57 protein-coding genes (1 of these 57 running past the window's edge) are annotated in these 56,912 nt (G+C 59.9%); 32 read left to right on the top strand and 25 right to left on the bottom strand.

All coding sequences use genetic code 11. The features are described from left to right. From frc (VFG26_RS13675) to VFG26_RS13650, 6 genes are all read right to left on the bottom strand, one after another. Nucleotides 1-916, bottom strand: the 5' portion of a protein-coding gene (gene frc / locus VFG26_RS13675; protein WP_325026230.1) for a formyl-CoA transferase. It extends 335 nt beyond the left edge of the window; 916 of the gene's 1,251 nt are visible here — the first part of the coding sequence; the start codon lies at nt 914-916; its stop codon lies off the left edge, out of view. Between the two features lie 52 nt (nt 917-968). Further along, the gene (gene oxc, locus VFG26_RS13670) at nt 969-2,705 is read right to left on the bottom strand and encodes an oxalyl-CoA decarboxylase (RefSeq protein ID WP_325026485.1); all 1,737 of its coding nucleotides are present in this window, start codon (nt 2,703-2,705) and stop codon (nt 969-971) included. A 551-nt stretch (nt 2,706-3,256) separates the two neighbouring features. Continuing rightward, entirely contained in the window at nt 3,257-3,997 is a 741-nt protein-coding gene (locus VFG26_RS13665; protein WP_325026228.1) for a GntR family transcriptional regulator, read from the bottom strand. Nucleotides 3,998-4,269: 272 nt separating this feature from the next. Next, nucleotides 4,270-5,586, bottom strand: coding sequence for a porin (locus VFG26_RS13660; RefSeq protein ID WP_325026226.1), 1,317 nt, complete (start codon nt 5,584-5,586; stop codon nt 4,270-4,272). A gap of 182 nt (nt 5,587-5,768) precedes the next feature. Further along, the gene (gene oxlT / locus VFG26_RS13655; protein ID WP_325026224.1) at nt 5,769-7,067 is read right to left on the bottom strand and encodes an oxalate/formate MFS antiporter; all 1,299 of its coding nucleotides are present in this window, start codon (nt 7,065-7,067) and stop codon (nt 5,769-5,771) included. A 395-nt stretch (nt 7,068-7,462) separates the two neighbouring features. Further along, entirely contained in the window at nt 7,463-7,597 is a 135-nt protein-coding gene (locus VFG26_RS13650) for a hypothetical protein (protein WP_325026222.1), read from the bottom strand. A gap of 289 nt (nt 7,598-7,886) precedes the next feature. Between VFG26_RS13650 and frc (VFG26_RS13645) the strand changes: the two genes are divergently transcribed. The 11 genes from frc (VFG26_RS13645) (at nt 7,887) to VFG26_RS13595 (ending at nt 20,877) form a co-directional block, all read left to right on the top strand. Next, the gene (gene frc / locus VFG26_RS13645; RefSeq protein WP_325026221.1) at nt 7,887-9,161 is read left to right on the top strand and encodes a formyl-CoA transferase; all 1,275 of its coding nucleotides are present in this window, start codon (nt 7,887-7,889) and stop codon (nt 9,159-9,161) included. A gap of 106 nt (nt 9,162-9,267) precedes the next feature. Beyond that, complete coding sequence (locus VFG26_RS13640) at nt 9,268-10,410, top strand: ATP-grasp domain-containing protein (RefSeq protein ID WP_325026219.1); 1,143 nt, start codon at nt 9,268-9,270, stop codon at nt 10,408-10,410. Nucleotides 10,411-10,421: 11 nt separating this feature from the next. Then, nucleotides 10,422-11,333 carry a succinate--CoA ligase subunit alpha gene (locus tag VFG26_RS13635; RefSeq protein ID WP_325026218.1) on the top strand — a complete coding sequence of 304 codons (912 nt, stop codon included), beginning with the start codon at nt 10,422-10,424 and terminating at the stop codon, nt 11,331-11,333. A 544-nt stretch (nt 11,334-11,877) separates the two neighbouring features. Beyond that, nucleotides 11,878-12,984, top strand: a complete 1,107-nt coding sequence (locus VFG26_RS13630) for an NAD-dependent epimerase/dehydratase family protein (protein WP_325026216.1) — start codon at nt 11,878-11,880, stop codon at nt 12,982-12,984. Next, nucleotides 12,981-14,078: an SDR family NAD(P)-dependent oxidoreductase gene (locus tag VFG26_RS13625; protein WP_325026215.1), complete on the top strand. Its 1,098-nt coding sequence runs from the start codon at nt 12,981-12,983 to the stop codon at nt 14,076-14,078. The genes VFG26_RS13630 and VFG26_RS13625 overlap by 4 nt, the downstream gene beginning before the upstream one ends. Then, nucleotides 14,075-15,358, top strand: coding sequence for a TIGR04295 family B12-binding domain-containing radical SAM protein (locus VFG26_RS13620; RefSeq protein WP_325026483.1), 1,284 nt, complete (start codon nt 14,075-14,077; stop codon nt 15,356-15,358). Before VFG26_RS13625 ends, VFG26_RS13620 begins: the two co-directional genes overlap by 4 nt. Next, nucleotides 15,349-16,488 carry a glycosyltransferase family 4 protein gene (locus tag VFG26_RS13615; protein ID WP_325026213.1) on the top strand — a complete coding sequence of 380 codons (1,140 nt, stop codon included), beginning with the start codon at nt 15,349-15,351 and terminating at the stop codon, nt 16,486-16,488. The genes VFG26_RS13620 and VFG26_RS13615 overlap by 10 nt, the downstream gene beginning before the upstream one ends. Beyond that, on the top strand, nt 16,485-17,603 hold the full coding sequence (locus tag VFG26_RS13610; protein ID WP_325026211.1) for a CgeB family protein: 1,119 nt from the start codon (nt 16,485-16,487) through the stop codon (nt 17,601-17,603). The genes VFG26_RS13615 and VFG26_RS13610 overlap by 4 nt, the downstream gene beginning before the upstream one ends. Then, complete coding sequence (locus tag VFG26_RS13605; RefSeq protein WP_325026209.1) at nt 17,603-18,697, top strand: CgeB family protein; 1,095 nt, start codon at nt 17,603-17,605, stop codon at nt 18,695-18,697. Before VFG26_RS13610 ends, VFG26_RS13605 begins: the two co-directional genes overlap by 1 nt. Next, nucleotides 18,694-19,821, top strand: a complete 1,128-nt coding sequence (locus tag VFG26_RS13600; RefSeq protein WP_325026207.1) for a CgeB family protein — start codon at nt 18,694-18,696, stop codon at nt 19,819-19,821. The genes VFG26_RS13605 and VFG26_RS13600 overlap by 4 nt, the downstream gene beginning before the upstream one ends. Nucleotides 19,822-19,839: 18 nt before the next feature. After that, nucleotides 19,840-20,877: a UDP-glucuronic acid decarboxylase family protein gene (locus tag VFG26_RS13595; protein WP_325026205.1), complete on the top strand. Its 1,038-nt coding sequence runs from the start codon at nt 19,840-19,842 to the stop codon at nt 20,875-20,877. Here VFG26_RS13595 and VFG26_RS13590 read toward each other — a convergent pair. The 3 genes from VFG26_RS13590 to VFG26_RS17645 form a co-directional block, all read right to left on the bottom strand. Then, nucleotides 20,872-21,360 (bottom strand): HAD-IIIA family hydrolase, encoded by a 489-nt coding sequence (locus tag VFG26_RS13590; protein ID WP_325026203.1) that lies wholly within the window; start codon nt 21,358-21,360, stop codon nt 20,872-20,874. The two genes, VFG26_RS13595 and VFG26_RS13590, sit on opposite strands and share 6 nt — an antisense overlap. Before the next feature lie 11 nt (nt 21,361-21,371). After that, the gene (locus VFG26_RS13585; protein WP_325026201.1) at nt 21,372-23,051 is read right to left on the bottom strand and encodes a hypothetical protein; all 1,680 of its coding nucleotides are present in this window, start codon (nt 23,049-23,051) and stop codon (nt 21,372-21,374) included. Between the two features lie 63 nt (nt 23,052-23,114). Continuing rightward, nucleotides 23,115-23,585, bottom strand: coding sequence for a hypothetical protein (locus VFG26_RS17645; RefSeq protein WP_414653311.1), 471 nt, complete (start codon nt 23,583-23,585; stop codon nt 23,115-23,117). Between VFG26_RS17645 and VFG26_RS13575 the strand changes: the two genes are divergently transcribed. The 9 genes from VFG26_RS13575 (at nt 23,527) to VFG26_RS13535 (ending at nt 32,239) form a co-directional block, all read left to right on the top strand. Then, on the top strand, nt 23,527-24,621 hold the full coding sequence (locus VFG26_RS13575) for an inositol-3-phosphate synthase (protein ID WP_325026198.1): 1,095 nt from the start codon (nt 23,527-23,529) through the stop codon (nt 24,619-24,621). The genes VFG26_RS17645 and VFG26_RS13575 overlap by 59 nt on opposite strands. A gap of 10 nt (nt 24,622-24,631) precedes the next feature. Next, nucleotides 24,632-25,213 carry a histidine phosphatase family protein gene (locus tag VFG26_RS13570; protein WP_325026196.1) on the top strand — a complete coding sequence of 194 codons (582 nt, stop codon included), beginning with the start codon at nt 24,632-24,634 and terminating at the stop codon, nt 25,211-25,213. Continuing rightward, entirely contained in the window at nt 25,210-26,301 is a 1,092-nt protein-coding gene (locus VFG26_RS13565) for a CgeB family protein (RefSeq protein ID WP_325026194.1), read from the top strand. Before VFG26_RS13570 ends, VFG26_RS13565 begins: the two co-directional genes overlap by 4 nt. After that, the gene (locus VFG26_RS13560) at nt 26,301-27,107 is read left to right on the top strand and encodes a sugar phosphate nucleotidyltransferase (protein WP_325026193.1); all 807 of its coding nucleotides are present in this window, start codon (nt 26,301-26,303) and stop codon (nt 27,105-27,107) included. The genes VFG26_RS13565 and VFG26_RS13560 overlap by 1 nt, the downstream gene beginning before the upstream one ends. Beyond that, on the top strand, nt 27,101-27,865 hold the full coding sequence (locus tag VFG26_RS13555) for a TIGR04290 family methyltransferase (protein WP_325026191.1): 765 nt from the start codon (nt 27,101-27,103) through the stop codon (nt 27,863-27,865). The genes VFG26_RS13560 and VFG26_RS13555 overlap by 7 nt, the downstream gene beginning before the upstream one ends. Next, the gene (locus VFG26_RS13550; RefSeq protein ID WP_325026189.1) at nt 27,862-28,782 is read left to right on the top strand and encodes a beta-xylosidase; all 921 of its coding nucleotides are present in this window, start codon (nt 27,862-27,864) and stop codon (nt 28,780-28,782) included. The genes VFG26_RS13555 and VFG26_RS13550 overlap by 4 nt, the downstream gene beginning before the upstream one ends. A gap of 30 nt (nt 28,783-28,812) precedes the next feature. After that, entirely contained in the window at nt 28,813-30,036 is a 1,224-nt protein-coding gene (locus VFG26_RS13545; RefSeq protein ID WP_325026481.1) for a phosphopentomutase, read from the top strand. Nucleotides 30,037-30,581: 545 nt separating this feature from the next. After that, nucleotides 30,582-31,385: an SDR family NAD(P)-dependent oxidoreductase gene (locus VFG26_RS13540; protein ID WP_325026187.1), complete on the top strand. Its 804-nt coding sequence runs from the start codon at nt 30,582-30,584 to the stop codon at nt 31,383-31,385. Between the two features lie 80 nt (nt 31,386-31,465). Further along, on the top strand, nt 31,466-32,239 hold the full coding sequence (locus tag VFG26_RS13535; protein WP_325026185.1) for a DUF72 domain-containing protein: 774 nt from the start codon (nt 31,466-31,468) through the stop codon (nt 32,237-32,239). An 87-nt stretch (nt 32,240-32,326) separates the two neighbouring features. On the opposite strand, the gene VFG26_RS13530 is transcribed toward VFG26_RS13535, so the two are convergent. After that, on the bottom strand, nt 32,327-32,659 hold the full coding sequence (locus VFG26_RS13530) for a hypothetical protein (RefSeq protein WP_325026183.1): 333 nt from the start codon (nt 32,657-32,659) through the stop codon (nt 32,327-32,329). Nucleotides 32,660-32,784: 125 nt separating this feature from the next. After that, entirely contained in the window at nt 32,785-33,321 is a 537-nt protein-coding gene (locus tag VFG26_RS13525; protein WP_325026181.1) for a DUF1003 domain-containing protein, read from the bottom strand. Between the two features lie 177 nt (nt 33,322-33,498). Here VFG26_RS13525 and VFG26_RS13520 point away from each other — a divergent pair, with 177 nt between their 5' ends. Both VFG26_RS13520 and VFG26_RS13515 read left to right on the top strand, forming a co-directional pair. Then, on the top strand, nt 33,499-33,915 hold the full coding sequence (locus VFG26_RS13520; protein ID WP_325026179.1) for a hypothetical protein: 417 nt from the start codon (nt 33,499-33,501) through the stop codon (nt 33,913-33,915). A 4-nt stretch (nt 33,916-33,919) separates the two neighbouring features. Continuing rightward, complete coding sequence (locus VFG26_RS13515) at nt 33,920-34,747, top strand: YihY/virulence factor BrkB family protein (RefSeq protein WP_325026177.1); 828 nt, start codon at nt 33,920-33,922, stop codon at nt 34,745-34,747. A gap of 143 nt (nt 34,748-34,890) precedes the next feature. Here the strand turns inward: VFG26_RS13515 and VFG26_RS13510 are convergent, their stop codons facing one another. Further along, the gene (locus tag VFG26_RS13510; protein WP_325026174.1) at nt 34,891-35,460 is read right to left on the bottom strand and encodes a ferritin-like domain-containing protein; all 570 of its coding nucleotides are present in this window, start codon (nt 35,458-35,460) and stop codon (nt 34,891-34,893) included. 158 nt (nt 35,461-35,618) lie between these two features. Here VFG26_RS13510 and VFG26_RS13505 point away from each other — a divergent pair, with 158 nt between their 5' ends. From VFG26_RS13505 to VFG26_RS13490, 4 genes are read left to right on the top strand one after another with little or no spacing between them, the layout of a single operon-like run. Further along, nucleotides 35,619-35,888 (top strand): hypothetical protein, encoded by a 270-nt coding sequence (locus tag VFG26_RS13505; protein ID WP_325026172.1) that lies wholly within the window; start codon nt 35,619-35,621, stop codon nt 35,886-35,888. 4 nt (nt 35,889-35,892) lie between these two features. Next, on the top strand, nt 35,893-36,048 hold the full coding sequence (locus VFG26_RS13500; protein ID WP_325026170.1) for a hypothetical protein: 156 nt from the start codon (nt 35,893-35,895) through the stop codon (nt 36,046-36,048). A 7-nt stretch (nt 36,049-36,055) separates the two neighbouring features. Continuing rightward, complete coding sequence (locus VFG26_RS13495; RefSeq protein ID WP_325026168.1) at nt 36,056-36,577, top strand: DNA-3-methyladenine glycosylase; 522 nt, start codon at nt 36,056-36,058, stop codon at nt 36,575-36,577. A gap of 50 nt (nt 36,578-36,627) precedes the next feature. Continuing rightward, on the top strand, nt 36,628-37,263 hold the full coding sequence (locus tag VFG26_RS13490) for an isochorismatase family cysteine hydrolase (RefSeq protein ID WP_325026166.1): 636 nt from the start codon (nt 36,628-36,630) through the stop codon (nt 37,261-37,263). 108 nt (nt 37,264-37,371) lie between these two features. Here VFG26_RS13490 and VFG26_RS13485 read toward each other — a convergent pair whose 3' ends face one another. Further along, on the bottom strand, nt 37,372-37,578 hold the full coding sequence (locus VFG26_RS13485) for a hypothetical protein (protein ID WP_325026164.1): 207 nt from the start codon (nt 37,576-37,578) through the stop codon (nt 37,372-37,374). A gap of 284 nt (nt 37,579-37,862) precedes the next feature. Between VFG26_RS13485 and VFG26_RS13480 the strand changes: the two genes are divergently transcribed. Next, on the top strand, nt 37,863-38,732 hold the full coding sequence (locus VFG26_RS13480) for a manganese catalase family protein (protein WP_325026162.1): 870 nt from the start codon (nt 37,863-37,865) through the stop codon (nt 38,730-38,732). Between the two features lie 92 nt (nt 38,733-38,824). Here the strand turns inward: VFG26_RS13480 and VFG26_RS13475 are convergent, their stop codons facing one another. Continuing rightward, entirely contained in the window at nt 38,825-39,682 is an 858-nt protein-coding gene (locus VFG26_RS13475; protein ID WP_325026160.1) for a glucose 1-dehydrogenase, read from the bottom strand. Between the two features lie 118 nt (nt 39,683-39,800). Further along, the gene (locus VFG26_RS13470) at nt 39,801-41,954 is read right to left on the bottom strand and encodes a DEAD/DEAH box helicase (protein ID WP_325026158.1); all 2,154 of its coding nucleotides are present in this window, start codon (nt 41,952-41,954) and stop codon (nt 39,801-39,803) included. A gap of 500 nt (nt 41,955-42,454) precedes the next feature. On the opposite strand from VFG26_RS13470, the gene VFG26_RS13465 reads away from it, so the two are divergent. Next, nucleotides 42,455-42,955 carry a ferritin-like domain-containing protein gene (locus tag VFG26_RS13465; protein ID WP_325026156.1) on the top strand — a complete coding sequence of 167 codons (501 nt, stop codon included), beginning with the start codon at nt 42,455-42,457 and terminating at the stop codon, nt 42,953-42,955. Between the two features lie 102 nt (nt 42,956-43,057). On the opposite strand, the gene VFG26_RS13460 is transcribed toward VFG26_RS13465, so the two are convergent. Continuing rightward, a complete protein-coding gene (locus VFG26_RS13460; protein WP_325026154.1) occupies nt 43,058-43,495 on the bottom strand; it encodes a hypothetical protein in 438 nt (145 codons plus the stop codon). 16 nt (nt 43,496-43,511) lie between these two features. Next, nucleotides 43,512-43,892: a hypothetical protein gene (locus VFG26_RS13455; protein ID WP_325026152.1), complete on the bottom strand. Its 381-nt coding sequence runs from the start codon at nt 43,890-43,892 to the stop codon at nt 43,512-43,514. Between the two features lie 489 nt (nt 43,893-44,381). Between VFG26_RS13455 and VFG26_RS13450 the strand changes: the two genes are divergently transcribed. The 4 genes from VFG26_RS13450 (at nt 44,382) to VFG26_RS13435 (ending at nt 49,590) form a co-directional block, all read left to right on the top strand. After that, a complete protein-coding gene (locus tag VFG26_RS13450; protein ID WP_325026150.1) occupies nt 44,382-45,539 on the top strand; it encodes a transporter substrate-binding domain-containing protein in 1,158 nt (385 codons plus the stop codon). A 15-nt stretch (nt 45,540-45,554) separates the two neighbouring features. After that, complete coding sequence (locus tag VFG26_RS13445; protein WP_325026148.1) at nt 45,555-46,196, top strand: ANTAR domain-containing response regulator; 642 nt, start codon at nt 45,555-45,557, stop codon at nt 46,194-46,196. A 279-nt stretch (nt 46,197-46,475) separates the two neighbouring features. Further along, nucleotides 46,476-47,276, top strand: a complete 801-nt coding sequence (locus tag VFG26_RS13440) for a CbbQ/NirQ/NorQ/GpvN family protein (RefSeq protein ID WP_325026147.1) — start codon at nt 46,476-46,478, stop codon at nt 47,274-47,276. After that, the gene (locus VFG26_RS13435) at nt 47,221-49,590 is read left to right on the top strand and encodes a nitric oxide reductase activation protein NorD (RefSeq protein WP_325026145.1); all 2,370 of its coding nucleotides are present in this window, start codon (nt 47,221-47,223) and stop codon (nt 49,588-49,590) included. Before VFG26_RS13440 ends, VFG26_RS13435 begins: the two co-directional genes overlap by 56 nt. Nucleotides 49,591-49,648: 58 nt before the next feature. On the opposite strand, the gene VFG26_RS13430 is transcribed toward VFG26_RS13435, so the two are convergent. The 8 genes from VFG26_RS13430 to VFG26_RS13395 form a co-directional block, all read right to left on the bottom strand. Beyond that, nucleotides 49,649-50,686, bottom strand: a complete 1,038-nt coding sequence (locus VFG26_RS13430; RefSeq protein WP_325026144.1) for an aliphatic amidase — start codon at nt 50,684-50,686, stop codon at nt 49,649-49,651. A 51-nt stretch (nt 50,687-50,737) separates the two neighbouring features. Then, nucleotides 50,738-51,433 carry an urea ABC transporter ATP-binding subunit UrtE gene (gene urtE, locus VFG26_RS13425; RefSeq protein ID WP_325026141.1) on the bottom strand — a complete coding sequence of 232 codons (696 nt, stop codon included), beginning with the start codon at nt 51,431-51,433 and terminating at the stop codon, nt 50,738-50,740. Next, nucleotides 51,426-52,178, bottom strand: coding sequence for an urea ABC transporter ATP-binding protein UrtD (urtD, locus tag VFG26_RS13420; RefSeq protein WP_325026139.1), 753 nt, complete (start codon nt 52,176-52,178; stop codon nt 51,426-51,428). The genes urtE and urtD overlap by 8 nt, the downstream gene beginning before the upstream one ends. After that, nucleotides 52,175-53,311 (bottom strand): urea ABC transporter permease subunit UrtC, encoded by a 1,137-nt coding sequence (gene urtC / locus VFG26_RS13415; protein WP_325026137.1) that lies wholly within the window; start codon nt 53,309-53,311, stop codon nt 52,175-52,177. Before urtC ends, urtD begins: the two co-directional genes overlap by 4 nt. Nucleotides 53,312-53,331: 20 nt before the next feature. Continuing rightward, nucleotides 53,332-54,201, bottom strand: a complete 870-nt coding sequence (gene urtB, locus VFG26_RS13410) for an urea ABC transporter permease subunit UrtB (protein WP_325026135.1) — start codon at nt 54,199-54,201, stop codon at nt 53,332-53,334. Nucleotides 54,202-54,266: 65 nt separating this feature from the next. After that, the gene (locus VFG26_RS13405; RefSeq protein WP_325026133.1) at nt 54,267-55,517 is read right to left on the bottom strand and encodes a transporter substrate-binding domain-containing protein; all 1,251 of its coding nucleotides are present in this window, start codon (nt 55,515-55,517) and stop codon (nt 54,267-54,269) included. Between the two features lie 123 nt (nt 55,518-55,640). Further along, complete coding sequence (locus VFG26_RS13400) at nt 55,641-56,291, bottom strand: ANTAR domain-containing response regulator (protein WP_325026131.1); 651 nt, start codon at nt 56,289-56,291, stop codon at nt 55,641-55,643. Beyond that, a partial coding sequence (locus VFG26_RS13395) for a transporter substrate-binding protein (RefSeq protein ID WP_325026128.1) occupies nt 56,288-56,912 on the bottom strand: 625 nt, incomplete at its 5' end. The genes VFG26_RS13400 and VFG26_RS13395, both read right to left, overlap by 4 nt.

Genomic DNA, 56,912 nt, shown 5'->3' with positions numbered 1-56,912 from the left:
CGATGTGCGGCTGACGAGCGAGCGCCGTCATATAGTTCGGGTCCGTCTTCCACTCGGGCTTTCCAATGGCGTCGCAGATCGGCGCCCAGGCATGGCCCTGGATCGTGAAGTAGATGTAGGCGTTGGGGTCGGTCTGCCAGCCCTTGCACTTCAGGACCCAGCCCGGCTGACCGCCGCCGCCGGCATTGCCGCCGCGGGGAACCACGTCACCGAACGACCCGTGCGGATACTGCGGGTATTCTTCCAGATAGCCGACGCGGTCGAGGCGCTGTTGGTCGCGCAACTTGACGCGGCAGAGGTTCAGCACACTGTCCTGCATGGATGCTGCAACCTTCTGACCTTTGCCCGTCTTATCGCGCTGGCGAAGCGCCGTCAGAATGCCGATTGCGAGATGCATGCCGGTGTTGCTGTCGCCGAGTGCCGCGGCGCTGATCGTCGGCGGACCATCCCAGAAGCCGGTCGTCGAAGCTGCGCCGCCCGCGCACTGCGCGACGTTCTCGTAAACTTTGAGATCGTCGTAGTGGTGGCCGTCGGAGAAGCCCTTGACCGAGGCGAGGATCATCTTCGGATTAAGTTCGAGAATTCGCTCCCAGCTGAAGCCCATGCGATCAAGTGCGCCAGGACCGAAGTTCTCCACCATCACGTCAGACGTGCGGATCAGCTTCTCCAGGACTTCTTTGCCTTCCGGCGTCTTGGTGTCGAGAGTCAGCGAACGCTTGTTGGAATTGAGCATCGTGAAGTAGAGCGCGTCCGCATCGGGAATATCGCGGAGCTGGCTGCGCGTGACATCGCCCGATCCCGGACGCTCGACTTTGATCACGTCGGCGCCGAACCATGCGAGGAGCTGCGTGCACGCAGGGCCTGCCTGCACGTGCGTGAAGTCAATGATCTTGATGCCTTCAAGGGCTTTCGTCATCGGTGCGTACCTCCTTGGTAGAAGCTTGTTGAAATGGGCCGGCTGATCCGGCTTATTTTTTCTTCAGGACGCTCTGCGGATTGAGATTGCCGATGCGTCCGCTCTCGGTGCCAGCGGCGGGATCGATCACGGCGTTGATGAGGGTCGGCTTGCCGCTGTTCAGCGCTTCATCGACGGCGCGCTTCAATTCGGCCGGCGTTTCGACGTTGACGCCAACGCCACCGAAAGCTTCCATCATCTTGTCGTAGCGAGAGCCTTTGACGAACACCGTCGTGCCAGGATCGCGGCCGGTCGGATCAGTATCGGTGCCGCGATAGATGCCGTCGTTGTTGAAGATGACGATGCAGACTGGAAGCTGGTACCGGCAAATCGTCTCCACCTCCATGCCGCAGAATCCGAAGGCACTGTCGCCTTCAACCGCAAGCACTGGCTTTCCGGTCTCGATCGCCGCCGCAATGGCGAAGCTCGTGCCGATGCCCATGATGCCCCAGGTGCCGACATCGAGACGCTTGCGCGGCTCATACATGTCGATGACACCGCGCGCGAGATCGAGCGTGTTGGCGCCTTCATTGACGAGGATGATGTCCGGCCGCTCCTTGACGACGGTGCGGAGTGCACCAAGCGCGCCATGGAAATCCATCGGCGACTTCGTGTTGGCGAGCCGCGGCGCCATCTTGGCGATGTTTTCTTCTTTCTTCGCCTTGATCGCGTTGGTCCATTCAGCCGGAGGCGCCTGCCATTTGCCGTCGATGCCTTCGAGCAGGGCTTTGACGCAGGAACCAATGTCGCCGACGAGCGGGGCAGCGATCTCGACGTTCGAATCCATCTCGCGCGGCTCGATGTCGATCTGAATGAACTTCTTCGGCGCGCTACCCCAGGTCTTGCCTTTGCCGTGCGACAAGAGCCAATTGAGACGCGCACCAATCAACATCACGACGTCGCTGTCCTTCAGCGCGGTCGAGCGTGCAGCGCCGGCGCACTGAGGATGCGTGTCCGGCAGTAGACCCTTGGCCATGCTCATCGGCAGGAACGGAATGCCGCTCTGTTCCACCAGCTCACGGATGGCTTCATCAGCCTGCGCATAGGCTGCGCCCTTGCCGAAAATGATGAGGGGCCGCTTCGCACTCTTCAGTACTTCGAGCGCGCGCTGGACGGCTTCCTTGCCGGGAATTTGGGCCGGCGCTGCGTCGATGACTTTGACGAGCGACTTCTGACCCGCGACGGCATCCATGGTCTGCGAAAAGAGCTTCGCTGGGAGATCGAGATAGACGCCGCCCGGACGGCCTGACACGGCCGCGCGGATCGCGCGGGCAACAGCGATTCCAATGTCGGCTGCGTGCAGCACGCGGAACGCCGCCTTGCAGAGCGGCTTGGCGATGGCGAGCTGATCCATCTCCTCGTAGTCGCCCTGCTGCAGATCGACGATCTCACGCTCGGAGGAGCCGGAGATGAGGATCATCGGGAAGCAGTTGGTCGTGGCGTTGGCCAGAGCCGTGAGGCCATTGAGGAAGCCAGGAGCCGACACTGTGAGGCAGATGCCCGGCTTCTTCGTCAAATAGCCGGCGATTGCCGCGGCGTTACCGGCGTTTTGCTCGTGCCGGAACGAGATGACACGCAACCCCTCAGCCTGCGCCATGCGGCCGAGATCCGTGATCGGAATGCCGGGGACGCCATAGATTGTCTCGATGCCGTTGAGCTTGAGCGCGTCGATGACCAGATGAAATCCATCCGTCAGCTCAAGCTCGGCTGCTGCGGCGGACTTCTCGGCGGCGGGCGCCTTGGGGCCAATACCGAGCGGATAGGAAGCCGGAATGAAGGTCGGGGCGGGACCACCGGCGGCGGGCTTCGCAATGCCAAGAGGATACGAGGGCGCCGGAAAAACGGTGGAAGGCACCGCTGAGAGCGGGGCCGGGGGGGATCGTTCCGCATTTTCGGAAACGGGCCTGCTTGAAACCGTCTTCGCAATAATATTCACGCCTATCCTCCCTGTTTTTGGACGCGCTCTTCAACGGCTCGCTGCTTAAACTGCAGCATGTCGCCGCACATCCTTAGTATTTGGCATACGATATACCAGATGCATGCGACAAGCAAGCACGCATCGCTCTTTTTGGGGGAAAATTGCACCGGGATCGAAGTTCGAGCTTGATCGTCTGCGCGCGGTTAGCGGTGACGAAGAGGCCAGCAAACGCATCGCGGCCCATGGAAGGAATCGGTCAGCGAAATAGCCGCCGGGGCTTTATCGCTTTGAATGGAAGCGCCGGATGAATTAGGCGCCAAAACAGTAGAGGCGCGAACGTCAGACGCCGCGCCCCTTAAGGATCAATCGAAGCGCCAGTGCACTCAGTCGAAAATGCCTTCGCTGTGCTCTTCGACGTAGGCAGCAAGACCCAACGTGTGGTCGCGCGCCAGCTTCTCTGCAAGCTCGGTCTCACGCCTTTCGAGCGCTTCGATGATCTTAAGATGATCCTCGATGGACCGAGCAGCGCGGTGGTCGCGGCCGATCGTAATCTGCCGGATTCCGCGCACGTGAAGCAGCAGGTTCTCCGTCATTTCGACCAGCAAGGAAGACCCGGTCAGCTCGATAATCGTCTGGTGGAAGCGAATATTGGCCGTGGAATATTCGCTGAGGAAGTCTTCAGGCTTATGCGTGGCATTGAACTCTCTGAAGAGCAATCGCAGCCGCGCGATTTCATCATCGCTCGCCCGCTGTGTTACGAGGCGCGCTGCCATGCCTTCCAGCGCCGCCCAAACTTGAATCATTTCAATGACTTCGCGTTTGGTCTTCTTGACGACCATGATCCCGCGGCGCGGCACCGATTTTACAAAGCCTTGCTGCTCGAGCATGAGAATGGCTTCGCGGACCGGGGTGCGGCTGACGCCGAGCTGTTCCGACAGCTGGCGCTCGTCGATCCACGCCTGCTCGGGCGAGCTGTAGATGTCCATTTCGATGATGGCGCTTTTGATCGCCCTGTAAGCCTTGGCCTTGAAGGTTTCTTCTTGCGCAAAGGGCTTGAGAACAAGATCTGGCGTCAATGATTGAGATACAGGCCAGCTTGCTTGAGCTTGGGCTTTATCAGCCACGGTGTTTTTCTCCCGAACCGACGCGAAATTCTTGTGGCATACTATAGCCCAACAAAGGGTCTTTACCCAATTACTTAGCACGATCCCGTAGCGGCTGAGTACCGCACGTCCAAAACCGGAATACCAAGCCACGTTGGGGCCCGGCTCGCGACCCAGCTTTATAATCACCGAGCCTATAAAAAAGAAGGAAAGCCCTTCGGCTCTCCTTCTCGCAGTCTCTCTGACGGGAACGTCAGATAGGTGTCACCCCCGAAGACCCGGGAGTTCGAGCGTTAGAAGTTGATCTTCATGCCGCCGATGACCTGCTGCAGGGCCGAGAGGTCGGTCTCCGTGCCAGCGGGACCGACCCGAACTTCGCCATCGGCGTGCTGATAGACGAGGTAGAGGGTTGCTTCCGCCGCCTCGAGGTTCTGCGCCGCGCCGATCGCCCAGGTGTTGATCTCGGCACCCTGCGTGCGGACGGTACCCGTACCCGTCACGTTCGAGCCCGCATCATCCCGGCGGTATTCGCCGAAGAAGTTGGTCTTGCCGAGCGGGAACCACTTCTTCTCGACACCAGCCTGCACGAACCAGGTCTGCGAGTCCTTATCCTCGATGACCGCGTCGATCGCCGGATCCTTCGAGCCATCCTTCTGGTCGCCGTAGCCGGCGAAGACGAAGAGACCCGTCGGCGTGTGCTGCAGGAAGGCCGAAACACCCCACCACTCGCAGTCCATCGCGTTGTCGGGCGTGCCCGTCGAGCCGTGGCACGGCGTTGAGAAACCATCGGACGACTGGCCGTAGCCGGCACGCGCGTTCAGGTTGAAGTCGCCGAGCTCGCCCTTATAGATGACGGCCATGTCCCACAGGTCGTCCTCACCCCAGGCCGCAGCGACGCTGAAGCCGCCGAAGGTCGGCGTGTCGTAGCGCACGATGTTGCGGCGGCCGCTATCGCCGGGCGTCGAATTGAAGAAGCCGCGCAGCGCGTCGCTCCACTTGAGCGTGCCGATGCGGTCGCCCGAGGAGTCACGCAGGAAGAACGGCCGGGCGTAAATCGCCGAGGCTTCGCCATCGTAGAAGTTACGCGTCATGGTCGTGTCGGCGTCGTCGAGCAAATGGTAGGTCGCCGTGCCGTCCTGGCCGACCGTCACCTTGCCGAAGGTCTTGCTCTTCAAGAACCAGCTGCTCTTGCGGACGGAGACGCTGTTGGGCGTGCTGCCGTCCGGCGTGTCCTGGTCCCAGCTGTTGGCGCTGGCGCCGTAGATGCCGAATTCGAGCACGTAGCCGGCCGACACGTCGGGCGTCACCTTGGCTTCGCCGACGAAGCGCACGCGGCTCTGCTCGACGGGGTTGGTGCCGACGTAAACGTTCGACTCCGCACCGTCGTCAAACCACATGACGCTTTCGTTGACCCAGCCCGAAACGGTCAGGCTGACCTTGCGATTGCCTTTGCGCGCCGTCGTAGCCTCAAGTTCGGCCACCCGCTCTTCAAGATCGGCGCAGCAATCGCCGCCGAGATCCGCTGCAGCTGCCGGCATGGCCCACGTGCTGGCCAAGAGCGCCGCCGCCCAGAGCCGCCAACCGCGGCCCATTCCATTCACGATTTTCATATGATTAAGACCCCCGTCTATTCAGATGAAATTAATGCATCTTCCCCGCGTGAGCTGGTGCTTGCGAAGTTGCTTTGTCTGGTTGTCGGTGCCGGCCGCACTGTTTGTGCGTCCCCGATTGCCGGCCGAAAAAAATTGAAAGGGATGGCGGCATTGCCGCCATCCCTGTTTCCGTAACCGGATTACGCCATTGCCTGTGCTTCGGGCAATGCGTTGCGGCGGACGACGCCCGCGCGCCAGGGCTTCAACACCGCGATTGCGAGGATCGAGGCTCCGACGTTTGCGCCGGCGGCGATGATCAGAACCAAGTCCCACGATCCCGTCTGCTGCTGGAGCGTGTTGGCGAAGGGAACGATCAACGCGGCTGTACCCTTAGCCGTGTAAAGCAGGCCAGCATTGGTCGCTGCGTACTTGGTGCCGAAGGTGTCGGTGCACGTCGACGGGAAAAGACTGTAGATCTCACCCCAGGCGAAGAACACGCAACCGCTCAGGATCACGAACCAGATCGGATCGTGGCCCCACAGGTAGAGCAGGTAAATGCCCAAGCCTTCCAACGCGAAGCAGATGCACATCGTGTTTTCACGACCGATATGGTCCGAAACCCAGCCGAAGAACGGGCGGGTCAGGCCATTGAGAATGCGATCGATCGTTGCTGCGAACGTGATCACCGTCATGGTCAGCCCGAACATCGTCACCGGGATGCTGTCGATACCCCAGTCAGCCGCGATGGGCTTGAGGTTCGCCGTAGCCATAAGACCGCCGGCGCCAACGACAACGAACATCAGATACATGAGCCAGAAGATGGGCTGACGTAGCACTTCCGTCGGAGCGTAGTTTCGCTTCGTCTGGATGATGTTTGCGTTGACCGTTTGCGGTGTCTGACCGGCCTTCGGACCGACCATCATCAGAGCGAAGATGACCACGATCAGGCCTTGCCCGATTCCGAAGTAGTAGAAGGCAGACTGGAAGCCGTGCTCGCCGATCATCCACTGGATGGGGGCGACCGTGAGAGCTGCGCCAGCACCGAAACCTGCAGCTGTGATACCTGCCGCAAGACCGCGTTTGTCTGGGAACCATTTGAGGGCGTTGCCGACGCAGGTGCCGTACACACCGCCGGCGCCGATGCCCGCTATGACCTGGCCGAGGTAAAATTCGCCCAGAGTGGTCGCGTATGAGTTTATGACCCAACCAACGCCGCAAAGAATGCCGCTGAAAACGACGACCCGGCGCGGGCCGTATTTGTCAACGAACCAGGCTTCTACGGGCACAAGCCAAGTTTCAAACAACACGAAAAGCGTGAAGGCCCATTGGATCGCTGATCGATCCCACCCGAATTTCTGTTGGATGTCTGGGACAAAGAAGGTCCAACCGTACTGAAGGTTAGCAATCATAACCATACAGATGACACCGACGGTTAGCTGCCACCAGCGATAACCGTCGGACACCTTCTGCGGGGCCATTTCTCCTGGAGTTCCTGCCATTTACTTCCCCCTTGTTTCTGCTGATGGGAGTAGTCGAGGGTTTCGTCCGCAACAAGTTCGTCAACATTGTCACAGCGGCAGTCTGGTATATTGAATGCCAGAACGCAAGACACTATTGTCGCAGTCGCGGAGATTAGGCCCTTGGAATGGCACAACACGAAACGCTCGTCGAGGGATCCCAGACGAGGCAAAGTGTTCATCGGTATAGATTTTTCGAGAAGCCTGGGCGGGAGCGCCAACCCTTAAAAAATTTTTATTTGGCGATATTCCAGCCTTATTTCGCCCCCGGGGAGGCAAGTCTGCATACCGGGCCAATTATTCAAGCCTCAGTAAGCACTTGCTCTCCATCAACACGTAAAGAGTGGCTCGGAGTTAGGTGAGGTTGGGAACTCCTCTCAGAGGCCGAACGGCTCAACCGAGCCATTCCGGCGGTCGATTTCAGCCGTCTGAGCCAAGAAGCTCGAGATCCAAGCCCACACCCGGGTGGCAATGGACCGCTCGCCAGCGGTGCGCAGGACTGTCGCAGTCATGATTAATCTCCTTCCTGATGTCACTGAAGCGGCTGTCAAAACCGGCTTCGTCATGGTCTGGTATATAGCATGCCATATACCGCGTTTGTAGGGCTTTGCTGCATTGCGGCATTGCAGGATTTGCATGAGAGCGAGCTTTAGCAGCGCGCGAATGGTATATCTCGTCGCGCTTCGTATTGACGCTGTGGTATTCAGTATGCCAGACTAAAACTAGGCGGGGATCGGCGCTTTAAAGGATCCGGTCGCACCTGCCAGGGCTCCAACAAAACAACAACAGGAGCGAGTTCAGATGGGCAAGGCGCTCGACGGCGTACGCGTTCTCGACTTCACACACGTGCAATCGGGTCCGGCATGTACCCAGTTATTGGCTTGGTTCGGAGCCGACGTCATCAAGGTGGAAAAACCAGGCGTCGGCGACGTAACGCGGACGCAGCTACGCGACGTGCCGAATGCGGACAGCCTCTATTTCACGATGCTGAACCACAATAAGCGGTCCATCACGCTCGATACGAAAAACGCCACGGGCAAGGCGGTGCTCGAAGACCTCATCAAAGCTTGCGATGTCCTCGTCGAGAACTTCGCGCCCGGTGCCCTTGATAGGATGGGTTTCTCCTGGGCGCGTATTCAAGAGCTCAACCCACGCATGATCGTGGCATCGATCAAAGGCTTCGGTCCGGGCCCGTACCAGGACTGTAAGGTCTATGAGAATGTCGCTCAGTGTGTGGGAGGTGCCGCCTCTACAACCGGATTCGATGATGGTCCTCCGCTCATCACGGGAGCGCAGATCGGCGACAGCGGTACGGGCCTGCATCTTGCGCTCGGCATCGTCACCGCCCTCTACCAGCGCACGGTCACCGGGCGCGGGCAGCGAGTCGATGCCGCCATGCAGGATGGCGTGCTGAATCTCTGCCGCGTGAAGCTGCGCGACCAGCAGCGCCTGGAGCGCGGTCCGCTTACCGAATATCCGCAATATCCAGGTGGCGCATTTGGAGACACCGTTCCGCGCGCAGGAAACGCGTCGGGTGGCGGTCAGCCCGGATGGATTCTCAAATGCAAGAATTGGGAGTCCGATCCCAACGCTTACATCTACTTCATTACGCAAGCGCCGGTCTGGGCCGACATCTGCAAAGTAATCGGCAAAGAAGAGTGGATCACCGATCCAGATTACGCGACGCCTGCCGCGCGCCTGCCGCGTCTGAAAAGCATATTCGCAACGATCGAGGAGTGGACTTCGAGTAAGACGAAGTACGAGGCCATGGAGATACTCAACAAGTATCACATTCCATGCGGGCCGATCCTCTCGATGAAAGAAATCGCCGAAGAGCCCTCGCTTCGCCGCACGGGCACTATCGTAGAGGTCGATCATCCCGTTCGGGGCAAGTATCTCTCGGTTGGCAATCCGATCAAGCTCTCCGAAAGTCCAACCGTCGTCGAGCGCTCGCCGCTTCTCGGTGAGCACACCGCAGAAATTCTGCGCGAGGTTCTGCAACTCGACGAGGATCACATTCAAGAAATCGAGGCAAGCGGCGCTCTAGGCGATCAGGTTCCAATCGCAGCCGAGTGATTACCCGCAATGCTTCGGCGGCGAAGGTGCTTCCTCCGTGCTTTCGCCGCTTTTTTTCGAACGCATGATCTAGTAGTAAAAGGAAAAAACCAAACAGGAGGAGTGCATGAAGCTCCACGAGTTCCAGACGAAGCAGCTGTTGTCGGATTTCGGCTTGAAGTCCCCGCAGTGGGGCGTCGCCATCACACCCGACCAAGCAGAAGAGGTAGCCACAGGACTCGGCACTCCAAGCTTCGTTGTGAAAGCTCAGGTCGACGGCTTCCGCCGGAAACTATCGGATGCCTATCTCGTCTATTCCCCCGCCGAGGTGAAAAAGGCGGCAGGCGACCTGCTCCAGCGCAAAATTTCCGACTACGGCGGCCTGAAGACGCAATCGATCAAGCGCGTCATGGTCGAAGCAGCCGTCATCGCAGAGCGCGGAATTTCTTTGTCGCTGTTCGTGGATCCCGCAGTGCGGGGCATCGTGATGTCTGCGCAAAACTGCGATGCAGCGGGCAACGTAGCCGCGTTCGGCCAGGCTGGCGTGCAGCAATTGACCCTCGGCACGGGGCACACCTTCCCGGAGTACGACGTGATGCTGTTTGCAGCGCGTCTCGCTATTCCAGACAATGCCCGCAACGCCTTTTCGACGTTGACGCACGGCCTGATGCGCGCCTTCGTCGAGCTTGATGCCAGCCGCATCGAGATCGATCCGTTGGCGATCATGCCGGAAGGTGAGCTGCTTGCGCTAAGCGCGGTGTTGACCGTCGATGACAACGCAATGTTCCGCCACCCGTCACTCTTTGCGCTCCGCGCAGATGACGAGCTCGAGATCAACGCGCAAAGCTACCGTCTGAACTACGTCAGCCTCGATGGTGACATCGGCGTTGCTGCCAACGGCGCCGGGCTCGGTCTCGCCACCGTCGACATGATACGCGCAGCCAAAGGCCGGCCGGCGAACTTCATGGACATCCGCACGAGCGCGACGAGCGTGGACATTGCCCGTGGTTTCGCAATGATCCTCGACAACCCGAAGGTTCGTTCTCTTCTCATCAATGTCCACGGAGGCGGCATGCAGCCTTGCGATAAGGTCGTCGAAGGCCTTGGCATCGCTATGCGCCGCACCGGCCGCTCGCTGCCGACAGTGGTCCGGCTGGCCGGTAACAATGCTCATGCCGCGAGAGCACGTCTGGAAGATTTTGGTTGCCGCATCATCGACTGCGCGGACATGCGGTCCGCCGCCGAGCACGCCGTAGCCGAAGCACGCTAGGAAGGAAAATAATGTCGATTCTTGTTAATCGCCAAACGCGCGTCATTTGCCAGGGCATGACCGGTCGCGCTGGTTCGCAGCAAACCGCGGCCATGATGAAGTATGGAACCAATGTCGTCGCCGGCGTCACGCCAGGGAAGGGCGGGCAGCGCCATCTCGATCTCCCGATTTTCGATACGGTTTCAGAAGCGGTTCAGCAGACGCGTGCCAACGCGAGTGTGATCTTCGCGCCGCCGATGCACGCAGCTGCCGCCATGATCGAGGCAATCGAAGCTGAAGTTCCGCTGGTGGTCACATTGACGGAGCACGTTCCAGTTCTCGACATGGTGCGCGTCTGCCATGCCCTGAAGGGGTCGCAGACGCGGCTCGTCGGACCGAATTCGGAAGGCATCCTGGCTCCGGGCGTCTGCAAGCTCGGCGTCATCGCAACCGGCAACGTGCGGCCAGGCGGTATCGGGGTCGTTTCCCGCTCTGCATCACTGACGAGCGAAGTCATCGCGCAAATTTCCGCAGCGGGACTCGGTCTGTCAACGAGCGTAGGAGTGGGCGGTGATCTTGTTCACGGCCTGACGATGAAGGATTGTGTTGAGCTGTTTTTGGCTGACGAAGAAACGGAAGGCATCGTACTCATTGGTGAGGTCGGCGGCACAGAAGAGCAGTACGTTGCTGATCTCCTTCGCCAGAAAAAGCCACGCGTGCCAGTCGTCGCTCTCGTCGTGGGCAGCCACGCACCGTCGGAACGTCGTGCGGGAAATGCCGGAGCACTTCTGGTTCATGGCCGCGATACTGCTGCTGCCAAAATCGCCGCACTCGGCCGGGCCGGCGTCATCATGGCCGAAAGCCCGCATCTCGTTGGCGAAACGATGAGCGTAGCGCTTCGCAACCACAAGGAACAGAACCAGCCCCGCTCTGCGGCTGGCTGAGCACTTACGGACTGAAGAAACAAGGGCGCTCGCCAAGCTTCAGATGGCAATCCAGGCTAGCTGAGCGCCCTTTCGTCTGCGCGGTTCTTCAAATCTCCCGATATGAATTCCTGACCTCCGCCGCTGCCTCGCAGAAGCAGCTTGGTGGCGAATTTCGCATTTAGCCTTCATTCTAGAGGCGCAAACGATGCGCCATTAAACATCGCGCGTGTGCCTTTTGTCGGCGCGTTTGCGTCACGCCCTTTGGCAGCGGCCTGCAAGTCGCCGTGCCGCTAAGCTCGAATAAACTTCAACATTGATGTTGTGATTGCTGCTCTTAGCGGTTCCGCGCCTCTCGCCGTGAGACGACAGCACGACTGAAGCGGCAATGCTCACGCAACGGATCGTCTGTCGACGGATTTATTCCGTTGGTAAGGCGATCGAGCCTGATCGCTCGTGAAACGACAATCTACTTTGACCGAGGGCGTTTTTAGAAAGAGAAGGAACTTACCTCCTAGCTCCGGATTGCCCTTGTGAACAAAACCCACGGCATCAGGAGCATTGCGTGTCGAGAGAAAAGGTGCTCGTGACCGGAGGAGCAGGCTTTATCGGGCGGCATATGTGCCGAGCTCTCCTGGCCCAAGGACATGACGTCGTCGTCCTCGATTCCATGATCGAGCAAGTTCATGGCAATGAAGATATTGCGCTAACCGACGACGTACAATTCCTCCGCGGCGACGTTCGCAACGTCGATTCTGTACGCAAGGCGCTCAAAGGCGTCGACTCTGTAGTTCATCTCGCGGCCGAGGTTGGCGTCGGCCAAAGTATGTACGCTGTCGAGCAGTACGTCAGTGTTAATGACGTCGGAACGGCTGTCTTGATGGAGGAACTCTCGCGTTCCCCCGTTCGCCGGATCGTCGTCGCTTCGTCGATGAGCATCTATGGCGAAGGTCTCTACCGCGCTCACGACGGATCGCTCGTTGAAGACGTGGAGCGTGCTTACGGCGCTGGCAAATCTTGGGATCCAGTGGATCGCAATGGTTATCCGCTGGAGCCGATCCCCACGCCGGAAAGCAAGCGCCCGACGCTCGCATCGGTTTACGCGCTGACCAAATATTCGCAGGAGCGAATGACCCTGCTTCTCGCGAAAGCGCACGGCATGGAAGGATGCGCGCTTCGGCTCTTCAACGTGTTTGGACCAGGTCAGGCGCTTTCCAATCCATACACCGGCGTTCTCGCGATCTTTGCATCGCGCTTTTTCAACGGCAAGCCGCCCCTTGTCTTCGAAGACGGTCAGCAACGCCGGGATTTCGTTCACGTCGAAGACGTGACGTCTGCCTTTCTCGCCGCCCTGCAGCAGTCCGGCATCGACGGTGATGTCTTCAACATAGGAAGTGGCCTCAGTTACTCAGTCTACGATGTGGCGGAGAAACTCGGCCAAGCGATGGGGCGCGCAGATATAGCTCCTGAAGTTCTCGATCAGGCGCGGTTCGGCGATATCCGTCACTGCTTCGCTGACATCACCCATGCCGAGGCAGCTCTAGGCTACAAGCCCAAACGCCGGCTCGAAGAGTCGCTTGGCGAACTCGTCGAATGGGTGAAGACGCAACGCGCACTCGATCGCGTCAATGAAGCGCGAGCCGAACTCGAAGCACGGGGGCTGGTGGCGTGAAAGCAGTCGTTGCACCTGCTGTGATCGGAGAAAAAGAAAATCCGGTGTTGATCACCGGCGGCGCAGGCTTCATTGGCTCCAATCTCGCGAACCGGTTGGCAAGGAGCGGGAAAAAAGTCCTCGTCATTGACTCGTTAGCGCGGCCGGGTGTCGAGGAAAATGCCGCTGAACTGAAGCGCCTCCACCCCCGCAACATCTCTGTGCTGATAACGGACGTGCGCAACGAAGCCGCTGCGGAAGCCGTCACACAAGCTTCCGCCGTTGTGCACTTCGCCGCGCAAGTGGCGGTCACGACGAGCATCGAACGGCCGTTAGAAGACTTCGACATCAACGTACGCGGAACATTGAATTTGCTTGAGGCGGCCCGCTCTTGCTGCAAGCCGCCGACGTTCCTGTTCGCAAGCACGAACAAAGTCTACGGCGATTTGGCCGAGGTTGAACTCGAGCAGACGCGTCTGGCGTATCGCCCCGCTGACGAGCATCTGCGCGCTCACGGCATCGGCGAATCGCGTCCCCTGTCATTCCACACCCCATACGGCTGCTCCAAGGGCGCCGCTGATCAATACGTGCTCGATTACGCGAGAACGCTAGGTGTACCCGCAGCGGTGTTCCGAATGAGCTGCATCTATGGTCCACGGCAACTGGGAACTGAAGATCAGGGCTGGGTCGCGCATTTTCTCATCAAAGCTCTGCAAGGGGCGCCGATCACGATCTATGGCGATGGCCGGCAAGTGCGAGACGTGATGTTCGTCGAGGACACCACGGAGGTCTACGCGCGCGCGATCGAGAGGCCGTCGTTTGTTGCGGGCAGAGCCTTCAACGTCGGGGGCGGCCCCGAAAACGCGGTGAGCCTGATTCAGGTCCTGAACCATATCGGTCGGATCGTCGGCCGTCCTTTAGAGATAAGTCACAGCCACTGGCGAGCCGGTGACCAACGCTACTACGTCTCCGACACACGCAGCCTTCGAAGCAAGATCGAGCTTTCGCCGCCGACGCCCTGGAAGACCGGTGTGTCTCTCCTGGCGCAATGGCTGAAGGAGGCGCGCCCCCCACCACGTCGCGACGACGCAATGATCGCGGGAGATGCGCGATGAAAGTGGCATTGATAAATCCCGCGTGGAGTTTCGAAGGCAGCACTTACTTCGGCTGCACCGCGCCGCACCTGCCGCTCGAACTCGCCTATAGCAAGTCCCTGCTGGAGCGAAGCGGGCACGCAACTCTTCTGGTCGACGGGCCCCTTTTGTCCCTCTCGAACGGCGAAATAGCGGATAAAGTTTCCGCCTTTTCTCCTGACATGACCGTGGTCACCACCGCGCCGTCGTACCTTTTCTGGCGCTGTGCCCCGCCGGAACTTTCCATTCCGCGCGAATTTCTCGATCTCCTTGGCACTCGGGGAGGGAAGCGGGTTGTGGTCGGCCCGCATGCTTCCGTGACGCCGAGAACCACGCTTCTGAAACTCAACGCCGGCATTGCAGTGCGCGGAGAGTGCGAGGAAACCGTCGCCGCGCTCGCAGAAAGCGAGCTCGAGAATGTGACCGGCATCGCAATCAAATCAGGGGACGCGATCGAAGTTCGTGGTGCGCCCCAAGCAGCAAAATTTGTAGATGCGCCCGCCCTTCGGTGGGACGATTGCTATATCCACCCGCACGGCCATCATCACCACAGGTTCGATCGTACGCCCGACGGTCCCGGCGCCGAGGTGGAAGCCTCGCGCGGCTGCCCATACGCATGCACCTTCTGCGCGAAGATTGATTTCCGAGATCGCTACCGCCGCCGCGAGCTGCCGATCCTACTCGATGAGATCGACGGCCTGCTGCAGCAGGGCGTGACGTACATCTATTTCATCGACGAGATTTTTCTTCCCAATCGTCCGCTTCTCGAAGCACTCGTAGAGCGAGATGTTGAATTCGGAGTTCAAACGCGCATCGATCTCTGGAAACCCGACATGCTCGCGCTTCTTGGTCAAGCAGGCTGCGTCTCTGTCGAAGCAGGTGTCGAAAGTTTGACGGAAGAGGGACGTAACGCGCTAGGTAAGAAGTGCCGCCTGACCACCGATGAATTGGCAACGCTGCTGATAAAAGCGCGCCAACACATTCCATTCGTCCAGGCGAACCTGATCAACATGGCTGGTGACGAAGCGGATATGGTCACCCGCTGGCGCGAGCAGCTTCGAAATGCCGGCGTCTGGGCCAATGATCCGGTGCCGCTTTATCCATACCCCAGCTCGCCCGACTATAGGCGCCTGTTCGGCGAGCCAGATGAGAACGCCTGGGAACGAGCACACAGCTATTATCTGGAACAATTCTCTCGCTTCAGTGACATCCAGGATGCGCATCCGTTGCCGCTGGAAGAACTGGAGGCGACGTGCCGCTGAACTCCCGCACGCCGTTGCCGAAACGCGTCTTCATGACTTCGGACACCGTGGGCGGAGTTTGGACCTACGCGTTGGAACTCACGAACTATCTGAGCGGCAACGATGTCGAAGTGCGGATTTGCGTTCTCGGTCCCCCGCCCAGCCGGTTGCAAGAGAAGGCGGCACGACGCGCGGGTGCCGCGTCGCTCGAGGTCAGTCGTTTGCCGCTCGACTGGACAGCGGCGTCAGAAGGCGAACTCGATGTCACCGCCGCCGAGCTGCAGGATCGCGCCCGCGAGTGGAGCGCCGATATCGTTCACCTCAATGCGCCAGCTCAAGCCGGATTGAAGGAGTGGGATGTGCCTTTGACCATTTCTGCTCACTCCTGCGTTGGAACGTGGTGGGCGCACGCTGGAAAAGGTGCGATGCCGCCGGATCTCGCCTGGCGCGCGCGAAGAACTGGAGTCGGATTGACCTTGGCCGATGCGGTCATAGCGCCGAGCGCGTCATTCGCGCGTGACTTGGCTGCGCTGTACGGTGCGGTCACGCCCATCACGGCTGTCCATAATGGACGAACGCTTTCTCCTGCGACAGCGCCGATCAACAGAGCGGATGTTGTGTTCACGGCCGGCCGTCTGTGGGATGCCGGAAAAAACCTTCGGGTGGTTGGTGAAGCCGCAAGGCTCAGCGGAAGAAAGATCTATGCGGCTGGGCCGCAAAACGGGCCCAACGGCGAGACGGCCGATCTCTCGCATCTTTCCCTGCTTGGCGCGCTAGCTCATGACGAGATGCAGGAATGGTACCGGCGCGCCGCGGTGTTCGTCAGCATGTCGAAATATGAGCCCTTTGGCCTCGCGGTGCTCGAGGCCGCTCAAGCCGGCGTAGCCCTCGTTTTGTCCGACATTTCGACCTTTCGCGAGCTCTGGGATGGCGCTGCGCTCTTCATAGATCCCGACGATCCTGCCGAACTCGCGGAGACCATTTTACGTCTCATGGCGTCGCCGGATGAGCGTGCGGTGCTCGCGGCAGCCGCTGCCGAGAGATCGCGAGCCTATTCAGCCGAGCGCATGGGCGCAGAGACGATGAACATTTACTCACGCGTCCTCGCCGCGCGCGCACCACCGCTTGTTCAGCTGGAGGCCGGCGCATGAGGATCGTCTATCTCACGCATTCGCTTGTTTCTTGTTGGAACCACGGAAACGCGCATTTCCTGCGCGGTTTGCTCCGCGAACTCGCCGGCCGCGGCCACGATGTGCTTGCCCTCGAGCCTGAAAGGAGTTGGAGCCGAGAAAATCTCGAAGCGGAGCAGGGTCCAGGAACTCTCTCGCGATTTGCGGCTCGGTTTCCCGACCTGGCTGGTGCGATTGCAACCTATGACTCTTCGATGGACATCCTACCTGCAATCGCGGACGCGGATCTCGTCATCGTGCACGAGTGGACAGCGCCTGAGATAGTGACGGCGCTCGGTGACAAGAAAAAGCGCGGCGCGGCGTTCACGCTTCTTTTTCATGACACGCATCACCGGGCAGTAAGCGATCCTCGCGCTATCAACAAGATGGACTTGTCGGGCTACGACGGCGTGCTCGCCTTCGGGCAATCACTTGCCGACGTCTATGCACGCGCGGGTTGGGGCAATCGCGTCTTCGTCTTTCATGAAGCAGCCGACGTTCGCCTTGCCACATCGCCTGATAGAAACGAGAACCAGATGCGCTCAGGGGCCGTATGGATCGGCAACTGGGGCGATGGAGAACGCAGTGAGGAGCTTGGCGCCTACCTATTGCGGCCGGCACGCGATGCGCAGGTCAAGCTTGACGTGCATGGGGTGCGATATCCCGATGAGGCCATCGAAGCTCTGCACGCGCATGGCGCCGAATATCACGGTTGGAGTGCGAACGATCGGGTTCCGGAGATATTCGCGCGGCACCTTTTCACCGTTCATGTGCCAAGACGCTATTACGTGAAGTTTCTTCCTGGCATTCCGACCATCCGCGTCTTCGAAGCGCTGGCCTGCGGTTTGCCGCTCGTCTGCGCACCATGGGAAGATTCTGAAAACCTGTTCCGCGCGGGCGAGGACTTCCTTACGGCTTCAAGTGAGACGGATATGGCGAGCGCCATGCGCGCCCTTGCGAACGATGCCGGCCTGCGGCGCGAGCTTGCCGCCAACGGCCTGGAGACCATCAGAAATAAGCACACGTGCGCTCACCGTGCCAGCGAGCTTCTCGCCATCGCGGAGCAGATCCGGCCCCGGTTGAAGGGAGCAGCCTGATGCACATTGCGTTCTTCGGTTCCAGCCTGCTGTCGAGCTATTGGAACGGCGCCGCGACGTACTACCGTGGAATCATCGCCGCCCTTGCACGGCAAGGCTATCGCATCACGTTCTATGAGCCGGATGCCTTTGACCGCCAACAGCACCGCGACATGGACCCGCCGGATTGGGCCGAGGTCGTTGTCTATGAGCCAACAGTTGAGGCGATGCAGGCAGCCTTCCGGCACGCAGCCGGCGCCGACATTATCGTCAAAGCAAGCGGCGTCGGCGCACTTGATAATGAGATCCTTGCAGCCACGGTCGCCGAAGCCGCGAAGGGAAAGCTCGGAATTTTCTGGGACGTCGACGCACCGGCAACCCTGGCGGAGATCGATGGCGACACGCGGCACCCGCTTCGCGCCGCGTTGAAGCGTTTGGACTGCGTCTTGACCTATGGCGGCGGATCCCCGGTCGTCGAAGCCTATCGGCGTGTTGGCGCGCGCCGGTGTGTGCCGATTTATAACGCGCTCGACCCTGAGACGCACTTTCCAGTCGCGCCGCAGTCGCGCTTCACCGCCGATCTCGCATTTCTTGGCAATCGCCTGCCAGATCGCGAAGCGCGCGTCGATGCGTTCTTCTTCGAGGCCGCACGCCTTCTGCCTCACCGCAAATTCCTTCTAGCAGGATCGGGCTGGGAGCCATGGCAACTGCCTCCGAATGTCGAATTCATCGGACACCTCTCGACTCGGGATCACAACGCGTTCAATTGCTCGCCGCTCGCTGTGATCAACATTTCACGCAAATCGATGGCAACCACAGGGTTCTCTCCTGCAACGCGCGTGTTCGAAGCTGCAGGAGCAGGTGCATGCCTGATGACGGACGGCTGGGAGGGCATCTCAGAATTTCTGACGCCAGGTGAAGAAGTGATCGTCATCAATGACGCTCGCGATGTCGCGAGAGCGCTGGCATCGCTCACGCCGCAACGTGCGCGGCAGATCGGGGAAGGAGCAAGAAGGCGCGTTCTTCGCGAACATACGTATAATCAGAGGGCACAGATTGTGGACCGCGTCCTGAGCGAATTGGTTGCGGCGAAAGATCAGCAGGCGGTGGCATGAAGAGGCGTTCTTTGCGCATCGTCATCTTGGGATTGAGCCTTTCGTCCGCTTGGGGGAATGGCCATGCCACCACCTATCGCGCGCTCATTCGCAGCCTATCGGATCGCGGTCATCGTGTAATGTTCCTGGAGCGCGATGTCCCGTGGTACGCCGCCAACCGAGACCTGATCGGACCCGCGTGCTGCGAACTCCACTTCTACGATGGCCTGGCGGGCTTAGAGGATTGGAAGAGGGAGATCGCCTCGGCGGACTTGGTGATCATCGGCTCGTTCGTGCCGGACGGGATCGCAGTTGCGGATTGGGTGTTCCGCGTCGCCCGCGGCAAGATCGCGTTCTACGACATCGACACGCCTGTCACCTTGAGCGCTCTTGCCCGGGGCACCTGCACGTACTTGTCGCCCGCACAAGTTCGGCAATACGCCTGCTACTTCTCATTCACCGGTGGACCAACGCTCAAGCTTCTGGTCGATAAATGGCGCGCTCGGTCGGCGCTCGCTCTCTATTGCTCTGTCGATACGACAATCTACAAGCCACAGCTCACGCGCAAGCGCTGGGATCTTGGATATATCGGAACCTACAGTGCGGACCGTCAGCCCGGAGTTGAGCGCTTCATAAACGAAGTTGCGCGCCAGCTGCCGGAAATGACGTTCGTGGTCGCTGGCGCGCAATATCCAAGCTCGATCCGCTGGCCGGAAAACGTGGAGCGAATTGAGCACGTGCCTCCGTCAAAGCACGCCGAATTTTATTCGAGCCTTGGATGGGCGCTGAATTTGACCCGCGCAGATATGAGGACAGCGGGCTTCAGTCCAAGTGTCCGCCTCTTCGAGGCCGCCGCATGCGAGACGCCCATAATCTCGGACGACTGGCCGGGTCTGGAAGCCTTCTTCGTTCCCGATCAGGAGATCGTCACTGCAGAGAGCAGCGAACATGTGACGGGGGTGCTGCAGATGCCCGCGGAAGATCGCCGCCGCATTGGCGAAGCGGCAAGAGAGCGGGTGCTGCTTGAACACACTTCAGACTGGCGTGCCATAGAACTGGAAAACTGGTTTGCAGACGGTGGCCGCGATGAAAGTCGCGCCAAGATGGACCAAAAAGGAAAGCTGACCTCAGTGGACCAGGCGTGAGTTTGTGGAGATTTGAGAATGGCAAGACAGGCCGAAATGCGGAACGCTATTGTGGCCGGTGCCGCCGGGTTCATTGGATCGCATCTCTGCGATGCACTCATCCGCCGCGGCTTCCACGTGGTGGGCGTAGACAACTTTCAGAGTGGGCGGCCCGACAATCTCAAACATTTGGCCGGAGAGGCGAATTTTCGGCTCGTCAACGCGGACATCATCGATCCATTGCCCTTGGCGCTTCGGGCCGATGTGATTTTCAATCTCGCCTGTGCCGCGTCTCCTCCACATTATCAAGCGGATCCGGTTCACACGATGATGACCAGCGTCGTGGGCACACGGAACCTTCTAGCACTGGCATCCGATCTCGGGGCCCGGTTCGTGCTCGCATCGACGAGTGAGATTTATGGTGACCCGCTGCGTCATCCGCAGAAGGAAGACTACTGCGGCAACGTCAATCCAATCGGGCCGCGCGCATGCTACGACGAAGGAAAACGCGCAGCTGAAACGCTTTCCTTCGACTATATGCGCGCAGCCAAAGTCGATTGCCGCGTCGCTAGGATTTTCAACACATACGGTCCTCGCATGCGCGCCGATGATGGCCGGGTCGTTTCCAATGTGGTCACTCAGGCGCTGTCGGGAAGCGACATTTCGATATACGGCGACGGAAGCCAAACCCGATCGTTCTGCTATCTCGATGATCTCGTATCAGGATTGTTGGCGCTCGGATTTCATTCAAGCCCGGTGCGCACACCTGTTAATCTCGGAAACCCGAGCGAGATTACCGTGAGCGAGCTTGTGCAAACGGTTCTAGAACTCACGGGTTCGCCGTCGCGGATCGTTTATAAGTCGCTGCCCGTGGACGATCCGCGCCGGCGCAAGCCTGACATTGCACTTGCCAAGGAATTGCTCGAATGGGCGCCGAAAGTCCCGCTGCGCAAAGGCCTCACCAAAACCATCGAATGGTTCGCCTCCACGCGGCATGAATGGGATCGCGTCAATACATTGGTTCCCGCGATGGCCTTAAGAGGGCTGAACGGTGCGGGCGAGGAGGCGGCTTTATAAGCACCAGCCAAAGTAGTCGGCGGCACTCAAGAATGGTATTCGGGCACGCCGCGCCGCTTCTGCGTCGATCGGCTGGTCGCCGACGAAGAGCGCGTCGGAACCGCAAACATTGAAGTGGTGCAGCGCGTCGGACAGCATCCCAGGATTGGGTTTGTGGCGGGCGCAACTCGCATCCGGCATACATGTGCACATTTGAATCCAAGCCCTCGGCGGAAGGAATCCGACGGCTGCGTGCAATGTGGCAACTAGCATGTCGCGCGCCTTGGCTTCTGTAAGCAACCCTTCGCTAGGCCCCGGCTGATTGGAGGCCAGCGCAATCCAGGGACCGTGAGTCGACCAGGGAATTGCCCGCAACGTATCGGCGACGTTCGGCATTAAGCTCCAATCTGCGGATGATAAAGGGAAGCGATGCCCGGGCGTATGAGTCCACCGCAGCGTGCCGTCTACATCGAAAATGTAGAGCTTCGGCGGGGACGACTTCATGGAGGCCCCTCTCATATCGCGGTGAGGGCAGATTTGAGGTGCGCGGTGTAGTAAGCGATCGCCCGCTGCTTGCTCTCGTGCGCGCCGCAGAGCGTGGCGACGCCAGCCCGAAAGGCCGCATATGCAGCGACGTAGCACGCGAGTGCTTTTTCGAGATCTGCGCTAAGTTTGAACGCATCAAGCAGATCGCCCGCGATGCGAGAGTGCATGTTCCATTCGACCATCAAGCCGGCGACGTCCCAGAGAATGGTTTGGGGACCGATCGCAGTGTGATCACAAGAGTGTCCGCCGGCGTCGAGCTTCAGCAGTTCGCCGGTTGGCATTCGCGCCCATTCATGCGGCGCGAGGCGCCCGTCGCCGTAACTTGGAAGATCGTGAAGGCGCGCATCGTAAAGGAGTGTATCGGCCGCTCGCTGCGCCGAAGTGATTGCCGATGGGCACAACTCTTTCGCATTTTCGATAAGCAAATCTGCAAGCCGTTTATGATCAGCTTCTGCCTCTGCGAACTCGAGCGGAGGATCTGCAGCGGCACGAATGTAATTGCAGGCCTGTAAGACATCGAGGGCGGTGAGACGACCCAAAGCTAGGCGAGGGCCATCGACCCAAGGCGTTCCGATCCACCCATCTTCACAGGACTTAGGGCGAGGAACCAACCCGTGGTCAGCGAGCCACGTTAGCTTATGCGATGTGTCCTCGCTAAGCGTGGCATTTCGATTTGGCGCGAGTGTGAAGCCCGAGAACTTCCAGAGGATCGTACAGGTCCCATTTTCCGTGATGAACTTGGGAGCCTCGAGCATCGGAGCTGCAGCATGGACGTCATCCGCCGAGACGCCCGCGCGCCGCATCCAAAGACCGCCGCCCATTTCAATGCAGTCGCAATGATGATGCTTGCCGGGTCTGATGGAGCCGCCGACGTGAATTGCAGTCTGCCGCCACCACTGCTCAACAGAAGCTGAAACTTCGCCACCCGGCCCGTTCGTGTGCGCAGGTAAAAAGACAATGGCGTTTCGATCAAAGCCATGCCGAATAAGCGCATCCGCCGTCGCAGCCATCGATGATCCGGAGCGGCCAGGGCCTTCGTCGACGACGAGAGCAGCAGCGTTGATAGGAAGTTCCGGTGGAAGGCTCACGTGGCGGCGATAGGGATCGCCCTTTGGCCTCACGGTGATGCGGTTAACGGCAAAGCCGCGCGAGCGAAGCGCTGCCGCAACGACGCCGGACAAAGTCGTGCCGATGCTCCGCAATCCGATGACGGTAACAGAACTCGGCGTTCGCGCAGTGCGAGCCCATGCGAGCGCAGCCTGGACGTACGCATCCGGGTAAACGGCGTACCAGGCAAAGCCCTCCGGAATTTTCATCGGATCGGTGGGCCGCTCAGATTTTGCGCGGGAAGAGATTGCAAAGAGGATCCCGGCTGCTTGGTCCCAGCCTTCAGGAGAGTAGCTATTGGGCCAAGAAATGCCGAGAACGCGCGCAGCAAAGGCGTGACCGCAGAGCATGCTGAGCGCTTCGGCTTCAGGTGCCCAGTTAGACGAAGAGTCGATCGCCGACTGTTCCAGCTGGCCCGCGATCGCGCACCGGATCCGCAGCTCATGAAGAGAGGGCTTTGCCGGTGCGCTCAGCCGCTTATGCAGTATTTCCGCGACATCGGAAACGGTGAGGCGAACATGTCCATCGCCATAAACGATCATCCAGATACGATCCGTAAGAGGATCTTTCAGGCGAACGGCGCAACAAAGCGCACCTACTCGCTCTCAATCGCGGGAGACAAATTTATTGAACCGGCTCTTTTTACCGTCAGACAAGGTGTCTTGGTAAAGGAATGCCAGCTTCCTCGAATCGAAAATATCGAAAAAGCGATCCCAAGAGATCTCCTCGAGAGATTCATCAGGCTCTTGAAAATCCACGCGCAGGACGCCGCCCTCGTCGCTTTCCGTACTTTTCACGACGGCAGGATGACCATCGCGCTCCTCTATCCATTTCCGGATTTTCTTGTGATCGGTGGTCTTCTCGCTAGATGCGCTCATGTTCGATGCTCCTCCAACTGAATGGATCTTGCGATGAACCTCGCGGCCTAACCTCAGTTCCATATCGCAATGCGGAGGAACCAACCCAGAAAGCCATTGTTTGTACCTTGTGAAGTCTGTGCCTGGTCTTGAGTGATCGATGCCAAAAGACTGCTCCTCATCAAGATCTGTGCGCGTCGGTTTGGTCGGCGTCGGCAATTGCGCCTCCTCATTCGTCCAGGGCCTGACTTACTACGGCAGCAATGTCGGGAATACGCCGATGCCGGGTCTGATGAGTGCTGACATTGGAGGCGTTAGCGTTGCTGACATCGTAATTTCCAGCGCATTCGATGTGCACGCCGGCAAAGTTGGCAAGGACGTTTCCGATGCAATTGCTGTCGCGCCGAACAACACTATGAAGTTTGCGGCCGTTCCGCAGCTAGGCTGCAGCGTTCGGCGAGGCCCGACATTCGATGGCCTTGGAAAATATCTAAAAGACCAAATTCCGGAATCCTGCGAAGAGCCGGTGACGGTGGCTGAGGTGCTCGAGGAAACCGGCACCCATGTCCTAGTTTCATATTTGCCGGTGGGCTCGCAGCGAGCGACTGAATATTATGCCGAACAATCGTTGGCGGCCGGATGCGCGTTCATCAACTGCATACCAGTCTTCATTGCTTCAGACCCCCGCTGGGCCGCGAAATTCACCGAGCGCGGGATTCCGCTCATTGGCGACGACATCAAAAGCCAAGTAGGAGCGACAATCGTCCACCGGGCGCTCGCGAGCCTCTTTCGTGACCGCGGCGTGCAGCTCGATCGTACGTATCAGCTGAACTTTGGAGGCAACTCCGATTTCATGAATATGCTCGAGCGCGAGCGCCTTGAGTCGAAGAAACTATCGAAGACCCGCGCAGTAACGTCTCTGATCGAGGATCCACCGGCGCCTGAGAATGTACATGTCGGTCCGAGCGATCACGTACCATGGCTCACTGATCGCAAGATTGCCTACATCCGGCTAGAGGGAACGGCATTCGGCGGCGTTCCTTTGAGCGCGGAGGTAAAGCTCGAGGTATGGGATTCGCCAAATTCTGCGGGGGTTGTGATTGATGCTGTTCGCTGCGCGAAGCTAGCCCTGGAGCGGGGAATTGGAGGTCCTCTCATCGGCCCCTCAAGTTACTTCATGAAGTCTCCGCCGCAGCAGTTCGAAGATTGCGAGGCTCGCGAGCGCACTTTGCAGTTCGTCGCGGGCGACGCCTAAAGGAGAAAGCATGGCAGTATGCTTCCTCGTGCGGCATGCGGCGTTTGACTTCGGCATGCGCCACTTGGCGGGCCGGTCCGAATGCACGCTCTCGGCAGGCGGCGAAAAGCAGGCGGCAAGCCTCACGCGACTATTGCCCCGCAATGCGATCCTGCAGTCCAGCCCGCGCCGGCGCTGCCTTCAGACGATTGCGCCTCATGTCTTCGCGACCGGCCGGATCGCCGCAAAAATCACGGCACTTGACGAAGTCGACTTTGGCGTCTGGCAGGGGCGCACATTCGCGTCTCTGGACCGAGATCCCGCCTGGAGGCTGTGGAACGAGCAGCGCACCAATGCGCGGGCGCCGGATGGCGAATCCATGATGGAGGTTCAGGAGCGCATCCTGAATCATATCCGGCGGACGGCAGCGGACAATCCATCCGCGCCCATCATCATGGTCACGCACGCTGAGCTCATTCGAGCGGTCATCCTGCATTGTTTGTCGCTGCCGCTCGACGATTGGAATCGCGTCGATGTGCCCTACGGATCTATCACGACCATCGCGGTCGAACCTTCAGGCCAGATGGAGCTCGACCAAAGGATTGCGGCTTGAAACTTGTCATCTTTGGCCTCTCGATGTCGTCATCGTGGGGCAATGGCCATGCAACACTTTGGCGTGGGCTGATCGATGCCTTGCACCGAAGGCATTGCGCCGTGACGTTTTTCGAGCGTGACGTTCCCTATTATTCGGATTCGCGAGACATCTCCGGCATCGATTACGGTGATCTTGTCATCTACAGCGATTGGGACACCGTCCTTGCGCAAGCAAAGCAGGAGATTGCTGAAGCGGATGCAATTCTCGTTACCTCCTACTGCCCCGACGCCGTAGCCGCTGCGCGACTGGCCGAAGACGCTCGCGGCCTCCTTGTTTTCTATGATCTCGATACGCCGGTGACGTTGGATGCAATCAGCAGTGGGCGGAACGTTGACTATATCGGGCCGCAGGGTCTAACCCAATTCGATCTTGTGTTGAGTTATACCGGCGGCAAGACGCTTGATGAGCTACGGCGCGAACTCGGAGCGCGGCGAGTGGCCCCGCTCTACGGGCACGTCGACCCAAAGCAGTATCGGCCGGTTCCAGCCATGTACCAATATCGCTCGCATCTCTCGTACCTCGGAACCTATGCGCACGATCGTCAGGCGGCACTCACGGAACTATTTCTCAAGCCAGCTGCCGCGAGAACAGACCTTCGCTTCCTCATCGGCGGCGCGCAATATCCAGATAATTTCCCCTGGCTTGCAAATCTATATTTCGTGCGCCATTTGCCGCCGACGGAGCATCCCGCTTTCTTTGCGTCATCCCGTTTGACGCTCAACGTTACGCGCATGGCGATGGCGCGTTCGGGTTGGTGTCCATCCGGGCGGCTCTTCGAAGCTGCCGCGTGCGGCACTGCGATCCTGTCAGATGCATGGGAGGGAATAAGCGCTTTTTATGAGCCAGGGCGCGAAGTCCTGCTCGTGCGTAACGAGCAGGACGTTCTGGAGGCGCTCGATGCCACCGATCAGCAACTTGCGAGAATTGGTGAAGCGGCGCGTGAACGCACACTTGCAGCGCATACGTCAGATCATCGTGCCGACGAGCTTTTACGAATTCTTTGGGAGGCGCCGCTTGAGCGGCAAGCATTCGCGGAGTCTGCCTGATGTGGGGAATTATTCCAGCAGCCGGCCGCGGCACGCGTATGCAACCATTGGGCTTTTCGAAGGAGCTTCTGCCTCTCGGCAGCTCGATGGCTGGCGGAGCCGAGCGGCCGCTAGCGGTGAGTGAATATCTCCTCCAGCGCATGCTCATCGGTGGCGCAGAGAAGCTCTGCTTTATTATCTCTTCGGGGAAATCCGACATCCTTGAATATTTCGGTGGTCACTACGGCAGCGCTGATGTCGTCTATGCCGTCCAGGCGGATCCGAACGGCCTCTGTGATGCACTCTTTAGGGCATCGCCGCTTATCGCGCCTCATGAAGACGTGCTCATTGGCCTTCCCGACACGATCTGGTTCCCCGAAACGGCATACCTAGACATTCCGCCGTGTGAGCTGGGATTCATATTATTTCCCTCAATACACCCGGAGTTCTTTGACGCCGTTGTCCTTGATGACGAGCAGCACGTCCTTGAAATTCAGGTCAAACAGGAAGTGCCCGAGACCAACTGGGTTTGGGGGGCGATCAAGCTCTCCGCGAAGGTCTTTGAAGAACTGCATCGGCTCTGGCTCCAACGCAACCGGCAGGACGAGTATCTGGGCACACTCATCAATGCTTATCTTGCGCAAGGCGGCACGGCTCGCGGCTTCCGGATCGGCACTGCGTATGCGGATGTTGGAACGCCGCGCGGCTATCGCGATGCCACCGAGGCGCTCAAGCACCTTGGAACGGATCAGGCGGTGGCCGAAACTCCAACTCCCGAGCCAGTGGCGAGAAGCGAGACCATCGAGAGGAGAGATAACGCATGCTGATGCATGGCGCATCCCCCGAGGCGTTGCGCCACGAGGTGGAGGCTCTCCGGCCTTGGTTTCATAATATGAAGTTGGATGCGGTGGAGACAGCGCCGGATCATCCCCTGGGCGACTATCCTTCGATAAAATGGCGGCGCTTCAAGTCGGCCATTGAAGATCAAGTGCGCGGCCGAAGCGTGCTGGATATCGGCTGTAATGCCGGCTTCTATTCGATTGAGATGAAGCGGCTCGGCGCAAAGGAAGTCGTTGGCATCGACTTCGACGATCGCTATCTCGCTCAGGCGCGTCTCGCCGCCCGTACATTGGGCGAGGACATCGAGTTCGAGAGACTGTCGGTCTACGACGTGGCCAGGCTCGGCCGTCAGTTCGAAATCGTCCTCTTTATGGGTGTGCTTTATCACCTGCGGCACCCGCTGCTCGCACTCGATCTCATTCGTGAGCACGTGGCAGGCGATATTCTTGTTTTCCAAACCATGCAGCGGGGCTCCGACGATGTCGAACCCGTGGCAGCTAACTACGATTTCTGGCGCAGCGACCACTTCGATCAACCCGGATATCCGAAGCTGCACTTCGTCGAGCACAGCTACGCCAACGATCCCACCAATTGGTGGGTGCCGAACCATGCATGCAGCGAAGCGATGCTGAGAAGCGCCGGCTTTGACGTCATCGAACACCCTGAGCAGGAGGTCTATATCTGCCGGCGTCAGCGTGCTCCCGCCGCTCATTCCCCCGTGTATCCCGCTCGGAGTGCCACATGATCGAAGCCGCTATGATTTGGAACGAACCCAACAACAAATCGCACTGGGACCCTGAGCTCGATCCTGAGTGGCAGCGCTTCGGTGAGACGGCGGTCCTCGCAGGGCGTGCGATCCGTCGGGAAAGCGCGCATTTGAAGCGTGTTCTCGGAGGGATCTCGCCGATCGATCCGAACTTCATCACCCGCATGGAACGCTATGGCGTCCTCGATGCTGTCGATGTCGTGGCGGTGCATGGCTTCCCCCTCGACTGGAATCTATGGTCGATCGACGAATGGCCTGCGAAGCTCGCCGAGATACGCGCAGTAACCCAGCTGCCGCTTTGGGTCACTGAGGTCGGCGTATCGTCCTTCGGAGCCGACGAAGTCCAAGACTGGGGCCTGAAGCGAACGGCTGAGCTGCTCAGTGGCATGACCGAGCGCATCCATTGGTACAGCCTTTACGATCTTCCCAAGACCTGGGAAGCAACGACACGGCACAAGGAAGCCGAGGGCTCCTCCTATTACCGACATTTCCATATGGGGATTTTGCGCGAGGACGGCGCGCCGAAACCGGCTGCGGAAACATTTGCAAGCCTCACACCGGAGCTCGGCCTTTGCCAATGGTTCCACTACGAAGATCATCGTCTCGAAGATGCAGTCGTATGGATGAAGCGGCTCGGCGTGAAACACGTACGCACCGGGTTGTCCTGGGCTGACAGTTTCCGGCCAAATGCGCTTGCTTGGTTCGACCGGCAGATGGCTGCCCTCAGCGACTTCAACGTGACTGTGACCTTCTGCTTTACGCCCGAGCATCGGGGCTTGGCGCCTCATCACACGAGCCCGCCTTTAGTCGCTGAAGAATTCGCGGAGTTCTGCGGATCGATGATCCGCCGCTACAATGCGGCAATCGCGCAGCCAGCTGCGATGCAGGCCGCTTGAGACGCAAGGATATGTTCCGTGCCGCGCGCTATGCTGCTCGTCTTGGACTCGGTCGGCATCGGAGGCGCACCGGATGCCGAGCGCTACGGCGATGCAGGAGCGAATACAGTCGGGCACATCGCTGAAGCCTGCCGAGAGGGCCGCTGCGACGCCGCAGGACGTCGGGGGCAGCTCAACGTTCCAAACCTCACCCGCCTCGGGCTTGGAAAGGCATGCAAGCTCGCCACCGGGTTCACGCCGACGGGCCTCGACGCACCCGAAGCTTTCGGCCGCTACGGCTGCGCGTCGGAATCGTCCTATGGCAAGGATACGCCGTCGGGCCACTGGGAGCTGTTAGGCGGACCTGTGCTGTTTGACTGGGGTTATTTTCCCCGCACCATCCCATGCTTTCCAGACGAACTGATTGCGGAATTTTCGCGGCGCGCCGGAATTTCCGGTGTGCTCGGGAATTGCCACGCATCGGGAACGGAGATCATAGCGCAGCTGGGCGAAAGGCACTTAAGGACGGGGCAGCCGATCTGTTACACGTCGGCGGACAGCGTGTTCCAAATCGCGGCGCACGAGGAGGCGTTCGGGCTCGACCGGCTTTACGATCTTTGCACGCTCGCGCGCGAGCTTCTCCACCCCTACCGGGTAGGCCGCGTCATTGCTCGTCCGTTCACCGGGGCGACACCTGCAGATTTCACGCGGACGGGAAACCGGCGCGACTATTCCCTGCCGCCGCCCATGCCGACGCTTTTGGATCAAGCGTCGGAGGAAAACCGGGATGTCGCCACCATCGGTAAGATTGCCGATATCTTCGCGCATTCGGGCACTGGGCGGGTTTTCAAGGCGCACGGCAACGATGAGATATTCGATCGGACGCTCGAGGCAACTCAGAGCTTGGCCGACGGCGGCCTGCTTGTCGCTAACTTCATCGACTTCGACTCGCTCTATGGCCATCGGCGCGACGTCACCGGATATGCCGCCGCGCTGGAAAGGTTCGACCGCCGCCTGCCGGAACTTCTCGCGCTGCTAAATCGCAATGATCTCCTCGTTCTGACAGCCGATCATGGGTGCGATCCAACTTGGTACGGGACCGATCACACGCGCGAACAGGTTCCGGTTCTGATGTTCTCGCCAGGATGCGAGCCGGCATCCTTGGAGCGCCTAGGCTTTTCGGAGGTGGGCCACGCGCTCGCCGCGCACATCGGCCTCTCTATGGTCCGGGGAGGTGCCCAACTGCAAGGAGCGCCTCGCACCTTTCCAACGTGAGGAAGAACCCCGCTGCTAATCGGATGAGTTTGGGAACCTGCGATCTTTGAGGCCGTTTTTTCTGCACAAACTTCAAAGGATCGATCCCGCATGAAGAGATTCCTTCCCTTCGCTGTTGCAGTATGCATGACGCTCTCGTCTCCCGCGTGGTGCCAGTCGTCATTGTCGAGCGGCCCGGTATCTCCGGGGAACTCCGGTTCCGAAAAATCGACGACGAACCAGTCCTCACCGGTCGAAGCCCCGACCTCGCCTGGTTCAGGAGCCAGCAGTGGAGCATCCGGAAGCTCTGAGCCGACTGCACCGCAAGAGAAGCAGGATGCGCGCGAATCCGGTGAGCTTTCGCCGAGCCAGTTGAACGATCCTGGCAATAAGACGTCGCCTCCGGCGAGCGGAAAGTAAGACTGACGGAAGCGATGAGCACCGCGCTCGCAGGAAAGGACGCTTCGATAGCGCCTTCCTCGGGCGCGCCGCTTCTATCAGAGCACAAAGGTACCCGATGCCGGAGCATCATTGTCTGGGCATGAAATTTGTTGGAGGAAGATAATATGGCTACCAGTACGCGCCCGACGGCTCTCGTCACCGGAGCCTCAACCGGCATTGGCTACGAGCTTGCAAAGTGCTGTGCGAAGAACGGATACAATCTCATAATCGTGGCCGACGAACCCAGGATCAACGACGCTGCCGCCGAACTGTCGGGGTTCGGTACGGGTGTGGAAGCGATCGAAGCCGATCTCGCCAAACGCGAAGGCGTCGACAAGGTTCTCGATAAAGTCGCTTCCCGCCGGATAGACGCTCTTCTCGCAAACGCAGGACGCGGTGAAAGAGGGAGCTTCTTCGACCAGGATTTTGGCGCCGTAAAGCGCGTCCTCGACACCAATATTACCGGTACGCTCTACATGATCCAGCGCATCGGGCAGCAGATGCGCAGCAGGAAGGAAGGCAAAATCCTGATCACGGGATCGATTGCGGGCTTCTCGCCTGGCCCGTTCAACGCCGTCTACAACGCATCGAAGGCCTTCATCGATTCATTCTCCTTCGCCATCCGCGAAGAGCTGAAGGATCACAACGTCTCCGTGACCTGCCTCATGCCGGGCGCTACCGAAACGGAGTTCTTCGAACGCGCCGGGCTGAAAGATACAAAGCTCGGCCAAATGAAAAAGGACGATCCCGCCGATGTGGCCGAAGTTGGCTTCCGCGCCATGATGGAAGGCGACGGCGATGTGGTGACGGGCTGGTACAACAAGCTGCAGACTGCGATCGCCAATATCACGCCAGCCGAGATGCTCGCGTCCCAGCATCGCAAAGTTGCGGAGCCGGGCTCGGGAACGTCTGCCCAGCCGCCGCGCTGAGGCGCGCAGCGAGGTTAGTCGGGAGGCGCAATCTGGAGGCAAAGCAGGTCGAGCATACGCGGCGCGCGGCGGCGTTACCCTTGAGGAAGGCGCAGTCGGGAAAGCTCTTTATTGGTACTTCCGGGTGGAGCTACGATGACTGGCGCCTCCGCTTTTATCCGGAAGGCGTGCCACGAAGCCGATGGCTGCCATGGTATGCCGAGCGTTTTGGTTCAGCCGAAGTCAACGGTTCGTTCTACAGAACCCCTTCGCTAGAGGCGGTCGAAAGCTGGCGCAACCAGACGCCAGCGGATTTCCTGTTCGCCTGGAAGGCGTCCAAATTCATCACGCATTGGAAGCGGCTGGGTCCGAGCTCCGCCAACTCCCTTGAGCTCATGGAAACGAGACTGTCGCTGCTTGGCAGGAAGTGCGGCCCGGTTCTGTTTCAATTGCCGGCGCGCTTTCGAGCAGATTGCGCCCGGCTTTCCGATTTCCTTGCCATGCTCTCGCCTAAGCGGCGCTACGCTTTCGAATTTCGCGACGCCAGCTGGTACGACGACAACGTCTACGCGCTTCTGGCAAAGCATGACGTATCGCTCTGCCTGTCGGACCATCACGACGCGCCATCTCCTTGGGTCTCGACAGCGAGCCACGTTTACGTGCGCGGGCATGGGCCAACGGGCCGTTACAAAGGCAGTTATCCCACCCGGACGCTCGGCCTATGGGCTGATGAAATCCAATCGTGGCGCAGCGCGAAAAAGACGGTCTACGTCTATTTCGACAATGATCAGAAGAGCGCTGCCCCCAAGGACGCTGCACGGCTGCTGGATTTGTGTGCGGAGCCGCATGGACACACGGCCGCCCGGCGCGATTAAGCCAGCTTGAACAGCGGTGCTCTGAACGAAAATGGGGAGCCCACATAATGTGGGCCCCCAATTTTAGGCTTTCACGTGAACGTGGGCTTACTGGTTCGGCTGAGCGGCGGGACCGTTCTTATTTCCCTGTTCGCCCGAAACGCCTTGCGAGTCCTGTGTCGGCTGCGTGTCGTTCATCTTCAGCTTGTCGGACGTGCTGCCGGCAGTGCCAGTGCTGCTTCCGGAGTTATTAGAAGGTTCCTTTGCTGCAGGGCCGTTCTTGTTGCCCGGCGCCCCAGCAATGCCGGGACCCGAAGTTGGGGCGCCCTGCGCGCTAGGGGACGTATTTTGCGTGCCGGCTGCATTGTTTTCAGCGGCCAACACAGGCGAGCCAGCGAAAACCATGAGTCCTGTCACTGCGGCTGCATACTTGAGCTTCATTTGTTTTTTCTCCTCTCGTATTGCATGCTTTCAACGGATTGGATTGCAGTAAGTTCCGGTGCTGATGGTTGATCAGTGTTGGAGATTTGAACAACGAGAAGCGGTGCTAAGCAGAAGCCCAGCCGCTACTCCTCCTTCTCCAATCGGTCGAGGACGGCGTTTGGAGATATTTCGCGCTGCACTTCCTCGAGTTCCTTGTCCGCGGCGGCTCCTATGCCCTCATGCTTGGCAATCTCGGCAAGCAATGTCGCGACCTTCGTCAATTCGTGCTCTGCCAGCAGGCTGATTTGCAGATCGAGATCCGCGCGCTTGTCCGCCACGGCGGCCATGCGGTTTTGCGAGATGAGAACGAAGGTGGAAAGAAAGATCGCTTCGACGGAGGCGACCATAGCGAGCATGACGAAATCGGGATCCCATGGGCGCACACCCGGCACAAACCCAGCATTGGCGATAATCCAGAAGCCGAACACGATCAGGTGAATGAAGACGAACGTCATGCTGCCCGTAAACAGCGTGATCGCGTCGGCCAGCCGTTCCTGCCAGGTCGCCCGCTGCTGTTCGCGTTGCCGGCGCTGCCGCAAGCTCGCGATGTTGCGGTCCAACGTCGGTGCCAGGCCATCCATTGGGGGCGGCGGATACGTTGGATTAGGTGAAGTCGTCATGCTTCGACAACCCTCGCCCCGCACACGCCGTTCCGCGATCAGCCGCCCCCCGGCGGTCCGCACAAGGATTGGACAGGCCGATTAAACTTAACTAGCGCCCGCCGCGGCAGAGAGGGGGGAACAGTTGAACAAACAAGGGGTTGAGCACCTGCCATCTTACACGCGAGGACCAGGAACGTGCGCATCATTGCAAACCTGAAATCAGCCGCCGGTGCATTTGTGCAGTCCTACGAGGCTGCGGGCCTGATGGGCCTATTCTTCGGAATAGGCATCGCATTCGCACTCGCCGCAGCGGTCATCTGGGTCGCCCAAATCTTCGGCGCGATCATTGCCAGCCTCATCTTTGCGGCGATCTTCTGCATCGCCGGGCTGATCATGATGCTGATTTCCGGCAGCAAGGAAAAGGAAGCCGAAACGCGGCTGAAATCGGCGACCCAGGGGCCCGTGAATGCCGCGCGGGCCGTCTCAAGCGCCTTTAGCCCCTCGGCGCAAGCCGGCAGCGGCGCGGTCCTGTCTTCTGCGCTGGTCTTTGTATTGTTGGCGACTGCGCTCTACCTCGGCACGAGCAAAACTTCCGCGCACTCCGAAGCCTGAACCTATGTGGAATCTTCTCGTTACGGCATTCCAGGGGTGGATGAAGCACCACAGCCCGAGGCTAGGCGCGGCGCTCGCCTATTACGCCGTCTTCTCGTTAGGACCGCTGCTCTTGATTGTCATTGCCATCGCGGCTTTCCTTTTCGACCGTGAGACCGTGACAACCGCTATCAACACCCAGCTCTCGGGTCTGATTGGCGAGAACGGCGCTCGCGCTCTGGAGGCCATGAGGCAGGGAGCCTCCTCCCAGTCCTCGGGAAAGGCAGCATCCATCGTCGGAATCATTCTTCTGATTATTGCTGCGGTTGGCGTCGTCGCTCAGCTGAAGGACGCATTGAACACGATCTGGGAAGTCGACGAGACAAGGGAAAGCGGCGTTTGGCCCTTCATTCGCACCTATGTCGTTTCCATGGCGGGGATCATGGCGCTCGGCTTTCTACTGGCGACATCGCTGGTGTTGAGCACGGTGCTCGCTTCCGTGTCGCAATTCTTTCCAGGCGGCAGCGCGCTAGGCCAACTCGCCGAAGTGGTCGTCTCTTTCATTGTCCTTACGGTCCTGTTCGCCGCCCTGTTCAAGTACTTCCCCGACACCACCGTCAATTGGTCCGACGTGTGGATCGGCGGCGCGGCGACAGCCGCTCTCTTCCAACTCGGGAAAGTCGCCATTGCCTGGTACATCGGAACGCAAAGCTTCGAGTCCACCTATGGAGCAGCGGCGTCGTTGGTCGTGCTTCTGATCTGGGTCTACTACGCCTCTCAGATCGTCCTCTTTGGCGCGGAGCTGACGCGCGCTTACGCGCTCACTCGAAGAAAGGAACCGCAGAAGACGTGAAGTCCCATCGCGAGCCACCAAAGATGCGGAAAAGGCCAAAAAAATAGGCTGGCAATCCCAGGTGATTGCCAGCCCAGTTGCAATCGGGGTGCTGCAGACGGCTGCGATCGCTCGCACCGTCCGAAGCTGATCCCGGCGCCAGATTAAGCCGCAGCCGAGACGGATGCCCGAGACTTACCGCGCGAGCGGCGGGCGCCACGCTTCGGCGTCTTGTCGGCTCTTTTGTTGATCTTACCCTCGGCAATTTGGGTGAGCTTCCGATCGGTGGCCTTCTCCTCGCGCAGGTTGGCGCGCAGAGGCTTTAGAAGATCGTTCCGGCCCATCTCACGAGCCCAGGCGATCAGGTCGCCATAGCGCGTGATTTCGTAGTGCTCGACGGCCTGGGCAGACGCGATCACGGCAGCCTCGATCACGCTGCGCCCGTCTGAATTTCCGATAAGCTCGTTGCCTTCCGACAGAATGCCGTCGATGCCCTTGCAGCGCACGCCCTTCGGCTCTTCGCCAAGTGCCGCGAACACCGTCTCCAAGCGCCAGATCTGGTTCTGAGTTTGTTCGAGGTGCTCTTTCAGACCCTGCTTGAGTTCGCTGCTGGTCGTCTGCTCGATGAGCTGGGGCAGCGTCTTCACGATTTGCTGCTCTGCGTAATAGATGTCCTGAAGGCCGTGTTTGAACAGGTCCTCAAGTGATTTCAGATCTCGTGTAAAGAGGCCCATTGTTTTTGTTCCTTGCGTTGCGTGCCTGACGAACGCAGCGAAGCTTTGCTTTGTTCCGTATAGTGCGCATATTGGCAGCATAATCGCCTGCAGGAATAATCGCCTAAGCGGGAAACTTCCTTTCCGGACTGCGTTACTGGTCTCGAAGGAACGTCCGAATGGTTTACAGGCCTCCAGAAGAACAGCTTGAAGAAACGAAAGCGCGCTTGGCCGCTGTCCAAAAACATTTGGAGGGCGGTGAGCCCTACGATGTGGTTCCGCGATATGCGCAGGGAGGCGACAGCGGCGATCCTGGAGCGGGCGGCTTCTATCGCGTCGCAGAAAACATCTCGGAAGCGCTCGCGAAATCTCTCCGCGAGGATCCGAAGGCCACGCTCGGTCTGGCGGCCGTTATAGGTTTTGCACTCGGCGCAATTTGGAGGCTCTAACCCGATGTCATCGTCGCTATGGATCGTGAAGGCTGAACTCCGGCAGTTCGAGAAGACCTCGAACGCCGTGCACCTCGCCCATGCGCGGCGGGCACTCGAAGAACTCATCGCCATTGAAATGAAGTCGCGGCTGGTTGAGCGGCGCGGCAAGGGATCCTGAGGAGAGCTTGAAACAGCCGCAGGCAATCGGCGCTGAGTTCTTCGAAAGGCCTGCCGCACGCGTTGCACGAGATTTGATCGGAGCGCAATTGGTGCGCCGGCTCGATCAGCGGATTCTTTCATTCCGGATTACCGAGACCGAGGCCTATGAGGGTGTTCATGATCTCGCGTCGCATTCGTCGCGAGGCCGGACCGCTCGAAATGAAGTCATGTTTGGTCCCGCGGGGCATTTCTATATCTACCGGATCTACGGGCTGCATTGGATGCTTAACGTTGTGACGGGCAAGTTAGGCGAAGCAGCCGCAGTCCTCATTCGCGGCGTAGAAGGCATCAGCGGCCCCGGTCGCGTCGCTCTCGCACTCGGGATCGAAGCGTCATTGCGCGGAATGCCAGCTTCCCCAGCCTCAGGCCTCTGGTTCGGTTATCCGGAACAGAATGACAAACCGAAGATCAAACGCACCCCGCGGATTGGCGTGGATTATGCCGGACCCATTTGGGCCAATAAGAAGCTGCGATTCGTAAGGATCTAAGCGGCGTCCGACAAGCAGGAACGCATTCAGATATCCAGCGTTGGCGCTCCATGAGTAAGCAGGACGACCTCAAATTCGGTGCACCGGGGGACACGGCCGTCCATCTGTGCGTGGACATGCAGCGCATGTTCGCGGAGCAAACGGATTGGCACATGCCCTGGCTCGCGCGGGTGCTTCCAAAAATCGTGGCGATCGCAGAGGCGCACCCGGAGCGCACCATTTTTACGCGCTTTCTTCCGGCGCCGGCGCCGGGTCATGGCGTGGGCATGTGGCGCCGCTACTATGAGCGCTGGGCCTCGATGACGATGGAAGAGCTTGGGCCAGAAATGATCGATTTGGTGCCGGAACTCTCGCGCCTTGTGCCTCCCGCGCGAACGCACGACAAGTATGTCTACTCGCCTTGGACGGGATCCAATCTCCACCTTGAACTGCGTGACGCGGGAATTGATACCGTCATCGTCACGGGCGGCGAGACGGACGTTTGCGTTCTCAGCACTGTGCTCGGTGCAATGGACTGGGGCTTCCGCGTCATTCTCGTCAGAGATGCGCTTTGTAGTTCGACCGATGAAACACACGACTCGATGATGAATATCTACATGAATCGGTTCGGCGCGCAGGTCGAAACGGTTTCGACAGAGCTCCTGCTCGATAGCTGGCATCCCGCTGGCTTCAAAGCGGTGCAATAACCGCCATTACCAGCGCATTTCCGATGTAAAAAAGCCGGCAGGACCAACCCGTCTGCCGGCTCGGCCGGACCATGCCGGCGCAGTTGGGAAATTATCCCGCGAGCATCATTAAGACCTCGGAACGAGGAAGTACGCCATGAAAGCGAGAATGACGAAGACGTGAGCGACGAAGAGAACAGTCCACCACAAGAATGTCTTGTAGGTGTACACGTGATACTCAAAATCGTCTGCGCTAAGATCTGTTCGATCCTCGCTTCCGCGACGCTTTCCAGCTGCATAGATCAGATCGAATGATGACGGCACTTGTCCAACCATGGGAACTCCTCAACCAGATGAATTCGAAAAATTGAATCGGGTTGAAAATGTTCCATTCAGTTAGCTCGAGCCCAGGCTCCAACTAATCGGGTGTCGGACCATCTGCGTTGCAACGGGTGAGCCGCGGCACTGCCAGCGTCATTGGTGGGAGCAAGAAACGCACAGCTCCGTCCGGAACCGTACCAAGTTTGCTCTGAACTTATCGTTGACCGTTCCGTTCCTCGCGAGCGGCCCTACGGCGGGGCCCCGCTAACGAACAATCTCCAAGGAGGAGTGCATCACCGATGCTCTATCACGATAAGCGTCTGCAATACCCTGTTCGCGTCGAGACGCCGGACCCGCTGTTTGCCCGCCAATTGCAACAGGCCATTGGCGGCGTCGAGGGTGAGATCAGGGTCTGTCTTCAATACTTTTTCCAGGCCTGGGGTGCGCGTGCTCCGAACAACAAAGTCCGCGATTTGCTGCTCAACACAGCAACGGAAGAGATGGGCCACATCGAGATGCTGGCGACCGCTGTTGCATTGAACCTCGAGACGGCACCGGTCAGCCTCCAAGAGGAGAGCGCGGTCGATTCCGTCGTGGGCGCGGTGATGGGCGGCCAGAACGCCCGCCAGGTGATGGAGGGCATGATCCAGCGCCATATCCTGTCAACCGGCCTTGCTGCATTCCCGGCCAACGCCGACGGTGTGCCGTTCGATTGCTCGCACATCTACGCCAGCGGCAACGTCGTCGCCGACATGTATTGCAACGTCGCAGCCGAGGCTACAGGACGCACGCTCGCCGTTCGCCTCTTCAACTCGACGTCCGATCCGGGCATGCGCGATATGCTCCACTTCATGATCGCGCGCGATACCATGCATCAGCAGCAGTGGCTGGCCGTGATCGAGGAGTTGGGCGGCACGCAGTCGCTGCCGATACCGAACAGCTTTGACCAGCGCCAGGAAGATCAGAAATTCAGCTACTTCCTCATGGGTACGAACCGCGATGGCGAGGCGCCGCCTGCGGGTCGCTTCTCAAGCGGTGTCTCGATCGACGGCCGCGGCGAATTCCATGCCGGCCACTTCGAGCCGCTGGGACAGGAACCTGTTCTCGGGCCGGCGCGATCCGACTCGGCTGCTCAAACCGAACAGATGACGCGGATGGCTGCGGAGTAATCACTCGTTCTGGACAGCATATAAAGTTTGGCTATCTGAGACTGCCCCTCAGATAGCCAAATTCGTTTCGCGATTGGATCGCTGCATTCCGATCATATAAAGGGCTTGCCGCCAGTCACCGCGATCGTCGCGCCCGACACATAGCTAGACAGTGGATCAGCAAGCATAACGTAGGCGGTCGCGAGTTCTGCTGGCTGACCAGGCCGCCCCATCGGAGTATTCCCGCCGAACTTCTCTACCGTCTCCTGCGGCATCGTCGAGGGAATGAGCGGAGTCCATATCGGACCCGGCGCCACGGCATTCGCACGGATGCCCTTCTTGCTGAGCATCTGCGCAAGCCCGGCCGTGAAGTTTTGGATCGCGCCCTTCGTCGTGGCATAAGCCAGAAGGGTCGGATTGGGCGTGTCGGCGTTGATCGAAGCCGTGTTGATCACCGCGCCGCCTTCCTTCATGTGCGGCACCGCCGCCTTCGTCAGGTAGAACATCGAGTGGATGTTCGTTTTGAAGGTCATTTCCCATTCCTCATCCGGAATGTCTTCGAGCTCCTTGAAGGTCGCCTGATGCGCGGCGTTGTTGACAAGAATGTCGACGCCGCCAAGCTCTGAAACGGCCCGTTCGACAATGCGGCGGCAGTGCTCTGGATCTTTGACATCACCAGGCACGAGCACGGCCTTGCGGCCGGCATCCTTGACGAGCGCGGCCGTCGACTGAGCGTCGCCGTCCTCGGAGAGATAGGAGATGAGAACGTCTGCTCCTTCGCGCGCATAGGCGATGGCGACGGCGCGGCCGATGCCGCTATCGCCTCCGGTAATGATCGCGCGTTTGCCGGCGAGCCGCCCAGAACCCCTGTAGCTCTTCTCCCCGTGGTCCGGCACTGGAGACATTTTTTCGGTAAGACCCGGCGGATCTTGAGCCGGCGTGGAGAATGGGGGTTCGGGATAGGATGACATTGAGAGCCGTCTCCGCTTTGCAAAAATATGCTGGGGTGGAGTTGGCTCAATAATCCGCAGCGCCGGGAGTTCCGATCCGCGCTGCCTTTCTAAGGCTGACGGCCCGCCACTAGCGCCGTCAGGCCACCGGCTGCATTGAAGAGCTCACGGACAATTCCATGCGGGGAAGGCCTATGGCAGGTTTCGCTTTCGGCCCTGAGCTTAGCGCCGCGACCGTGTCCAACGCCCACGAAAGCCGGTTCTGTGGGCTCCGCAGCGGCGTCTTCAATACCAGCGCGCCCTGCTTCACGCGCGCGCCGGGAAGGCGATTTTGCATCTCGCGCAGCACGATAGCATTCCGGAACTTCAATAGCCCGCCGCGAGGTCCCACCGTGATTTCTTCGATACCGCGAGCGAGGCAGCTACAGCGCAGCTTCGCTAGCTGGAACACATTCTCCACAATACCCGGAAGCGCGCCAAAGCGCTCTTCGGCGTCATGGCGCAATCGCGCGATCGCATCTTCATCGTCCGCACGCGCGAGCTGCCAGTAGAGTTCGATACGGCCCGCTTCATCGGAAATGTAGGCAGCCGGAATGGCGGCCTCGACATCGAGCGCGAGCCGAGGCGCCCAAATATCAGCCCAGTCGGCTCCGTTGCCGCTGCGGACGGCTTCGACGGCGCGTTTGAGCATCGTGCGGAAGAGTTCGATGCCGAGTTCTTTGATGTGACCCGACTGCGTATCGCCAGCCACCGTTCCGGCGCCTCGGATCTCCAGATCCTGACAAGCGACGGCAAAGCCTGCTCCCGCCGCATTGAGCGAACTTACGGCTTCCATCCGGCGCTTGGCCGTAGCGGAGAGTTCCGCGTCTTCAGGAACAATGAAGTAGGCACGGGCTTGCTTCTGTGAGCGCCCAACGCGCCCGCGGAGCTGATAGAGCTGGGCCAAGCCCAGCCGGTGCGCATCGTAAACGATAAGCGTGTTCGCCGAAGCGACATCGAGACCCGCCTCGATGATCGTCGTGCAAAGGAGAACGTCGAACTGGCGTGATGAGAATGTCTCGACCGCCCTCTTCAGTTCGGCCGTGGGCATGTCCCCATGCGCTGTGATGATGCGGAGTTCCGGCGCTTCGGCAGCGAGCAGCGATCGGGCCTTCTCGAGATCAGAGATCTTCGGGCAAACGAAGAAGCTCACGCCCCCGCGCCGGCGTTCGGCGCGCAAGGCGTCCCCAATGGCCTTGCCGGATCCTTCGATGACTTTCGTTTCGACGGGCCGGCGGCGGAGGGGGAGGGTATTGATCAGCGACAGGTCGCGGATGGACGAGAGCGCCATTTGTAGCGTGCGCGGTATCGGCGTCGCGCTGAGCGTCAGGACATGCACGTTCTTGGTGAGCCGCTTCAGCTTCTCCTTGTGTTCGACGCCGAAGCGATGTTCCTCATCGACAATCACCAGCCCGAGCTTGCCCCAGCTGATGTTTTCGTCGACCAGCGTATGAGTGCCGATGACGATCCTGGGCGTGTCTTTGGCAAGATCCGACTTTAGCCGGGCTAGATCCGTCCGGCTCATCAGGCGTGAAGCCTCCGAAACCTCGACCTTGAACGCTTTGAATCTCTCTCGAAAGCGCTCCGCATGCTGGCGGGCGAGCAGAGTGCTAGGAACCACGACCGCCACTTGAAATCCTGCGTCAGCAGCAATGAATGCTGCCCGCATCGCCACTTCCGTCTTGCCGCAGCCGACATCACCGCAGACGAGGCGATCCATTGGCGTGGTGTTTGCGAGATCCCTCTCGACATCCTCGAAAGCCGAACTCTGGTCGGCGGTGGGATCGAACTCAAAGCCGGCGCAGAACCTTCGATAGTGGGACGCGCGCGCCTTCAAGGTGGGCGACGTGATCTGTGATCGATTGGCTTCAAGACCGATCAGCTGACGAGCCGTGGCATCGATCTTCCTCAGAGCCGCGCGCCGCTTCACATTCCAATTTTTCGATTTAAGCCGGTCGAGCTGCATGCCCTCGGATGCCCCGAAGCGAAAGAGAAGGCTGAGCTCGGAAATTGGCACGAGCAACCGGCCGTCCTGGTACTCGATTTCGAAGACGTCGGGCCCGCCTGCCGTATCGAGCGACTTCAATCCGGCAAAGCGGCCGAGACCGTGAGCCGAGTGGATGACGAGATCGCCTGGAGATAGCTGTGAGGTAAGTGCGCTGATCGTTTGATCGGACGGGACCGGCGAGTCTGCTTTGCTGGCATTCGAGCGCGCCCGCTCATTCCCTCTGTCCTGAGAGCCGTTGAAAGACATGGATCTGGCCTTGTGTTGATATGCCTTCATTCGCCCGGCAGCCTCGCCCCGGTGTCATCTCACCGAGGCTGTAGAGCTTGGCTGAGCGGAGTCGCTGGAGTTCCAAGTGGCGATCCCAATCCCCACGACCACCGCTGCCACAATCGCTGCGATCACGACAGCTGCGACGAGCACGCGTCGGGAACCATGCTCGCCCGCGTACCGTGTATGGCCGGGCAACCGCTCCGGTGTGTTCGGGTTCTGACCGGGTATATGGCCCGGGTCCAATGGATCAGGCGTTGGCATCTGTCCCTCGGGGGTGACGGGCACGTCCACCACCTAACGGCGATGTGATCGTTCTCGTTCCGCCTAACTGCGGGGCCGTGTTGAAGGGACGCCGTTCAGGTTCAGCCGATCCTCAACGGCGCCATTCAGGAAGTTCCCGAGCAGGTTGGCGGGCCCGGAACAGGAGGCGTCTTTATTCGTTTGCAACGGGCAACCGAAAGATTTGAGGAGCCCCTATGGCCCAGAGCGCACAGGAAATATTCGTCGTGGGGTTGCGCAATGCGCACGCCATGGAGACCCAAGCCCGGGAACTGATGGAGCGGCAGATCGAGCGGACGGGAGACTATCCTGACGTACAGGCTCGACTGCGCAATCACTTGGAGGAGACGAAAGGACAGCTGCTGCGTCTCGAGCAGTGTCTCGAAGCGTGCGGAGAAACCACGTCTACTCTTAAGGATACGGCCCAGTCGATGATGGGTAACCTGATGGCTATGTCCCACACACTGGCGGGCGATGAGATCCTGAAGAATACGTTCGCCAACAACGCCTTCGAAAATTTTGAAATCGCAGCTTATAAGTCCTTGCTCGCGCTTTGCGGCCCTGCGGGCCAGGAGGGTGCAAGGCCCCTGCTTGAGGCATCCCTCAATGAAGAGCAGAAAATGGCCGACTGGGTTGACCACAACGTTGGCAAAGTAACCTTGGATTACCTGGGCAAGGAACAGCGCGCGGCCGCTTAGTTAGGGACCGGCACAGTTCTACAAAACCAAAGGGACAGCGCCCGTGCGGGCTGCTGTCCCTTTTGCATACGGCGAGTCAGCGCGGGCACGCTGTCGGGAGCCCTAGAACCGCGCCGGGTCCATGACCGCCATGGATGCCATGCCCTTCGCCGCCGGGTACCGGACAGCGAGACCGCTACGGGCAGACGCCCGACGCACGGACAATCGCTCAGCCAGCAATTCGGCGATGTCCGAGGCGGCGCTCCTCTGCGATGCCGGCTTCTGCAACTCATGCGGTGCTTGCGCCAGTACGTAAGGAACGTTGAGCGATTTCAGCTCGGCGCATAAATCGAAAGCTTCATTGTGCAAGCCCTGGTCGATCACGGCGCCATCGAAAGCTTCCCGTTCGATGAGGGAGAATGCTGAAATCAGGTTCGTCGCGGTGACGACCTTCGCGCCCCTTTCTGCCAGCGCGGTGGCAATCGCACCTGTTTCCAATAGCGAGCCCTTCACGATCAGAATTTTTTTGCCCGACAGAGTGAGATTCAGATTGTAGTGCATGGTTCCTCTCGTTCGATTAGGACGATGAAGACCTCATGAAGTTTGTTCGGCCGCTGGCACGGCTTCCGTCGAAGATCGGGCGGCGCCGCCGGCCTATCTTGGAAAGCGCAGACGGCCGGATGATCCGGTAATCGAGGCCGTGCTCTTCCGCGAAACCCACGGCCGCAGCCAGCGACTTGAAGAACCGGAACCCGCCGGGAAGAGGCAGCCCCACCAGCCAAGCGCTCATGCGCTCAAGTTCCAGTCCCCAGCCTTTGCCGACAGGGAAAATGCGGCAGGAGGGACGGCCAGAGAGCCGCCCCTGACGTGCCGTGACAGCCGAGCCATATCCGTCCGCCGCCGGCAGCACGGCGGTCTCGGTTGCGTGGGCGCGGCCGAGAAAAGAAATCGCTGTCATTCTCGCCTCCGTTGCTCCCATGCGGCCTGCTCAAGGCGAGGAGCTTCGCTTGCGGTCGTTCATTGAATGAATCGGCAGCAAACCGGGCAAATCGTCGAACCCGATTGGGGAACGAAACATCGGCGCAAAATCGAATGTCGCCATAGCTATCCTCCTTTGCGAAGCGACAACCAAAGCTGCGGACGCCCTTAATGAGGCCCGTCCGACCGGCGATCTAGCGCACCGTCTGCACTGTTCAAGAGGGTGCCTGAAAATTTTTTGCCACGAGCGGGCTGTGCCGCGAGCCTCCTTCGTGGAAAGCGGATTTGGTCATCCAGCGCATTTCTCGAAACGAAGATGCACGCATGCCGGGCAGGTTGATGCACGGCCGGGCACGACTTCCAATTCGGACTCACACGAAATGCGGGAATACGCTGAGTTCAATTTGGCGCGAAATATGCAATCCAGCCGATGCTCCCATGAAAAGCGTCGCCAACGGAGGCCTCAACGTTGCCACGTAAGCAATGCTCCAAATCCAGATATGAGCCCTGGCACATCGGCGTTCTGTTCTCGCAGACCGGCTGGACGTCCGATGTGGAACGAACGCAGCTATGCGGAACCTTGCTCGCCATCGACGAGATCAACACTGTTGGCGGTGTGAACGGCCGAGAGATCGTGCCGGTTATATATGAGCCTTCCTCGTCGACGGATTCATACGGCCAACTCGCCAGGAAATTGATGATCGAGGACGGCGTGACGTCCATTTTCGGCTGCTATACATCGGCAAGCCGTAAAGCGATTATGCCGGTCGTCGAGCGCTTCAACGGCCTCCTTTGGTATTCAGCGCCTTACGAAGGTTTCGAAGCCTCTCCCAACATGATCTACACGGGGGCCGCCCCGAACCAGACGATCGTCAAGCTCTGCTCATATATGCTGCGAACGTTTGGGCCACGCTTCTATCTCATCGGTTCGGACTACGTCTATCCGAGGCAGACCAACCGATTTATGAGAGAGTATTTGCTCTCGCAGGGTGGCATCGTCGCGGCGGAGCAATACGTTGAGATCCATTCGCCGCGCGCCGCGTTCACGCCCATCGCCAAAGCGATAAAGGACTCGGGCGCCGACGTCGTCTTTTCGACCGTTGTGGGGCAGGGCACGAGTTATCTCTATCAGTCCTACGCGGATGCGGGCCTAGATCCCAAGCGCACGCCAATTGCGAGCCTCACGACCACCGAGGCGGAGCTTCATGCAATGGGCTGCGATGTCGGCGAAGCACACATTACGGCCGCTTGTTATTTCGAGAGCATCAACAGCGACATCAACAATGCGTTCGTGTCGAAATTCAAAAGACGCTTCGGCGAACATATGACGCCGAACGTGTGCGCGGAAACCGCGTATTTTCAGATCCACCTTTTCGCTCAGGCTTTGGCGAAAGCAGATACGCTCGATACCGATATCCTGCGTCCACACGTGGTGAGTTCCTCTTTCGACACGCCGCAGGGCCGGGTGGGTATAAGCGAGTCGGGGCACGCTGACTTGCCCTCTCGTATCGGGCGCGCGAACCGCAGCGGCGGCTTCGATGTTTTGGACGAATCCCCGGGGTTAGTCATGGCCGATCCATTCTTCCTGCATGGCCCCTTCACCGAACCCCCAAGAGCCGGTCGATAGTTTCGGAACTGGAATATGAGCGATACCGTAACGTGCACTAATCAGAATGAAGGAAACGGCGAGAGCTTCGGCACATCGCGCAAGCTCAACGAGCTCAGCGTTATTGTTGAAACGGCCGTCGAAGATCAACTAGAGCTGTTGATGCAAGAGCTGAAGAAGCTCAAGACAAAGGCGCGCCTTGTCAGCACGCGAGCGAGCAGAATCCCCGCGGATGCTGATGTCGTGTTCTGTGATTATTCTCCTGATTTGGAGCAGCGCCTCCCTTGGGCGATTGGTGAGGCTACGGCCGCTCTCGTGATCATGCTTCCTCAGAATGAGCCGTTTTCGCCGGCACTGCTCGAAGCCGCGACGCCAGACGCCATTTTAGCCCGGCCGTTCACCGCCAATGCCATCAAGGCAAGTCTGATAATGGGATTGAGTCAGTTTCGCTACGAACGCCGCTTGCGGGGCAAGGCAGCAAAGCTCGAAGAAAATCTGCGGGCCATGCGGGCGATCGAACGCGCCAAAGCGATCGTCATGAACACGCGTTCCATCAGCGGCGAAGAGGCGTATCAATACATTCGTTCGCAAGCCATGACCCGCCGCCTCTCGGTCAGTGCCATCGCCGAGGCAATCATCTCCTCATACGACCTACTAGGTGGGTTGCCGCGGACTTGAGAGACACGCATCGGCGCGTCGAGAAGATGTCATCAGCTTTCAGAGGAACGCCACTTCTTGGATGGACGTCGCACGGCCCGGAATTCTGGCTTGTTTGGCAATCCGAAGCTGTGCTTTAATCCACGTCTCCTGACAGGATGTTGACCGACAGCACAGTCGGCTCCCTCAGGCCCTCATCCGACAGCATCGTCGGCTTCCGTTAAATGAATTCGCAAGCCAATTCGTAGGCGCTTCGCCATGCGCGACCGGCTATTTGCGCTAATCCATTGGAGCTGTCAGATGAACCTTGAGGCCTATCGCATCCATGACGTGCCGCATTATCACAGCACGGCCGACGAGATCGCAATTTTTGAAGCCGCCTACGCGAGCCGCTTGCCGGTCATGCTCAAGGGACCCACGGGCTGCGGAAAAACGCGCTTCGTCGAGCACATGGCTTGGCGGCTCGGACGCCCCCTGATCACTGTTGCCGCCCACGAGGATATGACAGCATCCGACCTCGCCGGCCGCTACCTACTCACGCCCGATGGCACGGTATGGCAAGACGGTCCGCTGACGCTTGCCGTCCGCCACGGTGCCATCTGCTATCTCGATGAGATCGTAGAGGCGAGGCAGGACACGACCGTCGTCATTCATCCTCTGACGGATGCAAGGCGGACGCTGTTTCTGGACAAGTGCAATGAGATTGTGCCGGCCCACAAAGACTTTCAATTGGTCGTCTCCTACAACCCGGGCTACCAGAATGCGGTCAAGGACCTCAAGGAATCCACCAAGCAAAGATTCGTCGCGATCGATTTCGACTATCCAGCTCCAGCTGTGGAAACAGAGATCGTTATGCGCGAGGCCGGCGCATCAAAGGACGTTGCATCTCGGCTCGTGGCGATAGCCGAGCGCTCCCGCAATTTGCGCGGCCACGGTCTCGAGGAGGGCGCGTCGACTCGCATGCTTATCCATGCCGGCCGGCTGGTTGGCGCCGGCGTGCCGATGGCAGCCGCGGTGAATTCCAGCATCGTTCTGCCGATTACGGATGACCGCGAGGTCCGCTCAGCGCTTAGCGCTGCCGTTGCCGCTTGCCTGCCGTGAACCGGCAACGATGAACATGGACATCATGGCTGCCACCCAACCCGTGGCCGATGCTTCCAAGCGGCTGATCGGCCTCATGTCGGCCCGGCGCAATCTTGTGGGCGCCTTTCATGAGATCTGGGACTTGCTCGGTCTCCGGTTGGCGCCGGGCGAGCGCGAAGCTTGGGCAAAGGCGGCTCTCCAACTTGTCGACGTCAACGCCGGTCCCGGGTGTTTGAGCGCGTACTGGCGCCTGAGCAGCGAGTGTGATCCGCGAGAAGGATTGGACTACGTCATCGAGGTCGGCGCGATCGCAGCGGATATTTGCCGGCATGCAGGCGCCCGAGCGACCGCCTCGGTTCTGAAAGCCGAACGCGACGCACGCGTCCGCTTGGTGCAAAGCGAGGCTCTCGTCCGATGGTGGCGCGCAATGGCGAGGCTCGCACGCGAGGCGCCGGATTGCGTCGAGCCGCTGTCGCAGCGAACGTCCGATGCGCTCGCGTCCGCCAGCATCGAGACGTTCGAACAGTTCGTCTCCGTCGGCCTCAAGAAATCCGGCAAAGATCGCGCCGGCCGACGGGCCTTCTTTGCATTGGAAGATGAGATCGCCCGTCAGCTGGTCCAAGGCGACCGGAACGGAGCGCGGTTCGCCGACGAGGAGCGCGATCTGAACCTCTTTCTAACGGCGCTGTGGGGCCGTGAGCCGAAACTGCGCGCGCTCGGCTCTTCCGAAAATGGCCCTCGACCGCGGCGCGCGAACATTGCAGGCTCATTGATCCGCTTGCCCGAACATTTGCCGGATGTGAGCGGAGAAACGGCGCGCCACTTCTTTCGCGCAAGCGCTGCGCACGCCAGCGCCCATCTCGCTCTCGGCGGACCACCCTTCATCGTTGGATCTTTACGTCCAATCCAGGTCGCTCTCGTCAACATCATCGAGGATGCGCGCATTGAGGCGCTGGCCATGGAGCGCCTGCCGGGTTTGCGATCTCTCTGGGCGCCCTATCATGTCGCTCAGGCGCGTGATGGAAATACCGCTGAGGCCATCATGGCGCGCCTTGCTCGCGCGCTGTTCGATCCCGCCTACAAAGACGACAACGGCATCGTCGCTAAGGGCCGTCACCTGTTCGAGGCCGCGCGAGGGAGGCTCGCTGATCCCGACATCAGCCGGGAGATCGGCGGACTTCTCGGCAACGATCTTGGCCAAACGCGTGTGCAGTTCAACGCGAAAGCACACGTGGTGGAGCCCGCCTATCGCGACGACGGAATGGGGCTGTGGGATTTCGCCGAGGATAGCCGCGCCGCGTCAGAAACGCATGAGATCGCAATCGACGCGGCACGGATGGAGCGCCGGGAGGAAAGCGACGCACCTCGTCAAAATGATCCATCGGGCGAAAGCCACGCGTCCGGCCGCGCGAAGCCGGTAACGAATGACGAGCGCGGCATCGTCATTGCGCGCTATCCGGAGTGGGACCGCGCCTCAGGCCTTGAACGGCAGGATTGGGCGACCCTCCGCGAGTTGGCGCCTTCCCTGGGCGATCCACGGCGGATAGAAAGTGCGCTCGCTGAGACAGGATCGCTACGTGCGCGCATCGGGCAGCTCGTCCGCCGCGCCCGGGTCGGCCGCCCTGAACGCCTGAAGCGCCAGGCCGATGGCCACGACCTGGACTTCGACGCCGTGCTCGACGCAGGCATTGCGTTGCGTACAGGCGATCTACCGGATCCGCGCATCTTTCGCAGCTCTGGCCCCGGCGTCCGCAGCATGGCAGTCGCCATCCTGATTGACGTATCGGAATCGACACGCGACGTGACCGAGAACGGCAATTCCGTTCTCGATGCCGAATGCATGGCGGTGGCGGCGCTAGCCGAAGCGATGAAGGCGCTGGGCGATCCGTTTGCGCTCATGGCGTTCGCATCTAACGGCCATGATGACGTGCGCCTTACACAGGTCAAAACCTTCAAGGATGCCTACGACCGGGATGCTGTTTCGCGCCTCGCAGCCCTGAAGCCCGCGCTTTCGACGCGGCTTGGCGCAGCGCTCCGCCACGCCGGAGCGGTTTTGGACGGGGTCGCGAGCTATCGCAAACTGGTCATCGCTCTGACCGACGGCGAGCCATCCGATATCGACGTGCACGATCCGCTGGATCTCGTGGAGGACGCGCGCCGCGCCACGATCAATTTAAGAGGCCGCGGGATAGATAGCTTCGGAGTGGTCGTCGGTTCGTCGGCAGGCTCCGCTCCGGCAATCTTCGGCCGCGCCAATGCAATGCCGGTCCGTCGTATTGAAGAGCTGCCGCAGCGTCTGTCCGAACTCTACTTTCGACTGTCACGCCGCTGAAAGACGTCAGGACCGGCTCCGAATAGGAGCCGGTCCCGCCTGACTTGGCGTGGGCCGATTAGCGGTGAACCAGTTCTTTCTCGGCCAGACCTTCCATCGGACTCTCTTCCGTGGTGAGCGTCGACCGCGTGAAGGATTCAACCATCTCGCGCGTGCCCTCAGGATCTGCGACCCAGTTCTTGTAGAAGTCGTACGGACATTCCGCGACGCCGCGATTGCCGTCACCTGAATTCAGAACACCCGTGTAGCCACGGTGAACGAGTTTGAAGAGATGATTGGTAGACTGGTTGTTGCGCCGCGCATCGCGGATCAGCGACTTGGAGAGCTGCGCGTACTGAATGCCGTACTCTTCCTCTCCGCATTCGCCCAGCGTGCGTCCGTCGAAGCCGACAATGGCGGAACGGCCGAAGTAGGAGTAGACGCCATCGAAGCCGGTCGCGTTGGCGACGGCAACGTAGCAGTTGTTCGCCCACGCCATCGCCTTCGCCATCACGACCTGCTGATCCTTGGCCGGGTACATGTAGCCTTGGCAACGAACGATCAACTCGGCACCTTTCATAGCGCAATCGCGCCAGATCTCGGGGAAGTTGCCGTCGTCGCAAATGATCAGGCTGACTTTCATCCCCTTGGGTCCGTCCGAGACGTACGTGCAATTGCCCGGATACCACCCCTCGATCGGCACCCACGGCATGATCTTGCGATACTTCTGCACGATCTCGCCTTTGTCATTCATCAGAATGAGGGTGTTGTACGGCGCCTTGTTCGGATGCTCCTCGTGGCGCTCGCCGGTCAGCGAGAACACACCCCAGGTTTTGGCTTTCCGGCAGGCATCAGCGAAAATCTTGGTTTCCTCGCCGGGCACGCTGGAAGCGGTTTCGTACATTTCCTTGGAATCGTACATGATGCCGTGCGTGGAATATTCGGGGAAGATGACGAGGTCCATGCCGGGCAGGCCGACCTTCATCCCTTCGATCATCGAGGCGATGTTCCTTGCATTCGCGAGCACTTCCGCTTTCGTATGCAGGCGCGGCATCTTGTAGTTGACGACGGCGACACCAACGGTGTCCTTGCTGCTTGAAATATCCCCGTGCAACATCTTCAGGCTCCTTGGGTTCGATGGGAGATAAGGTGATCGCGCGGCATTCGATCAGACCGCCATGTGCCGCTGGACGAGATCGTCGGAGAGTTCGGAGATCATGCCATCTGCCACCACGCGTCCCTTCTCGAGGAATGCGAACCGCGTCGCGGCGCGCCGCGCGAAGGCGACGTTCTGCTCCACCAGGATCACAGTGATCCGGCGCTCCCGGTTGAGGCGAATGATGACGTCTTCAATTTGCTCGACGATATTGGGCTGAATGCCCTCGGTCGGCTCGTCGAGCAGAATGACCTTGGGCTGCGCCAGCAGGGCCCGGGCAATCGCCAGTTGCTGCTGCTGGCCGCCCGACAGATTGCCACCGTACCGCCGCATGAATTCCTTCAGCATCGGAAACAGGTCGACGACCCAGTCCTCCAGATCGTCATGACTCTCGCTCGCTGCGAAAGTGCCGAGCGTGAGATTTTCCCGGACCGTGAAGCGCGGCAGGATTCCGCGGCCCTGCGGAACATAAGCGATCCCCGCTTTGGCCCGGCGATGCGTCGGAAGAGGCGAGATATCCGTGCCGTCGAGCACGATGGCGCCGGTGGCGCGGTCCATCAGGCCGAGAATCGTGCGCATCAAAGTGGTCTTGCCGACGCCGTTGCGGCCGAGCACCGCGAGAAACTCCCCGGTGCCGACATTGAGATTGACGCCCTGCAGCGCGCGGCTGTTGCCGTAAAAGGCATCGACGTGAGACATCTCAAGCATTGGTGATGCCTCCCGAACCGAGATAGGCCTTGCGCACGGCGGGATTCGCCTCGATCGCGCTCGCCGGGCCCTCCGCCAGAAGCCGCCCCAGATGCATCACCGAGATCACGTCGCCGATAGCCTTGACGAAGCCCATGTCATGCTCGACCACGATCAGCGTGTGGCGGCCCTTGAGACGCAGAAACAGATCGGCGGTCTTACGGGTCTCCTGTGCGGTCATGCCGGCGGTCGGCTCGTCCATCAGGATCAGCGCGGCGTTCTGGGCCACCAGCATTCCGATTTCGAGCCATTGCGTCTGGCCGTGCGACAGGAATGCCGCGGGCTTCTTCAGCTGATCGGTCAATCCAACGAGTTCGGCGAGCCGCTCCACCGCCTCGTCATCGGCCTGCCGATGGCCCGGACGCAGATTACTGAAGACGCCGGGATGATGCGCGCAGGCGACCCGCAGGTTGTCGCCGACGGTGAGATCGCGAAAGACACTCGGCACCTGGAATTTGCGCCCGATGCCGGCGCGCGCGATGCGATGCTCCTCGAGACCGTCGAGCACGGCACCGTCGAAGGCGATCGAACCTGCGGTCTGCTTGATCTTGCCGCAGATCAGATCGAGCGCTGTGGTTTTTCCAGCTCCGTTCGGGCCGATCAGGCAGCGCAGTTCGCCCTTGCACACCTCGAGGCTGAGGTCGTTGAGAGCGAGGAAGCCGTTAAAGCTCACCGTCACGTTGCTCAATTGCAGATACGGATTCATGCCCCGCTCTCCGTCTGTCCGATCCCCTGCACGCCGCGCAGCGGACGAAACGAGCGCTGCTGAATCAGCGCCCACAGCGACGACACCAACCCGGCCAATCCTTTCGGCAGGAACAGCACGATGAGGACGAACAAGGCGCCCATGACGAGGGTCCAGGTTTCGAGGAACGCCGCGGATTCCGACAGCGCACCCTGCACCCCGGCGACCAGGATCGCACCAAGCAGGGCGCCGAGCAGACTTTGGCGGCCGCCGACCGCGCACCACACCACCACCGAGAGGCTGAGCTGAACCCCGAGGAAGGTCGGCGACGCGAACTCCATCACGATGGTGTAGAGCATACCGGCCAGCCCGGCGATCGCCGCCGAGAACGCAAAGGCGGCGATCTGATAGGCCCCGACGTCATAGCCGAAGTAGCGCACGCGGCTTTCGTGATCGCGGATCGCCTGAATGATCAGTCCGGCTTTGGTCCGTGTGAAAGCATAGGCGCCAAGCAGTGCCGCGGTCATGCAGATGGCGACAAGATAATAGGTCGAGCGGCCATAGGCATCGAATGCGATTCCGAACAGTTCGAGCTGCGCCAGATCGGTGATGCCGTTGAAGCCGCCGGTGTATTGCTGCTGGTCGACGATGAGAAGGTTCAGCACCACCATCGCCGCGAGCGTGATGATCGCGACATAGACTCCGGTGACGCGGCCGCGAAACATGAACCAGCCGAGCGCCGCTGCAACCGCCGCCGGGATCGCAATGCCGGCGACGATCGCGAAGGCCTGCGACTGGAACGGCCACCAGAACCACGGCAGTTGCGTCACGTTGTTCCAGACCATGAAATCGGGCAGCCCCTGCGGGCCGGTGTGGACCGGCACCGTCTTCAGCTTGAGCGTCATGGCCATGGCGTAGGAGCCAAGGCCAAAGCTCATGGCCTGACCGAGGTTGAGGATTCCGGCATAGCCCCAGGACAATGACAGCGACATCGCCAGCATGCCGAGCACGAGATAGCGCGCCACCTTGTTCAGCAGGTAATCGTTGTTGAGCAGCACCGGCACAACGATGACCACCGCGCAGACCACGAGGATGGCGACAAGCTCTGCGCTGGGGCGACGGCGAAAGAACGGATCGACGGACTTCGACTGCATTATAATCCCTGAATCATCCGCTAGGCGCGGACGCGTGTTGCAAACATGCCCTGAGGCCTGAACCGGATGAGCACGACGATGGCGAGGAGAACGATCGCCTTGGCGACGGTATCGTTCTGCAGAAATGCGATAACGCCGGACAGTTCGCCGAGGATGAAGGCGCTTGCCACCGTGCCGACGAGACTCTGGACGCCGCCGAGCACCACCACCATGAAAGCATCGATCACATAGCCGGTGCCCATTTCAGGCGAGACGCTCTTGAGCGGTGACACCAGCGCGCCGGCCAGACCGGCAAGTCCGGCGCCATAGGCAAAGGTGAGGCCGTAGATGCGCCGCGCGTTGACGCCGAACGACGCCGCAACCGGGCGATCCTGAATGACGGCGCGCAGTTTCATGCCGACCGTCGTGCGGTTCATCAGCAGCCACGTCGCAGCGAAAAGAACCAGCGACACCACCAGGAGAAAGATGCGATAGAGCGAAATCTGCACGCCGAAAATATCGGTGCTGTTGGAAAGCACTTCCGGCATCTTCACGTAACGCAGCTCGCCGCCGGCGGTCAGGCGCACCGCCTGCTGCAACATGATGCCGACGCCCCAAGTCGCCAGAATGGTGTCGAGCGGCCGATTGTCGAGAAAGCTCAGAACGAAACGTTCGATCAGCCATCCGAAGGCCGCGACCAGGAGGAAGATCGGCACCAGGCTGATGAGCAGGCCCATGCCGAACTGAACCTGAAGGAACCAGGCGGTATAGGCCCCCAGCATCACGAACTCGCCATGCGCGAGATTGATGATGCCCATCGCACCGTAGATGATCGATAGGCCGATCGCGACGAGAAGCAGGATCGATCCGATGCTGAGGCCGGTCAGAAACTGCTGGATGAACTGATCCATTCGTCGATGCTCCGCATTCGCGCGAGATGCCGGACGCGCCACTCGCGCGCGCGTCCGGCTGCGCATCAGTTCTGGACGACGAGACCTTTTTCGCCGCACACCTGCCCGGGATAGGCCGCATAAGGCAGTGGCTTCAGCCAGTCCTTGGCCTGCACCAAGATCTTGAACTGGCCATCCGACTGCGCCTGCGCGATCTTCGGCCAGAGCCAGGTGTGCAGATTCTCCGGCTCGATGCGGACCTTGCCCTGGGGCGCCAGCGTCTCCTGCCCTTTCACCGCGTCCCGGATGTTCGGCGGCGTGATATCGCTGACGGCGAGTTTCTCGACCGCCTGCCGGAACAGATGGACCTGGAAGTAGCAGGCTTCGGAGACGAAGTGCGTCACCTTGTCCGCGCCCCAGCGCTTCTTGTACGCCGCGACGAACTTCTCGTTCTCCGGCGATTGGAACACCATGAAATACGGCGCGGAGGTGAAGTGCCCGGCGGCCGCTTCGCCACCCATTGCGGCGATTTCGTTTTCCGATGTCGTCAGGCTCGCCATCGGCATCTTCTCGGGATCGAGGCCGGCGGCGTGATACTGCCGATGCAGCGCCACCACCGAGTCTCCGACGACCGTGGAGAAGATCACGTTGGGCTGGGTCGATTTGAACTTGTTGATGACCGACGAGAACTCGGAATGTCCGAGCGGAACGTACTCTTCCGCAACCACTTCGCCGCCGTGCTTCTGCAGCAGCTTCTTGCAGTAGTTGTTCTCTTCCTTCGGATAGATGTAGTTCGATCCGATCAGATAGAACTTCTTGCCGAACTTATTGATCAGCCAGGGGATGAACTCGTCCTGCTGCTGATTGGGCACGGCCCCGGTGTAGATCACGTTCTTCGAGCACTCGCGGCCCTCGTAAAGCGTCGGATACCAGTAGAGATTGTGCTGACGCTCGAACACCGGCAGCACCGCCTTGCGGCTCGCCGACGTATAGGAGCCGAACACGCTGACGCACTTGTCACCGACCACCAGCTTGCGCGCCTTGTCCGCGAAAGTCGCAGGATCCGATGCAGGATCCTCGACAACCGGAACGATCTTCATGCCTTTGATGCCGCCGGCGGCGTTGATTTCCTCGATCGCCAGCAGGGTGGCCTTGTTGAGCGATTCCTCGATGATCGCCGTGGTGCCGGTGAGCGAGAACAGCACGCCGACCTTGATTTCTCCGGCCGCCGCCGATGCGAGATCGGCGTTCTTGATCCAAATGTGGGGAAAGCCCGCGCTCGCGAAAGCACCGAAGGCTGCGCTATTCCTGAGAAGTTGACGCCGCGTCAGTTTCATTTCCTACCCCTGTTCAAAAAACAAAAAACCCTCCCGATGCGCGCGATCCGCGAGCATTGGGAGGGCTTTGTTGCCGATGTTAAAGTTGGCGGCAGTGTCGCCGCCGATCCCCTCCATTGGGGATTAATGTTGCTGATCGTAACCAAGCAATTCGAACGAGTCAACTATCGCGGCAGCGACCGCGCTCGTCGAGACGCGACGATCCATCGCCTGCCGTCGAATGAATCCATACGCCTCGGTTTCCGCCATGCGGCGCGTCGTCATCAAAATCACTTTCGCACGCTCGACCGTGCGCATCGATCGCAGATTTTCATCGAGCCGCTCGATCTTCGCGCGCAGGCGCTGCTCGTAGCGGAATTGACTTCGCGCGAGCACGAGACTGGCGATCACAGCGTTGCTGCTGAAAGGCCGCGATAGAACGGCATCCGGCGTCGCATGCGCCAAAGCTTCCACCTGGATCGGATCGCCGTTCGGAAGAATCACCACCAGGGCCGAGCGCGCGTCGCCGGGAATCCACGGCAGCCGCCGCGCCAGATCGGGCGCGTACTCGCAATAGACGATGTCGGCATCGCCGGGAATCGTTTCCGGCATCGGCCAGGTTTGCCTCGCGCGCGTTCGCAAGCGCTGCAGGTCGCGGACCAGAAACGCGATCTGATCATCGAGCGGAGCGACGACGACCACCGTCAGCCCATTTAATTCCTGAATGATGGATTTGTGGTCGCCCGCTGCGCTTTCGATCTTCACCTTCGGCTTGCTTGGATCGATCATCGTCATGACTCCGCTCCGGCCATCGCGCGACCATATCCGATCAGGAAAGGATCCGGATGAATCGGCGCCGGGGATTGATCGAGAATGTCAAATTGTCCGCGCCGGTTGGCGCGGCCGATCCGGGTCCAGAGATCGGTGTGACCCGACATCGGATCGACGGTAACCTGCCCTTGCGGAGCGTTGAACGTCGCACCCAGCACCATGGCGCGCAACACGTCGGTATCGAGCGTATTGGCGTGCTCGAGCGCCTTCGCGAACAAATGAAGCTGGAAGTAGGACGACTCGACGCACATGTTGGTCGAGCAATCGTCGCCGAACCGCTTCTTGAACTTGGCGACGAACGCGGCATTGGCGTCGCCGGCGACGCCTTCGAAATACGGCGCGGCGGTGATGTGCCCCTCGCCGACATCGAAGCCCATCGCGCGAATCTCGGCCTCGGTGGTGGTGAGGCTTGCGATCGGCATCGTGCGCGGATCGAGCCCGGCGTCGGTATAGGCCTGATAGAGAAAGACCGTTCCGTCCCCCACCACGGTCGAGAAGATGACATCGGGCTTCAGACGCCGAATTTCATTCACGATCGGCAGAAAATCCTGCCGGCGCGCGCGGATGTTGAGGTAGCGTTCGCCG

Source organism: Hyphomicrobium sp. (assembly GCF_035687085.1).
Taxonomy (GTDB): Bacteria; Pseudomonadota; Alphaproteobacteria; order Rhizobiales; family Hyphomicrobiaceae; genus Hyphomicrobium_B.
The sequence above is the reverse complement of the archived record's forward strand: the minus strand, read 5'-3'. Positions and strand labels throughout refer to the sequence as shown.

Bases quoted from the DNA above. Each gene is read 5' to 3' on its own strand.
- VFG26_RS13510 (WP_325026174.1), bottom strand. From the start codon at position 35,460: ATGGGCCTCTTTACACGAGATCTGAAATCACTTGAGGACCTGTTCAAA.
- VFG26_RS13430 (WP_325026144.1), bottom strand. From the start codon at position 50,686: ATGTTGCACGGGGATATTTCAAGCAGCAAGGACACCGTTGGTGTCGCC.
- VFG26_RS13405 (WP_325026133.1), bottom strand. From the start codon at position 55,517: ATGAAACTGACGCGGCGTCAACTTCTCAGGAATAGCGCAGCCTTCGGT.
- VFG26_RS13550 (WP_325026189.1), top strand. From the start codon at position 27,862: ATGATCGAAGCCGCTATGATTTGGAACGAACCCAACAACAAATCGCAC.
- VFG26_RS13585 (WP_325026201.1), bottom strand. From the start codon at position 23,051: ATGATCGTTTATGGCGATGGACATGTTCGCCTCACCGTTTCCGATGTC.
- VFG26_RS13485 (WP_325026164.1), bottom strand. From the start codon at position 37,578: ATGGTTGGACAAGTGCCGTCATCATTCGATCTGATCTATGCAGCTGGA.
- VFG26_RS13505 (WP_325026172.1), top strand. From the start codon at position 35,619: ATGGTTTACAGGCCTCCAGAAGAACAGCTTGAAGAAACGAAAGCGCGC.
- VFG26_RS13610 (WP_325026211.1), top strand. From the start codon at position 16,485: ATGAGGATCGTCTATCTCACGCATTCGCTTGTTTCTTGTTGGAACCAC.
- VFG26_RS13465 (WP_325026156.1), top strand. From the start codon at position 42,455: ATGGCCCAGAGCGCACAGGAAATATTCGTCGTGGGGTTGCGCAATGCG.
- VFG26_RS13470 (WP_325026158.1), bottom strand. From the start codon at position 41,954: ATGTCTTTCAACGGCTCTCAGGACAGAGGGAATGAGCGGGCGCGCTCG.
- urtC (WP_325026137.1), bottom strand. From the start codon at position 53,311: ATGCAGTCGAAGTCCGTCGATCCGTTCTTTCGCCGTCGCCCCAGCGCA.
- VFG26_RS13480 (WP_325026162.1), top strand. From the start codon at position 37,863: ATGCTCTATCACGATAAGCGTCTGCAATACCCTGTTCGCGTCGAGACG.
- VFG26_RS13570 (WP_325026196.1), top strand. From the start codon at position 24,632: ATGGCAGTATGCTTCCTCGTGCGGCATGCGGCGTTTGACTTCGGCATG.
- VFG26_RS13515 (WP_325026177.1), top strand. From the start codon at position 33,920: ATGTGGAATCTTCTCGTTACGGCATTCCAGGGGTGGATGAAGCACCAC.
- VFG26_RS13560 (WP_325026193.1), top strand. From the start codon at position 26,301: ATGTGGGGAATTATTCCAGCAGCCGGCCGCGGCACGCGTATGCAACCA.
- VFG26_RS13530 (WP_325026183.1), bottom strand. From the start codon at position 32,659: ATGAAGCTCAAGTATGCAGCCGCAGTGACAGGACTCATGGTTTTCGCT.
- VFG26_RS13435 (WP_325026145.1), top strand. From the start codon at position 47,221: ATGACCGCGAGGTCCGCTCAGCGCTTAGCGCTGCCGTTGCCGCTTGCC.
- urtE (WP_325026141.1), bottom strand. From the start codon at position 51,433: ATGCTTGAGATGTCTCACGTCGATGCCTTTTACGGCAACAGCCGCGCG.
- VFG26_RS13445 (WP_325026148.1), top strand. From the start codon at position 45,555: ATGAGCGATACCGTAACGTGCACTAATCAGAATGAAGGAAACGGCGAG.
- VFG26_RS13600 (WP_325026207.1), top strand. From the start codon at position 18,694: ATGAAGAGGCGTTCTTTGCGCATCGTCATCTTGGGATTGAGCCTTTCG.
- urtD (WP_325026139.1), bottom strand. From the start codon at position 52,178: ATGAATCCGTATCTGCAATTGAGCAACGTGACGGTGAGCTTTAACGGC.
- VFG26_RS13660 (WP_325026226.1), bottom strand. From the start codon at position 5,586: ATGAAAATCGTGAATGGAATGGGCCGCGGTTGGCGGCTCTGGGCGGCG.
- VFG26_RS13545 (WP_325026481.1), top strand. From the start codon at position 28,813: ATGCTGCTCGTCTTGGACTCGGTCGGCATCGGAGGCGCACCGGATGCC.
- oxlT (WP_325026224.1), bottom strand. From the start codon at position 7,067: ATGGCAGGAACTCCAGGAGAAATGGCCCCGCAGAAGGTGTCCGACGGT.
- VFG26_RS13500 (WP_325026170.1), top strand. From the start codon at position 35,893: ATGTCATCGTCGCTATGGATCGTGAAGGCTGAACTCCGGCAGTTCGAG.
- VFG26_RS13540 (WP_325026187.1), top strand. From the start codon at position 30,582: ATGGCTACCAGTACGCGCCCGACGGCTCTCGTCACCGGAGCCTCAACC.
- VFG26_RS13490 (WP_325026166.1), top strand. From the start codon at position 36,628: ATGAGTAAGCAGGACGACCTCAAATTCGGTGCACCGGGGGACACGGCC.
- VFG26_RS13475 (WP_325026160.1), bottom strand. From the start codon at position 39,682: ATGTCATCCTATCCCGAACCCCCATTCTCCACGCCGGCTCAAGATCCG.
- VFG26_RS13635 (WP_325026218.1), top strand. From the start codon at position 10,422: ATGTCGATTCTTGTTAATCGCCAAACGCGCGTCATTTGCCAGGGCATG.
- VFG26_RS13525 (WP_325026181.1), bottom strand. From the start codon at position 33,321: ATGACGACTTCACCTAATCCAACGTATCCGCCGCCCCCAATGGATGGC.
- VFG26_RS13400 (WP_325026131.1), bottom strand. From the start codon at position 56,291: ATGACGATGATCGATCCAAGCAAGCCGAAGGTGAAGATCGAAAGCGCA.
- VFG26_RS13590 (WP_325026203.1), bottom strand. From the start codon at position 21,360: ATGAAGTCGTCCCCGCCGAAGCTCTACATTTTCGATGTAGACGGCACG.
- VFG26_RS13455 (WP_325026152.1), bottom strand. From the start codon at position 43,892: ATGACAGCGATTTCTTTTCTCGGCCGCGCCCACGCAACCGAGACCGCC.
- frc (WP_325026221.1), top strand. From the start codon at position 7,887: ATGGGCAAGGCGCTCGACGGCGTACGCGTTCTCGACTTCACACACGTG.
- VFG26_RS13640 (WP_325026219.1), top strand. From the start codon at position 9,268: ATGAAGCTCCACGAGTTCCAGACGAAGCAGCTGTTGTCGGATTTCGGC.
- VFG26_RS13460 (WP_325026154.1), bottom strand. From the start codon at position 43,495: ATGCACTACAATCTGAATCTCACTCTGTCGGGCAAAAAAATTCTGATC.
- VFG26_RS13650 (WP_325026222.1), bottom strand. From the start codon at position 7,597: ATGACTGCGACAGTCCTGCGCACCGCTGGCGAGCGGTCCATTGCCACC.
- VFG26_RS13555 (WP_325026191.1), top strand. From the start codon at position 27,101: ATGCTGATGCATGGCGCATCCCCCGAGGCGTTGCGCCACGAGGTGGAG.
- VFG26_RS13620 (WP_325026483.1), top strand. From the start codon at position 14,075: ATGAAAGTGGCATTGATAAATCCCGCGTGGAGTTTCGAAGGCAGCACT.
- VFG26_RS13605 (WP_325026209.1), top strand. From the start codon at position 17,603: ATGCACATTGCGTTCTTCGGTTCCAGCCTGCTGTCGAGCTATTGGAAC.
- VFG26_RS13440 (WP_325026147.1), top strand. From the start codon at position 46,476: ATGAACCTTGAGGCCTATCGCATCCATGACGTGCCGCATTATCACAGC.
- VFG26_RS13595 (WP_325026205.1), top strand. From the start codon at position 19,840: ATGGCAAGACAGGCCGAAATGCGGAACGCTATTGTGGCCGGTGCCGCC.
- urtB (WP_325026135.1), bottom strand. From the start codon at position 54,201: ATGGATCAGTTCATCCAGCAGTTTCTGACCGGCCTCAGCATCGGATCG.
- VFG26_RS13575 (WP_325026198.1), top strand. From the start codon at position 23,527: ATGCCAAAAGACTGCTCCTCATCAAGATCTGTGCGCGTCGGTTTGGTC.